This is a genomic window from Myroides odoratimimus (genome assembly GCF_038039805.1).
Classification (GTDB): domain Bacteria; phylum Bacteroidota; class Bacteroidia; order Flavobacteriales; family Flavobacteriaceae; genus Flavobacterium; species Flavobacterium odoratimimum_B.
The window spans coordinates 1-57671 of record NZ_JBBPHK010000010.1 but is presented as its reverse complement, the minus strand read 5'-3'; the positions used below and the strand labels follow the sequence as shown (position 1 = coordinate 57671).

Genomic DNA, 57671 nt, shown 5'->3' with positions numbered 1-57671 from the left:
ACTACACCATTTTTAGTAATCATATTAAAAAATTAAAAGAAGTGACTGAAAAACTGTCTATTACATTTAACTATATGGCTGAAGAAGGAAATTTAGTGTTTACTAACCACAGTGTATTAGTACATAGAAATGATGGATCTGTAAGTAAGGTGAAAGTGATTGCAACATTTGTAGTAGAAAAGGAGAAGATAGTTTTTTGTGATGAGTTAACTCTTCATGAAGAGGGAAATCATGATGATTCTAATCTTGGTTCTATTGTGTAAAAAGGTCAATAAAAAAAGCCCTATACGAAGGGGTAAGGTGTATAGGGCAAAAAAAGTAGTATGAAAAAAAAGTTTGTAATAAATATTTCAACAAGTGTGCCAATAACTGGTTTTTTATAATGAAAATAGCTGTTTTATAGCAAATTACTCTTATTGAGAATATAAAGTTTAAGATTAATTAAAAAGTGAGAATAATTAATATTTAGTTATAGAAGGTCATAAAAAAAGTGCCATATAATCATGATGATGAGATATGGCACTTTTTAGATATAGATCAAATGAAAAACGCTATCTCTCAAGATAGCGTTTCTTATTTTTAGTTAGCAGTTTGTTTTTTTGTTATATTCATCATGATAGATAGTAAGATATATACTAGTATAATAATAGGTATAGCTAGATATAATAAAGTAACTAGTAGTACTAATGACAGTAACATAAATCCTATCTGAAGTTTATAAGCTCCTAGATTATTAGGTTTTATTTTTAATGAGAACAATGGTAGTTCTGCATTCATGATGATAGCACTTAATATACTAATGACTACTAATAAATAAGGATTACTTAATAATGAGATAATCTCTTCAGACTTGGTTGTAGAGATAATCATCGGAATACTTAAGATAAATAATGCATTACCAGGGGTAGGTAATCCAATAAAAGAATCAGTTTGTCTAGTATCAATGTTGAATTTAGCTAATCTATACGCCGCTCCTAATGTGATGATAAATCCTAAGTATGGAACTACTCCCATATAGTAGGTCTCTGGTGTAAGGTTATAGATCTCTTGGTTTTCTTGAATATTAGCAAGCATCTTATAAACTACTAATCCTGGAACTACCCCACTAGTCACCATATCAGCTAGTGAGTCTAACTGTAATCCCATCTCACTTTTTACATTTAAGATACGCGCTACGAAGCCATCCCAATAGTCAAAAAAGATTCCAATACATACCCATAAGAAAGCCATGTGTATATTATCATCAAATGCATACACTAACGCAATTAATCCTGAAAGTAAGTTTAATAAAGTGATAGCATTAGGAATGTGTTTTTTCATAACTGAAATTTATTTGTTTATATAAACTCTATAAAGTTTAATTGTATTTATTGATACAAATGTATCATAAAGTTACTAAATTTTATAGTGTTTATAAGGATTACTTTAGATAATGCCGTTTATCTTTACAGATGTTTTTATTATTCTGTGTACTCTATTTAGGTAACTATACGTTTATTAGATATTTATTATCTTTGGTATATAGAGAATAAGGATACATTAGATAAATATAATTACAGGATAAAAGTAGTTATGATTAGTACTATACTTATAGTAGTACGAGACATCTATTAAAGATGAGATTATTCTTCAAGAAGTTTTAAATATTAGAGCTACTCTACCAAGAGTAGGTACTCGAAAACTTCAACATATGTTACAAGAACGCTTAGGTTCACACAATATAAGCGTAGGAAGAGATTATCTGTTTGATTTATTAGACAGTCATAAAATGTTGGTTAGACAACGAAAGCGCAAAGCATATACAACAGACTCCAGAGCTTGGAGAGGACAGTATTTAGACTTGTATAATGGAGTAAAAGTTACCAGGCCAGAACAATTTTGGGTAAGTGATATCACCTATATCAGGTTAAATAATACTTGGGGCTATTTAAGTTTAATCACAGATGCTTATTCTCATAAAATAATGGGCTATAGTTTTAGTTTAGATTTAACTACTAATGGATGCTTACAAGCCTTGAAAATGGCATTAAAGAACAGGATTTATACAGAGAAGCTTATTCATCATTCAGATCGAGGATGTCAATACTGCAGCAGTATTTATACTAAATTACTGATAGAAAACAACATATCTATTAGTACAACACAAAGTGGTGAACCAAGAGATAATGCCATAGCAGAGCGAGTAAATGGTATAATTAAAGGTGAATTTGATTTAAACTATTCAAGTTTAGGTTATCAGAAAACGATTGATAAAATTAAGAATAGTATAGAAGCTTATAACCAAATTAGACCTCATGATAGTTGTGATAGGTTAACTCCAAATCAAGCTCATTTAAAGACAGGTGTTCTTGCTAAGAGATGGAAGAATTATTACAAGACTAATAAACAAAAAAAACAACCTGTACAGTAATAAAAGGATTAATAAAAATCTGTACAGTATTAAGTAGGATTATTAACTATAGCTGTACAGTTATAGTAGGACGAGACAGGTTTTAGTTGTGTTGAGTCCGTCATGAGTCCATCATGAGTCCATAGTGAGTCCGTTTTATAGACAGTTTTAACGGAGGCACCATGGTGATATCATGTTGATATAATTTAGTTCTTGCGAAGAAGATAGAAAGAAGAGGAGAACATCTGTTGAAGAGATGTTCTTTTTTCGATAGTGCAGAGAGAGGTTATTTTTAAATAGCATAGCATATATGTTTTTATTGTAAATCAGAGATTAGTAAAGTATTTTTGTAAGAGCCAAATAGAACGCTTAGTTATAAATCAAGAAGAATACATGATAAAAAAAATGACATATCTGCTTTTCTGCCTTTTTATGGTGCAGATGGCTTTCTCTAAAGAACGACCACTCTCTGATAGAGCAGAGATAAGTGTACTTACTTGTGGTACAGGAGATGAATTGTATTCTCTATTTGGTCATACAGCGATACGTGTGAATGACCCTTTTGAAGGAATAGATAGAGTGTATAATTATGGTATGTTTGATTTTAGAACACCTAACTTTTATGGAAAGTTTGTGAAGGGAGACCTTTTATACTATGCAGATTACTCTACGTATAGAAACTTCATTGGGAGTTATGTATATGATAATAGAGCGGTGTATGAACAAGCATTAGACTTGACTCCAACTCAGAAAGAAGAGATATGGCAAAAACTGAACGAATCCTTAGAAGAAGATAATAAGTTTTATATCTATAAGTTTATAGATCAGAACTGTACTACTAAGGTGGTGGATATTATTAATAGTAGTATCTCTACACCTGTAAAAGTAGATGTGGAAGGAAACACTGCTACTTATAGAACTATCTTAAACTCGTATCTGAATAAGAGATATTTCGAGATGCTTGGGATTAATTTAATATTTGGTTCTAAGGTAGATGCTCATTCTACTTTATTGTTTCTACCAGATAAGTTTATGCAAGGATTAGCAGAAACTAAAGTCAACGGAAAACCTTTGGTTCCTGAGACAGTCACTGTTTTTAAGCCAGAAGTACCTGTAGAAAAATCAGGTATAAGCGTAAACTCTATGTGGTTCTTTAGTCTTGTCGTTTTAGTACTAGCAGGGCTAATGACTCAGAGAGGCGTTAGAAGTGTGTATTTTGTCATCTTGGGGCTTTTAGGTATTTTCTTTTTTGCAGTTGGTTTTTACTCTCTACATGGCGAACTGTTAAGTAATAATACAGTGCTACTGTGTAGTCCTATATTTTTAGTGCTACCTTTTATAAGAAAGAATGTCAAGATAGCTAAGTTACTTCAGTTGTTAACTTTAGTTTGCGTAGTTTTGTATATCGTATTGAATATTACTAGCGATAAGCTATTAGTGACCTTGCCATTAGTATTGTTGACCCTTGTGAGTTTGGCTATAGAGATGCGTATCGCTAAGAAGTATAACAAGTAGACCTAATCAGAAAAAATAATATAAAGATATGTTCGGATTATTTAAATCTAAACCAGAGCTTAAAACATTAATTCCAAATAATTATGTAGATATTCACTCTCATTTAATGTTTGGTATTGATGATGGAGCGCAGACTAAAGAGGATACAAAGACTATTATAGAGTCTATGAAAGCGATGGGCTTTGACCAAGCGATTACCACTCCACATACTACACCGCTAGTATGGGATAATACAAAAGAAAGAATATTATCTAAATATGATGAGGTATTAGAGGTACTACCTACAGAGGCGGAGTCTCTTCAGCTGAGAGTAGCATCTGAGTATATGATGGATGAGAGCTTCTTGCAACGCATTCATTCAGAGAAGCTATTGACATTAAAAGATAATTATGTATTAGTAGAAATGTCTTATATCAACCCTCCTATACAGTTAATGGATATTCTATTTCATTTAAAATCGAATGGGTATGAGATTATCTTAGCGCATCCAGAGCGTTATAACTTCTATCACAAGAATACAGAGATGTATAAGAAGCTTAAAAAATCTGGGTGTAAGTTTCAGATGAACTTATTGTCTACTACAGGATATTATGGAAGTCATGTATTAGAGGCTGCAAACTATCTGTTGAACAATGATATGATAGACTTCGTAGGATCTGATATTCACCATACAAAACATATCAAAGGCTTTGATGCTAAAATACAGATTAAAGAAGTGAAGAACTTCGAGAAAGCAATAGCTAATAATATCTTCTTTAAGAAATAAAGAATTGCTGATTGTATAAAATAAGAAAGGGATCGCGTGAGCAATCCCTTTTGTTTTTCTGTCTATTTTCTGATTAGTTGTTTACAACTTCACCTTTAATGCGTAGTGCTACTACACCGTTAGTATAGTTCACAGCATTAGATTCTACAGTGATCGTTCTACTGATTTTACCAAGAGCCATATTATACTGTACGTCTATTTTACTTTTTTGACCTGGTAAAATTGGTTCTTCAGGTTTAGAAGGCACTGTACATCCACATGTAGATCTTACAGCTGTAATGATTAATGGCTCATCACCAACGTTAGTAAACTCAAAAGTTCTAACTCCATTATCTTTCCCTCTTACAACAGTACCGTAATCGATAGTATTGTTCTCTGCTTTAAACTCGATTTTTGGTCCCTTTTGTGCGAATGTTACTGCACTTGTCAAAACCAAAACTAATAATGCTAAAATGTTTTTCATTATTTTTCTATTTGTTGTTTTGTAAAATTAAAAACTTTAGGAATACTCGCAAATAAAAATAAACATTTAAAGTAATGTGTTATCTTTTGTAATTACATAGTAATCCATATTTTTGCATAATACAAAGGTACGTAAAAAGAAACAGTGCTTAGATTAAAATTTGATTAAAGTATTGTTATCTTTGGATGTGTCTTTAAAAAATGTTAAAAACAAGTAAAATTAATAAGTAAATGACAATTCCTGCACAATTTGACGCGAAGCAAGTAGAGCAAAAATGGTATCAGTACTGGATGGAGAACAATTTTTTCCACTCAACTCCTGACCACAGAGAGCCTTACACGATTGTAATCCCTCCACCGAACGTGACTGGGGTATTACACATGGGACATATGTTGAACAATACGATTCAAGATGTATTAATACGTCGTGCTCGTTTAAAAGGGCTTAACGCTTGTTGGGTACCTGGAACGGATCACGCCTCTATCGCTACTGAAGCTAAAGTCGTCGCAAAATTGAGAGAGCAGGGTATCAATAAAAACGATTTAACACGCGAAGAGTTTATGGCACATGCGTGGGAGTGGAAAGAAGAGTACGGAGGAGTGATCCTTGAGCAACTTAAGAAATTAGGATGTTCTTGTGATTGGGATCGTACGAAGTTTACTATGGACCCAGAGATGTCTGAACAAGTGATAAAAGTATTTGTTGACCTATACAACAAAGGATTAATATACAGAGGATACCGTATGGTAAACTGGGATCCTGAAGCGAAGACTACTTTATCTGATGAGGAGGTAATCTATGAAGAGCGCCAAGGGAAACTATACCACTTAAAATACCAAATAGAAGGTTCTAATGAGCATTTAGTTATCGCGACTACACGTCCTGAGACTATCTTAGGAGACTCAGCTATTTGTATTAATCCTAATGATGAGCGTTATGCGCACTTAAAAGGAAAGAAGGCTATTGTACCTATCTGTAATAGAGTGGTGCCTATCATCTTTGATGAGTATGTGGATATGGAATTCGGAACAGGATGTCTTAAAGTGACACCTGCTCACGATGTAAACGATAAAGACTTAGGCGAGAGACATAACTTAGAGATAATAGATATCTTTAATGCTGATGCGACACTTAACGAATTAGGTATGCATTATGCTGGTAAAGACCGCTTCGTAGTGCGTAAAGAGATAGAAGTGGAGTTAGAATCTATCGGAGCTTTAGATAAAGTAGAAAACTATGTAAATAATGTAGGTACTTCTGAGCGTACAAAAGCTGTTATCGAGCCAAGACTTTCTGACCAATGGTTCCTTAAGATGGAGCAATTGGCTAAGCCTGCACTTGATGCTGTTATGGAGACTGAAGATGTGAAGTTATACCCGAGTAGATATAATAATACTTACAAGAGCTGGTTAGAGAATATCCGCGATTGGAATATTTCTCGTCAGTTATGGTGGGGACAACAGATACCTGCTTATTACTATGGAGCTGGTAAAGAGGATTTCGTAGTAGCAGAGACTATTGAAGCAGCTGTTGAATTAGCAAAAGTAAAGTCTGGTAATGCAGCTTTAACCGCAGCTGATTTAAAACAAGATGAAGATGCTTTAGATACTTGGTTCTCTTCTTGGTTATGGCCAATGTCTGTATTTAATGGAATCACAGATCCAGAGAATGAAGAGTACAACTATTACTATCCAACAAATGACTTAGTGACTGGACCAGATATTATCTTCTTCTGGGTGGCACGTATGATTATGGCAGGATATGAGTATACTGGTAAGAAACCGTTTACGAATGTATATTTTACTGGTATTGTAAGAGATAAATTACGCCGTAAGATGTCTAAATCATTAGGTAATTCTCCTGATGCATTAGGATTAATAGACAAATTCGGTGCTGATGGTGTACGTGTTGGATTATTATTATCAGCCTCTGCGGGTAATGATATTATGTTTGATGAAGAATTATGTGCTCAAGGGAAAGCCTTTACTAATAAAGTGTGGAACGCATTCCGTCTAATCAAAGGATGGGAAGTATCTGAGACATTAGTACAACCTGAGTCTGCAAAAGTATCATTAGCATGGTATGAAGCGAAGTTACAAAGTGCTTTAGTAGAGATAGAAGATCACTTCTCTAAATACAGAATTTCGGATGCATTAATGACAATCTATAAATTAGTATGGGATGACTTCTGTTCTTGGTTCTTAGAAATGATTAAACCTGGATACCAACAACCAATAGACAAAGCTACTTTTGACAAGACTATCGAGTTGTTAGAAGCTAATCTTAAGTTGTTACATCCATTTATGCCATTCTTATCAGAAGAGATTTGGCAGCATATTAATGAGCGTACAGCTGCTGATGCATTAGTAGTATCTGCATGGCCAGAGATGAAGTCATTCGATGAGAACTTGATTAAAGAGTTTGAATTCGCTACTGAAGTAATCGCTGGTATCCGTACTATCAGAAAAGATAAGAATATTTCGTTCAAAGAAACGATAGATTTAAAAGTAATCAACAACGAGAAAACATCTACATACTTCGACAGTATCATCTCTAAATTAGGTAACATAGTTGCTATAGAGTATGTAACAGAGCAAGTAAGTGGTGCGCTATCTTACCGTGTGAAATCTAATGAGTACTTCATTCCTGTAACAGGAAGTGTGAACTTAGAAGAAGAAATCGCGAAGTTAGAAGAAGAGTTGAAATACTTAAAAGGATTCTTAAAATCTGTACAAGGAAAGCTATCGAACGAGAAGTTCGTAGGTGGTGCACCTGCTCAGGTTATCGAGAACGAAAGAAAGAAAGAAGCAGATGCTTTAGCTAAAATAGCAACTATCGAACACAGCTTAGCTGGATTAAAATAGTCTAGTATCTCTTAGATATAGAAGCCTCTAGTTAGTTCACTAATTAGAGGCTTTTTTTTATCTTCGTATGTATGAAAATAAATGTACACACTCATCATATTACAGGGCAGCAGGGGATAGTAGAAATCATCAATCAGTATCCTCTAACAGTGGATAATACTCTTCCTACTTATACTGTTGGGATACATCCATGGTATATCCATGAAGAACGTCTAGAGGAAGAGTTTGCCTTGTTAGAAGAGCAGTTACAACAGCCAAATTGTTTAGCGATAGGAGAGTGTGGATTAGATAAGAAGATCAATATTTCGTTAAATCTACAGATAGAAGTATTTAAGAGGCAATTACTACTTGCAGAAAAGTATAAAAAAGCAGTAATTTTGCACGTCGTTTCAGCTTATCAAGAAGTTATACAGATCAAGAAGGAGATGAGGATGACGGTTCCTCTTATAATACATGGTTTTAATAAAAAAGAACAGGTAGCAGAGAGTTTGTGGAAGAATGGGTTCTATTTGTCTTTTGGTAAACATCTTATTTATAACGAGACATTGAGGAATACCTTTTTGAAAGTACCAAGAGAGCAGTTGTTTTTAGAAACAGATGATGCTAAGGAGATAACCATAGAGGATGTATATACTGTAGCAAGTGCATTAGATACTAATATAGAAGCGATCATAGAACAGAATTATAAAACAGTTTTTAATAGATAACATCAGTCTTAGATTGATATAATAAGTAGAATAAATGGCAATTTGGCAAGAAAGAGCAGAATTACTTTTTAAGGAAGAAGGATTGCAAAAACTAAAAAATGCAAAAGTATTAGTCGTTGGATTAGGAGGAGTTGGATCATTTGCAGCAGAGTTTTTAGCTAGAGCAGGAGTAGGAAATATGACTATCGTAGATGGAGATACTGTGGATATTACGAATATCAATAGACAGTTGCCAGCTTTACATTCTACTATAGGTATGCCAAAAGTGAAAGTTGTAGGAGATAGACTGATGGATATCAATCCAGAGCTTAACTTGATTCGTATAGAAGAGTTTATTTCTCCTGAGCGTGCTCATGAGATTGTGACAGAGGACTTCGATTATGTATTAGATTGTATAGATAGCATTACACCTAAGATTAACCTTATTTTGGCAGCTAAGCGCAAGAAGGTAAAGGTAATCAGTGCGATGGGAGCAGGAGGAAAGATGATGGCAAATAAGATCGTTATTAAAGATATCAGTAAAACTGATGTATGTCCATTGGCAAAACAAATTAGAAAGCGCTTAAAGAAAGAAGGGATATCTTCTGGGGTAAAAGCAATATTCTCTACAGAGAAACCTGATGAGAGTAGCTTAAAGATGACAGATGGTAGTAACTTTAAAAAGTCATTCTTTGGGACGAATAGTTGGATGCCAGCCTTGTTTGGTTTGAACTCAGCAGAACATGTAGTAAGATATATCTTATCGAAATAATAAAGTAAAAAGGCTGTAAATCAATTAGATTTACAGCCTTTTTTAGTAAGGGAAGAATTGCTAGTATTTTGTTGTTGAATTGTTGTTTCCCTTATGGGGACTTATTATGAAATTTAGTAACCTATTGTGAACTGTGTGTTTTTAAACTGTTCATTCTCTACCTCATCCACTATAGCGACAGCTACATCCTCTACAGATATTCTGCTTCTACATTCGCTATCATAGACAGGAGTATTGCTACTTAGTCTAAAGTGTCCTGTTCGCTTTCCAGGATTTTGGGGATTCATTTCTATCGCAGGGCTAAAGTATGTCCATATAAAACTATTTTCTTTACTTAATGTGTGTTCAAAATAGTCTCTTACAGCTGTAGCACCTGGTTTAATAAAATCTGGAAAATCTGCTGAGTCTACTAATTGTAATCCCGGTTTGATATACAATGTACCTGCTCCCCCGATGACAATTAAACGCTCTACTTTAGCTTCTTTTACAGCATTGTGTATAGTCTGTATTCCTGTTGTGAAGTCTTCATATAGGTTGGGATTTGACCATCCTGCATTGAAAGCACTGATGACTACATCTGCACCTGTTATTATCTTCACGAGTTCTTTTTGATCTGTTATATCTAATGCTACTTTTTTTACTAAAGCGCTATTAGATATTGTTGAGGTATTTCTAGCGATTGCTGTAACGTTGTATTGACGTTGTATCAATTCGTTTAATATAGCACTACCTACATAACCAGACGCTCCTATCAAAACTATATTTTTCATACATTGTTATTTTTATAAGACAAAGGTACAGAGGAGTAATGGTTTAAAAATAGAAAGCCGACTTAATCTAGAAATTTCTTAATCTAGGTTAAGTCGGCTAATATTGTATAAAGGCTGTTTCTTGCTTAATAAGCAGGTATAACCTCAGCAACCATAAGACCTTGTAGTATAAATATCAAAAGTGATAGTCCCCATAAAAATACAAAAGCTAGTTTCTGTAAAATGGGCTGTTTAACTCCTGCTTGCTTTTGTGCTTTTTGTAGCATTAGCATCGGCATGATTAAAGCAAGGACTACTAATGGGATAGACGCGTATCCTAGTGCTATTACGAATCCGTCAGGATAAAATACTGCAAATACTAATGGAGGAATAAATGTCAATAGCATTGCAGACATTGTATTCTTGATTAGTGGTTTGTTTTTCCCTAAATCTTGGATATAATCCTTTAAAGCCATGGCTACACCCCAGAAAGAAGTAAGTAATGCTGCAGAAGCAAATAGTGTAAAAGAAACACCAATCATCTTTGAGTTGTGTACTTGTTTTACTGCTTTTAATAAGCCTTCCATTTTAGAGTTCTCTTGTAGTATAGCAGTAAAGGTATTACTATCTAAGTTTCCTAAGAATGTAAGTTCCCATACTAAGTATAATATAAGAGGAGTGATACTTCCGATTAAAAATACGAGCTTTAGTTGTTTGATATTTCCGTCTAAGTATTTTACCAATGTTGGAATGACTACATAGAACCCAAAGCTAGTAAAGATTACAGGAATAGTGGCTAATACAGGAATACTAGAAGTAGGTAAATGTTGTAAGTGAATCATTTCTACTTTAGGTAATAATAATGCCATTACAATACACAAGAAAATTAGCTTAGTTGTGAATACTATCTTATTACTGAAGTCAACAACACGTGTACCAAATGCTATGATACTACCAAATATTGCTGTAAATAGAAAAGCAGAAGTATGAGATGATATTTTTACTTGTAGCCAATTCTCTAAGTTAGTTCTAAATATTTCACCTCCTCCTGTGATATAGGCACTTACTAAGGCATACATCAGTATCAGCATACTTAGCGCTGTAGCAACAGCTCCTGAGTTACCTAGGTATTTTACTGTTAAGGTATTTAATCCATCTGTAGGAGGGTTGTATTTATATACATCCACCAGAAGTATAGCAGTATAATACATAGCAAACCAAATGCAGAACAAGATAAAGGCCATAAAGGTAAAGCCTACACTTGCTGATATAATGGGCATTGCTAACATTCCTGCTCCGATTGTCGTTCCTGCGACAATAAGAATACTTCCGATAATTTTTTGCATTTCTATTTATTTAAATTTATTTAATTCGTCGAATTTATTTTTTGTTTCATTAGTCTAAAATAGGGAGTACTCCCGCTGTCATTAAAACTTGTATTACTAAGATGCTTGTTCCAAAAGCAAAAATCAGGCTAAAAGCTATCTTTTGTAAAAAAGATATAGTCTCTTGTCTTTCTTTCTTGACTTTGATATACATCAGTACAGGAATAAACAAAGAGGTTATCACTACAGAGATAGCTGCATAGCTTAGTGCTATCACAAAACCTTTAGGATAGTAAAGTGCGAATAATAATGGAGGTATAAAAGTAATTAAGTAAATAATTACTTTATTTTTTCCAAAAGCCTTCTTTTTACTTAAATCTTTTACATAATCAAATAGTGCTAATGCTACTCCTAAGAAAGAAGTAAGGATAGCTGCTGCAAAGAAAATGTTTAGAGGAATATTCATCCACTTAGATTCAGATATACCATTTACAGCTATGATGACAGCTTCTAAGCCTTGTGTCTCTTTTATAATTGTGAAGAAGGTATTAGAGTCTATACTTCCCAAGATAGATAGTTGCCAAATGATATACACGATTAGAGGTAATAGACTACCATAGATAAACGCTTTTTTAAGTAGCTTAATATCACCGTCTAAATATTTTACCATACTCGGTACCACAATATGAAAACCAAATGAAGTAAAAATAACAGGAATAGAGGAGAAGAATAGCTTACTCTCTATAGGCAGCTGTATAAGGTTATCTATTCTGACATAACCAACCATTACAATAATAACAATCAAGAGAAAGATTAGTTTGATAATAAATATCCACCTTGTAGCAATATCTACTATTCGAGCACCTAGACCAACTATACCACCAAATAATATTGTAAAGATAAAAGCAGTAACCTGTGGACTGATATCAGTCTCTAACCAGTTACTTAAGTTTAGTCTTAGAATATCACTTCCTCCTGCTATATAAGCACTAACTAAGGCATACATCAGTGTTAGCATACTTATCCCTGTAATGATAGAGCCTGCTTTACCTAAGTATTTATAAGTCATCGTACTCAACCCATCTTCAGGGTTATTGTCTTTATATGTTTCTACTAATAGAATAGCGGTATAACACATCGTTAACCATATCAAGATCATTACTATCGTAATGCCTGTAAATCCTACTCCAGACGAAATAATCGGCATGGCTAACATTCCACCTCCGATTGCTGTACCCGCTATAATAAGGGAACTACCTATAAGTTTACTATTCACTTTGAGTTTATGTTTTTAGTTTGATTGTTGTAAAAAAAATAAATATATGTTTTTATTATTTACTACAACACTCAAATATGTTTATTTGTATTAAAATATTTTGATTTTTTTTAAGCTAAAAAGTTGTTAAATAGAATCTGATTACGTAAAAACGACTTGATAACCAAACATTGTTTATCTTTGTTTATACACAAAATAAGAGAGTATGAGTACCCTAAATTTAGAGCAAGAATTAAAAGCTAAAAAGATTAATCCTACTGCAATGCGCTTATTGGTTCTAAAATTTTTGAAGCAACAAAAAGGTGCAGTATCACTTGCTGATATAGAGGCAAGCTTTGAACAATCTGATCGTGTAACGTTATATAGAACCGTAAAGACATTTGAGAGCAAAGGTTTGCTTCATAGTATTACGACTAATAATATTACACAGTATGCATTATGTGCTCAGGGGTGTGATGAAAAGAATCATCACGATACTCATCTACATTTTGTGTGTAATAATTGTAAAAAGACAATCTGTTTAACACAAGTATCTATACCTAAGATAGAAGTACCGGCTGGTTTTCAGCTAGATGATATAGACGTAGTAGCTAAAGGGGTGTGTAAGGAGTGCAAGCCCTAAAATCGACAATATCGATACTTAGAGATGATATGTGTAAGAATGGTAACAGCGTGAATTCTAGAGTTCTCAATAAACCAAGTGTGCGTGTTTAAACCACCGCATACTACACCTGCTAAATATAAGTTCGTCACATTTGTTTCCATAGTTTCTGTATTGTAAGTAGGAGTCTGATTAGCATCATTAGATATTGTAACTCCTAATTGTTTTAAAAAAGCAAAGTTAGGACGATATCCTATAAGTGCAAGGACAAAGTCGTTTTTTATTATTATTTCTTTGTTATTTGTGTTGATTATAACCGTATTATCAGTTATTTCTTTAATATTGCTGTTGAACAGAGCAGTGATACTTCCTTCTTTAATTCTATTTTCAATATCAGGTTTTACCCAGTATTTCACATGAGAGCTAATTTCTTTATCTCTTACAACCATAGTGACATTTGCTCCTTTGCGATAGCATTCTAAGGCTGCATCTACTGAAGAGTTACTTGCACCGACCACCACTACATCCATACCGGCATAATAATGTGGATCTGTGTAGTAATGAGAAACTTTAGATAAGTCTTCACCTGGTACATTCAATGGATTAGGAATATCATAAAATCCAGTCGCTACGATAATGTCTTTAGCTGTATAATTATCTTTAGAAGTTTTGACATCGAATAATCCTTCAGAGTTTTTAGTCGTCTCTAAGACAGTTTCGAATAAGTTTATCGTTAGTTCATTCGTTGTTACTACTCTGCGGTAGTATTCTAAAGCCTCACTTCTACGAGGTTTATTCTCTTTACTAATAAAAGGGATCTTGTCTAGCTCTAATAGTTCTGACGAAGAGAAGAACTGCATATTGACAGGATAGTGATATAAAGAATTAACTAGACATCCTTTCTCTATGATTAGATAAGAAAGTCCATTCTTCTTAGCTTCTAGTCCACAGGCTATACCTATAGGACCACCTCCTATAATTATAATGTCAAAATGCTTCATTGTATCTATTTTCTATTCGCAAAAACCAAAGTTACGGCTTTATTCTTATTCCTTTAGTAATGCTCCAAAAAAAAAGGAGCTACTCATTAAAGAGTAACTCCTAATTTTTATGCTAATTAAAGACTATTTAGTAGCTTTAGTAGTAATTTTAATTTTGATACCATCATTGATGATTTTGTCTCCTGCTAAATCTTTGATAACTGAACCAGAGTTAAAGTTAACTCCCCATTTAGTTCTGTCGATTTCAAACTCTTCAGAAGCAATAGTTACATCAGCATCACTTACAGTTACAACTGCAGGGAATGAAATAGCATTAGTTACTTCTTTTAAAGTTAAGTTACCTGTAACTACTTGTTTTCCATCTGCTTCAGCAATAGAAGTTAATTCGAATGTTGCTGTTGGGAATTTTGATACATTGAAGAAATGATCTGCTTTTTCTTCAGAACTTCCTTTTAAGTGTCCCTCTAAACCAGCTTTCATTTCTGCGTCAGTAATATCAGTAACCACGATAGAGTTCATGTCAATTACAAACTTTCCATTAGTAACTTTTCCATCTTTTACAAAAACTTCTCCTTCTGATAAAGCTATTGTTCCTGTGTGGTTGTCACCAGATACTTTTCCACCAACCCAATCAATTTTTGAATCAGCAGTAGCTACTTTGTAGCTCACTGCATCAGCAGCAGGTGCAGTTACTTCTTGTTCTGTTGTAGTTGTTGCTTTATCCGCATTTTTGTTTCCACAAGATGCTAGAGTTAATGTAGCGATTACAGCTAACGATAATACAATTTTTTTCATTTTATATGCTAATTTGTTAATACAAATATACATGCTTAAATAAGAATAAGCAATCAGTCAGAAAAAAATGACTACTGATTTTGAGCTAAAAAGCTTTAAAAGTATAATAATTAACATTTTTTTGTACTTTTTGATGAAATTAAATGACAATATCTTCTTTTAAGTGGATAGATTACAAGATGAGCTACTTCTTTAAAATAGAGTAATAAAAAAATGGGGTGTTTATTACTAAACACCCCATTTAAAGATTTGCATTAAAATATATTACTATTCAGCAATTAATTTACCTTGCATTAAAGCGAAGTGAGCTGGGAATGTACATAAGAAATCGTATGTACCAGCTTCAGTGATAGTAAAAGTAATTGTTTCTGATTGACCTCCACCTAAAGTTTTAGTATGAACTAGTACTTTATCAGCATCTTTAGCTGAGATATAATCTGTATCAGCAGCTTGAGAAGAAGCTTCTGCGAAAGCAGCCATATCAGTACCTTGTTTTAATAGTACCCAGTTATGTCCCATAACAGCTTTGTCCATTTTTCCAGTATGTTTGAAAGTTAAAGTTACTTGTTCTCCTACAGGAACTTTAATTTCATTTTGGTCAAACTTCATATCATCTCCAGCGTTAAGAGAAATTTGTATCCCTGTTACTTCTTCTGGAGCAGCTGGTGTCTCAGCAGGAGTTTCTGTTGGAGTAGTTGTTGTATCTGCTTTTTTCTCACCACATGAGAATAACATTGTACTTGTTGCTAAAACAGCTAAAGCTAAGTTTAATTTTTTCATAATTATTTTATATAATATTATTTATTTATTGAGCGATTAAAAGTGCTCATTTTGAGTACTATAAAGGTACGATAAATAATATTATTGAAGTTTTTTTAATGTTTAAAATTTGTTAAAACTATTGCTGTTCTTTAAAAGATGCCAAAGTATTTAAGAAATTGTCTTTTTGCGCTTCTTTATTTTGTCCTGTAGTCCATGTAATGTATTGATAATTAGCTTTTTTGCCATCTAATATTACTTGGATCATATACATCATATCTTTATCTTGAGACATCAGTAGTTCATATTTCTTTCCAGGTATTCCATTTATTCGGACATCCTCTTGTACTATTATCTCATAGTTTTCTCTTTTGTTATAACTAGCTAAAGATTGTGTAACGTATTCCTCGAAGTTCGCCGTCTTATTTTTGTCTTGATGTGTAGTGATTAAATACATTTGTTTAAACGTATTTCCATATTGGATATCAGCATCAGGATATAATTCTTGCATAGGTGCGAATGTACCAGGTACTTCTATTGTATAAAGATCTAAGACTTTTACATCTTGTGTTGGGGCTACTTTTTGGTTACAGCTGATTAGTGTAAAGAATGCAGCGGCTACTAATGCGATTTTTGTTCTCATAGTCAAAATAAATAAGATTAATTAGATTTTTAAAGTTACTAAAAAGTATTCGTAGCGGATGTTATTATATGGTTATTTTTTAAGTTATTGTTTTAGTGCTACTCATAATTGTGTACCTTAGAAGGGTATTAACTTAAATATAAACAATATGGCAAAATCAGTTTTAATGTTAGCAGGGGACTTCGTAGAAGATTATGAAGTAATGGTTCCTTATCAAGCACTATTATCAGTGGGAGTACAAGTAGATGTGGTATGTCCTGGAAAGAAGAAGAATGAAGTGATTGCTACTGCTATACACGACTTTGTAGGATATCAAACTTATGCAGAATTAAGAGGTCATAATTTTGTGATTAATAAATCATTTGATGAAGTGAATGTAGCAGATTATGATGGACTGTATATCTGTGGTGGGCGTTCTTCAGAGTATATCCGTTTGAATAGCAAGGTGATTGATTTCGTGAAATACTTCTTTGAAAAGAATTTACCAGTAGCTGCTATCTGTCACGGTATTCAAGTATTAACTCCTGCAGGTGTATTAAATGGGAGAACACTAACTGCCTATCCAGCAGTAGGCCCAGATATCACTTTAGCAGGTGGTCATTATAAAGAAGTAGGAGTAGATAAAGCTGTCGTAGACGGTAATTTAGTTACTTCTCCTGCATGGCCTGGGCACCCTGATATCCTTAGAGAATTCTATAAAATGTTAGGTGTAGTGATAGGGTAAGCTTGTCATTATAACTCATAGTTTGCGATGTTCTATAATAAGATTTGCTAAAACATTTCTTATTTTAGCATCGCAAATTTTTTTTAAATATGATTTCAGAAGCACAATTTCAAGCAGAATTAGATATAATTATTAAGAACGCTATACGTGAAGATGTAGGAGATGGAGACCATAGCTCATTAGCTTGTATTCCACCTACAGCTACAGGTAAGGCAAAACTATTAGTAAAGGAAGCAGGGTATATAGCAGGAGTAGAGTTTGCCCAAAGAGTATTGAAGTATGTAGACTCTACTCTAGAAGTAGAAGTGTGCATTCAGGATGGTGCTAAAGTAGAAGTAGGAGATATAGTATTATATATCTCAGGGGCTTCTCAGTCTATTTTAAAGGCTGAGCGATTAATGCTTAATGCGATGCAACGCATGAGTGCTATAGCTACCAAGACCCGCGTATTCGTAAACTTATTAGAAGGAACGGGAACTAAGATACTAGATACGCGTAAGACTACACCGGGTATACGTGCGATAGAGAAGTGGGCAGTAAAGATAGCTGGGGGAGAGAACCACCGTTTTGCTCTTTATGATATGATTATGTTGAAGGATAATCATATTGACTTCGCAGGTGGTATCAAAGAAGCGATTGAAAAGACAAACCAATATCTAAGAGACAATAATAAAGACCTAAAGATAATCGTAGAAGCTAGAAGTATCGATGAGGTGAAGCAAATTTTAGCTTGTGATAATGTTTACCGTATCTTATTGGATAATTTTGACTATGAGATGACGCGTGAGGCTGTAGCACTGATAGGTGACCAATGCCAAACAGAGTCATCAGGTAATATCGATGAGAGCACAGTTAGAGAGTATGCATTATGTGGCGTTAACTATGTTTCTTCAGGAGCATTAACACACTCAGTGTACAATATGGACTTAAGCCTTAAAGCAGTATTGTAGTAAAAGAGAAACATGGCAAAAACAATCAAGAAAATAGTATGTCCTCAGTGTGGGAGTAATCAGGTTGATGAGACTAAGAAAGACCACTATATCTGTAGAAGCTGTAATACACAGTTCTTTCTAGATAATGATGATATTACTATTAATCACAATTATAATACTGGTAAACTGAGTAATGAACAAGGAGTGCAAATCGCTAAAAAAGCCATTATAGGCTTCTCTGTTGTTATCTTTATCTATTTCGGTTATCAGATCAGTAGGTTTGTATTTGCAGATTCTACACCACCTCCTGTTACTACAGTAGAGTCTAGTACTACCCCACCTCCTAAGCGAGATGTGAGATATGTCAATGCTAGTTATTCAGATGTTGCCTTAATGATCAACCCCAAAGGGAAGAATACTATCGTGTTTACAGGGTGGTTTAATGATATCTTTGCAGAGAAGGGCAAGGAAAATGAGGTGTACACGATCTTACTAGATGCGACTACAGGAGAGGAAATTAGTCGTACACTTCTAGAAGTTGATTTATCTATAAAAGGAGCAGGTACACATAGCAGTAGATTAGAGTATTATAGAGGAGCTAATGACGAGCTATTCCTTATCGTGAATAGCTACTATTTGTTTTTGTATAATCCTTCTCAGAAAGTATTTGAGAATGTGACAGAATCTTTCTTTGTTAAGTACCCTGAGTTTGCAGGTGGTGTGGCAGCGATAGAGTCTAGAACTTTTGATCAGTGTCTGACAGTTACGAATAATAAAGGAAAACAATATGCCTTATTTCCAGATATAGATGTTGTACTACCTATAGATAAAATCTCTGCTATATACGATAAGAAATTAACGGATCCAGTTAAGACTACATCCTATAAATTTACACGAATTGGTTTTGATTTTCCAGAAGAAGAAATACAACTGATACAATATGAACATTGGACTCAAAAAGGTTTTCCAAAATACAATGTAAATTTTAGCTGGCGTAAAGATTACGGTAGATCAGGTATATTCACAGAAAAGTCTCCTTATAAGAAAGTTTTAGTGATGCCGTATACTAAATCTAAGGCGAAAATAGTTTCTATTAAAGACCTCACTCCTAATCATACTTATGTAGAGGGAGCGCGTGTGCTAATCGGAGATGCAGAGTCTGTTATCATCGCTGTGAAAATGTCTGTATTGGAAAACGAGACCATAACACTACAGAAGATAAGCGGGGTAGATGGGAGTGTGTTATGGACTAAAAAAACGGACTGGAAAGATATCCGCAGTATTGACGTAGAAGGAGATTATATATTAGTAAGGTTAGACAGTACTAATATTGTTTTAATAAATAAGGATGGAGAGATTATAATGACTTCAGACCTTTATGAACTAAAGACAGTAGGAAAAGAGATATAACTATGGGATTATTCAATATTTTTAAAAAACAGTTAGCTTCTGTTATAGAATGGAAGGATCAACCACAAGATGTCGTTTGGTATCAATTTCCGTCGCCGACAGATGAGATCAAGAATGCATCTAAGTTAATCGTAGCTCCTAGCCAAGGATGCGTATTAGTATACGATGGAAAAGTACAGGATATACTCCTAGAAGAAGGAACTTTTAGTCTGAGTACAGCTAATCATCCTTTTATTACGACATTGATTAATATTCGTCAGAATTTTGAAAGTGAGCATAAGTTAAAAGTGTTCTTCTTTAGACAATCTCAGATTATTAATCAGTCTTGGGGTACACCTAGCGCGATTAAGTATGTAGATAAGCATTATGATATTCCGATAGAATTAGGAGTGAATGGGACATTCTCGTTTAAGATACAGGATATTAACTTTCTTTATAGAGAGGTTATTAGCAATGCGAACGTGTATACAGCGATGGACTTAAAAGATATCCTTATTCAACGCATTCCTCAGGCTATCACTACTTATCTATCAGGAGCCTCATTTGGCTATACTGAGATAGATGCACAGCTAGAAGTAATCTCTACCGAAATCAAGAATAAACTAAATGAAGAGTTTGCTGCTTTAGGGCTTGCATTGACCGATTTTAAAGTACTAGGAACAGTATTCGATACTAAGACCCAACAGCGTATTGCCACTGTGTCTAATATAACTTCTGATGTAAAAGCAGCAGAGGCAGCAGGCATGACGTATGCAGAGTTAGAGAAGCTAAAGGCTCTGAGAGATGCTGCTCGTAATGAAGGTGGGCTAGCAGGGGCAGGAGTACAGATGGGAGCAGGGCTAGAGTTAGGGAAGCAGCTAGGTATAGCCTCTAATCAAGTGCTGGAGCAGTCTGGAGATGATGGACTTCAAGTTTTAAAGAAATTAAATTTATTATTACAAGAAGGAATCATTACACAAGAAGATTATGATCAAAAAAAGAAAGAAATATTATCAAAACTATAGTGTATGAAGTATATTATCGGTTTTATAGTTTGTATCTTAGTACTAATAACAGCATTATATGTTATTTTAGGTTTTTGGGGAATTGAGATGTTTGATTCAGAACATTTAGTCAATACCTATAAGACCATTGGAATAGTAATAGTAGTAGCCTTATTTTTGATTATGGCAGTGAGCTTTTTCTTTAAGCGTGACCATAAAGGTTATGATACAACTAAGGGAAATATAGCACATCCTAAAAAATAGCTTGATAAAAAGAAAAGAGATTAAATGTCGCAGGAAATAGAAGAAAGATTAGACAGAATACCTGTCATACGCACGATAGTCCGGACTTTAAAATGTATTCGTTTTAAGGTGTTAGAGGGGTATTCACTTTATGATTTAATAGAATTGTATGTCTTAGGGATTATAAAGGGAGCATTCTCTTATAGGGCAGGGTCTATTGCCTTCAGTTTCTTTATGGCTTTATTTCCGTTTGCACTTTTTATACTGAACTTGATTCCCTATATCCCGATAGATAATTTTCAGGTAGACTTTATGCACTTTATCGAGAGTTCTGTTCCTCCGAATACCTTTGGTGCGATAGAATCTATTCTAAGCGATATTATGAATAACAGTTATCGCTCTTTACTATCATCCGGATTCTTGTTATCTATATTCTTAATGACGAATGGGGTCTTTGCGATCATAGGTGGATTCGAGTCTTCGTATCACATTATTGTCTCTCGCAATCTGATTAGACAGTATCTTGTCGCATTAGTCTTATCTGTATGTCTAGCTGTACTAGTCATTTTCTCTGTTGCATTCTTTGTGACACTAGAGGTTGTGATGTATAAGTTTAACCTAGATTCTATGCTGATACAGTGGTCTAGAAGTATATTCTTATTGTTAGTAGTACTGATGACTACCTCTATATTATACAAGTTTGGAGCGAAACAAACGAAGCAGGTGTCGTTCATCTCTATAGGGTCTGTATTTACGACCATTCTCTACATTCTTACCTCTTACCTCTTTGGAGTATATGTATTGAGATTTGCCCGATACAATGAGTTGTATGGCTCTATTGGGACGTTATTAGTAGTAATGTTCTACTTGTGGATTAACTGTATGATTCTATTGTTAGGTTTTGAATTAAATTTAGCTATAAGTAAATTAAAGTCAAAAAAATAGCTATATTTGGGTTATAACCTTAAAATTAAACGCTGAACTATGAGAAATTTTTTAACGACAATTGTGTTGGTATTAGCTGTGTCTTTATCAGCACATGCACAAAGTATAGTAGGTAAGTGGAAAACGATAGATGATAGTACAGGAAAAGAGAAGTCTATTGTTGAAATTTACGAGAAAGACGGTAAATATTACGGACAGGTAAAGAAACTTTTAAATCCTTCTAAGCCTAATCCAAAATGTGATAACTGTGAAGGAGATGAGAAGGGAAAACCTATCGAAGGGCTTGTTATTATTAAAGACCTACAGAAAAAAGGAAGTGAATATACAGGTGGTAAAATCACTGACCCAGAGAGTGGTAAACAGTATAAATGTACTGTAAAACTAAATGGAAAGGATAAGCTGGATGTAAGAGGATATATCGGACTATCATTGATAGGTAGAACCCAGACATGGAAAAAAGCAGATTAAAGATAAGTGAAGTATTTCTAAAAGCTATTTTGTCATACTGAGACAGATTATTTAAAATATTTTTAAAAGATATAAAGGTCATTAACACTCGCTAATGACCTTTTCTTTTGGATAGAAGTCTTGTATGGTATATAATCAGGGAGAGGCGAGGGAGTGAAACGTGTTATTATAGCTGTCTAATCAGGAGTAAGGATATTGTTATTCATAAACTCTATTTCTTCAACACTCCTACAACACTTCTTCAACATTGCTTCAACAAACAAGCCTTCTAGTAGAGCAATCTTGGGGTATTGTTGAAGAAGTATTGAAGGAAATCAGGTCATCGCTTATATACACTGCTGTTAGGAACTGTTGGGCAATTAGGATAGAAATGCTTGTTTTTTATTTATATTATTGATTATTAGTGTTTTGTGTTGTTTTTAGACTATAAAAAAGTTATGCTGTTTTTTATGAGGTATTTAGATGTTGTACCTTACAGATTAGAAATTTGTGATTATATATAACCTTGCGATAAATAAGAGCGAATATAGTACTGATAGGATAAGATAAAAATAAAGCGATTATCTTTGTAACTATTGATTTCTAAAAAATAGTACTATTAGTATGAATTACTTTGTTGAGGTTATTGTTCCATTAGCTTTAGATCCTACGTTTACTTATGCTGTAAGTGAGGCAGAATACGAGTTTATCCAAGTGGGGATGCGCGTAGCTGTTCCTTTTGGTCGTTCTAAAGTATATACGGCTGTGGTAATCGAAAAACACAATAGAGTACCTCAGTATTATGAGGCAAAAGAGATCAATGAAATTATAGATCTGACTCCTGTTGTTACTGAGAAACAGATCAGCTTATGGAAGTGGATAGCGGACTACTATATGTGTACGATAGGGGATGTGTATAAAAGTGCCATGCCATCACAGCTACTTTTAGAAAGTGAGACACTTATACAGTATAATCCAGATAGTACTATTAAAGCAGAAGAACTAGATGATGCAGAATATTTAATATATGAGGCACTTCAAGTACAATCTATTCTTAAAGTAGAAGAGATTATAGCAGTACTGAATCGAAAGAAAGTCTTCCCTGTGATTAACTCTCTTCTAGAAAAGAAGATGATATTCTTACAAGAAGAGATGGTAGAGAAGTATAAGCCGAAACAGATTAGGTATGTCAAACTAGCGGAGCAATACTTGGCTGAGAATGGTTTGGCAGATTTGATGGAAGTAGTCTCTCGTGCTGAAAAGCAAAGAGAGATGATCTTAAAATATTTTCAATTGCAGGCTGTACACAAAAAGCCGATTACAGTCAAACAGTTAGTAGAAGAATCAGGATCTACATCTGGAGTAGTCAAAGCGCTTATTGATAAAGGGATATTTGAAGATTATTACTTAAACCAAGATCGCATAATTTTTGGTGATGCAGTACAAGATATTATCGAGTTAAGTGATGAGCAGAGTAAGGCTCTTTGGGAGATCGGGCAGTCATTAGAAACGAAGGATGTAGTCTTACTACACGGTGTAACTGCTTCTGGTAAAACAGAAGTATATATCAAACTTATAGAGAAATATTTGGCAAATGAAGGTCAGGTATTATTTCTGTTACCAGAGATAGGGCTTACAACACAATTAGTGATGAGGTTGACTAGTTATTTTGGAAATGAAGTAGCGGTGTATAACTCAAAGTATTCTCACAATGAACGATTAGAAGTCTGGGATCAGGTATTGAATAAGTCTGAAAAAGCAAAAGTGGTTATCGGTACAAGGTTATCTGTCTTCTTGCCTTTTCAGGATTTACAGTTGATAGTAGTAGATGAAGAACAAGAAGGAAACTATAAACAGCACGATCCAGCTCCTCGATATCACGGAAGGGATGCTGCTATCGTATTGGCAAAACAACACAATGCTAAAGTAGTCTTAGGATCTGCGACACCGAGCTTAGAAACGTATTACAACGCTACACAGGGCAAGTATGGTCTAGTGGAGTTAAAGAAGCGCTATACAAATGTAGTCTTGCCAGAGATTGTTTTGGTAGATGTAAAAGATAAATATAAACGAAAACAGATGACAGGGCATTTCTCAGATCAGTTGATTGATGAGATAAATATGGCGTTGTCGTTAGAGGAGCAGGTTATTCTGTTTCAGAACCGAAGAGGTTTTTCTCCTGTCGTAGAGTGTATGACTTGTGGCGCTGTACCAGAATGCCCTCACTGTGATGTGAGTTTGACCTATCACAAGTATAAAAATGAGTTGAGGTGTCACTATTGTGGTTTTACACTACCGATGCCAAAACAGTGTTTTAGATGCCACAGTGTGGATCTGAATACAAAAGGGTTTGGTACAGAACAAGTAGAGGAGGAATTAAAAGAGTTGTTTCCGAATAAGCGTATTGCGCGTATGGATCAAGATACAACTAGAGGGAAGTATGGCTTTGAGAAATTAGTAGAGTCCTTTCAAGCGAGACAAATAGATATTCTAGTAGGAACGCAGATGTTGGCGAAGGGATTTGATTTTGACAATGTGAATTTGGTCGGAATAATGAATGCGGACAACAGTCTGTATCACCCTGACTTTAGAGCGCATGAGCGAGCATATCAGATGATGACGCAGGTAGCGGGTAGGGCAGGGAGAAAGGATAAAAAGGGTAAAGTGATCATTCAGACGTTTAATCCGTATCACAATATCATACAGCAAGTGACTCATTATGATTATATGGGAATGTATAAAGAGCAGATGTATGAGCGATATAACTTTAAGTATCCTCCTTTCTATAGATTAGTTAAGCTGACACTAAGACATAAAGAGTTCGAGAAGTTAAAAGAGGCTTCATTTTGGTTGTATAACAACCTGAAGGAGCAGCTAGGTGTACCTGTTTTAGGGCCAGAAGAGCCTGCGATTAATAGGATACGCAATCAATATATACGAGTGATTTTAATTAAAATTCCTCAGAATGTACCTCTGATAAAGACAAAAGAGAATGTTCGAAAAATATTGAAGAGTTTTGAAGCGATAGGACAATATCGCTCTGTAAAGGTAGTTGCTAATGTAGACTTTTACTAATCATCTCTCTGTTGGATAAAATAAAAAAAATGTTATAAATAAGAAACATAGTATGGAGTTAAAAATTGTAGTATCACAAGATTCATTTAATAGTCAAGAGGCTTATGATATCGTTTATTCAAATATCACGTTTATTAACTTGGTAAGAGAAGAAGGAGGGTTAATGGAAGAGACAATTCATCCTGATGCAATCCTAAGTTATTATCTAGATTATTATTTGGCTCAATATAAGAATGGAAACTTCTCTCAGATTGTTTGGAATACTCAGGCTGATTATGAGTTTTTTGCTATTATAGCTGATGGGTTAGAGAAAATAGGAGCTACACAAAATTTAGCTCTTTTAAAGAAGCAACTAGAAGTTTTAAATAATATTGATGAAACTGTATTAGAGGCATTCTGTGAGTCTGACTACTTCGGTACGAATCCTACAAGAGATCTGTTGAAGAATGATGACTTCTATAATCTAGAAGAAGATATCGTAGAGTTAAATGCGAAGTGGTTGAGAAATCACCCTGATTTAGAGGTGTTGTCTATAGAAGGAATGTATCAGAGAGCAGAGGCATTATTAGACAAGAAAATAGAAAGATAAATAAGAGGGAGTGAAAAAAACTTTATTAAAGATCGAATTAGTTTTGGATAGTATGTATAAAGTTGTATTTTTGCACCCAATTTTGTAACAAATAAAATTTAGTATTTATGAATCATTATGAAACTGTTTTCATCTTGAATCCCGTTTTATCTGAAACTCAGATAAAGGAAACAGTAGTGAAATTCGAAGAATTTCTTACTTCTAGAGGAGCTGAGATGGTAGCTAAAGAGGACTGGGGCTTAAAAAAATTAGCTTATGAAATCCAACACAAGAAAAGTGGTTTTTATCACTTATTCCAATTCACAGCACCTGCTGATATCATCATCAACTTAGAGACTGAATTCAGACGTGACGAAAGAGTTATGCGTTTCTTAACTGTAGCTTTAGACAAACACGCTGTATCTTGGGCTGAGAGAAGAAGAGAGAAATTAAAATCTAAAAAAGCTTAATTGTTATGTCAAGTATAGAGCAATCTGCAAAAGGAAAAAAAGACGGAGATATCAGATATTTAACGCCTTTAAATATTGAAACAAACAAAACTAAAAAGTATTGTCGTTTCAAAAAATCAGGAATCAAATACATCGACTATAAAGATGCTGATTTCTTATTAAAATTCGTTAACGAGCAAGGTAAAATTTTACCACGTCGTTTAACAGGAACTTCTTTAAAATACCAAAGAAAAGTATCTGTAGCGATCAAAAGAGCACGTCACTTAGCTTTAATGCCATACGTAGCTGACTTATTAAAATAATAACAAATCATAAAGTTGTTGGTTTTCATTCGTGAAACCTAACTTCTTATAAAAAGGACATCAACAATGGAAATTATCTTAAAACAAGACGTTCAAAAGTTAGGATTTAAAGATGACGTAGTAACTGTAAAACCAGGATACGGACGTAACTATTTAATCCCTCAAGGAATGGCTGTATTGGCTACTCCATCTGCTAAAAAAGTATTAGCTGAGAACTTAAGACAAAGAGCGCACAAAGAAGCTAAATTAATCGCTGATGCACAAGTTGTTGCAGAAGCTTTAAAAGCTTTAGAAATCAAGATTGCTGTTAAAGCTGGTGGTGAGAAATTATTCGGATCTGTAACTAATGCAGATATCGCTGAAGTTTTCGCTAAAAACGGTCAAACAGTTGATAAAAAATTCATCACTTCTGGAGTTATCAAACGTTTAGGTAAATATACTGCTAACGTTCGTTTACACCGTGATGTAATCGTTGAAGTTGATTACGAAGTAATCGCTGAGCAAGAATAGTCTTAAAAGATTATATATAGAAAAGGCCTTCCATTTGGGAGGCCTTTTTTTTTGCTATATAATTTAGCTAAATTATGTGTGAGAGGTTGGTTGATTACTAGTGTTTTTTTGTATCTTGGAAGTGTATAAAACTAAGCTGTAAAAAACAGCTTAATACTTCATTTATAGGGAGTAAGTAGTCGATTTAGTAGTGTTTAAAAAGAAAGAATAGTTATGAATAGATTAGTAAGAGTTTTAGGTATAGTTGTTATCGGGGTGTCTTTATTTGCTTGTAAGGATGATAAAGATACTTCTGGTAAAGAAGGAGAGGTGATAGAAACAGTTGTCGTGGATGAGAGTGCTGGTGAACAGAAGGTGACAGAAGAAGAGGATATAACTACGCCATGGCAGAACTTATACGAGCAAGAGCCTGCTATTCTAAAGAGTACTGAAAAGATCTTCAAGATCGACAATAAGAAAGCCGTTGCGCTAATGGATGAGTCGAATAAGATATCTGTTAGTAAAGATGGACTAGAGACAGTATTAGCTGCATTAAAGACTACTGCGGCTAAAGATTATTTAAGTGAAGACTTTAATAAGGCTGTAATCGCTAATGGAGGTAAGGGAGTAGTGGTGAGAGTAGATGTATCTCCAAACGCAAAGAATGATGGTTCTGACAAAAGAGGAAATTACTATCAATTCACTATTTATGAGAATTATGAAGATAGAATAGTGACAGTGGGTACATTCATTTTTGATGTAAGAACGTTGTCATTTTATGAAATGGATATTGTGGAGGCTGATTACGTGCCATTAAAGTATGCAGTGTCTATGAAGAAGTCATTAGCAGAGATAGTACAGAATTAATTTATCACATTATACGAATTGAAATGAAGGTATTATCTTTGTTTCAAATGCAATTTATATTATGAAATACAGTAGGCTTACGAAAGAGCAGTTTGAAGAATTACACCCAGAGTTTATTAATTTCTTGTCTGCACAGCAGATAGATAAGAATGAATGGGATAAGATAAAAGAAGAAAAGCCAGAAGTAGCAGAACAAGAGTTAGATGTTTTCTCAGATTTGATTTGGGAAGGGGTATTAACGAATGCTAAATACTTAGAACATTATTCTAAGAGCCATATATTTTTGTTTGGTTTCGACGATAAGGAAATCAAGACTATCGTAATTAAGAGTAAACAATCTGATATAGATCTTTTAAGTAAAGAAGGATTGCAGTGGTTGTCAGATGCAGTATTTACAGAAGATGTAGAGGTGAGACATGGAGGCAAGAGTTTTGGAGAAAATAGGAATGAAGAGATCTTCAGTTTAATCCAACAAGGAGCTATTCTGAGTGATGGTCATTTATATAGTCAATTTAAAGAAATGTTGAAACTGTAATCGTTTTAAAAAATGGATATTAAAGCACAATTAGATTTACTTCGCAAAGAATTAAATGAACATAATTATAATTATTATGTGTTGGATAATCCAACGATTTCAGATTTCGATTTTGACCAGAAGTTAAAAGAATTAGAAAAGTTAGAATTAGCTCACCCAGAGTATTTTGATATTAACTCTCCAACTCAAAGAGTAGGAGGTACGGTGACTAAGAACTTTGATACGATAGTACACCGCTATAGAATGTATTCTTTAGACAACTCTTATTCTAAGGAAGATTTATTAGACTGGGAGCAGCGTGTACAGAAAGTATTAGGAGATGTACCAGTAGAGTTTACTTGTGAATTAAAGTACGATGGAGCTTCTATTACGATTACGTATGAAGATGGAGTACTAGTAAGAGCGGTGACACGTGGTGATGGAGTGCAAGGGGATGATGTGACAAATAATATTAGAACAATTAGATCAGTTCCTATTCGACTAAACGGAGATTATCCAAAGAGTTTTGATATTCGTGGAGAGATAGTGTTGCCTTTAGCTGGGTTTGAAAAGATGAATCAAGATTTGATTGAAATTGGAGAGACACCTTATTCTAATCCAAGAAATACTGCTTCTGGTAGTTTGAAATTACAAGATAGTGCTGAGGTGGCAAAGCGTCCTTTGGATTGTCTATTATATAATATAGTAGGAAGTGACCTAGGGGTGACAACACAATATGAAAGTTTAGACAAAGCTAGAGCATGGGGATTTAAAGTTCCTACTATCTCTAAGCTAGCTAAGAATATAGAAGAAGTATTAGAGTTTATAAATTATTGGGATATTCATAGACATGAACTTCCTTATGAGACAGATGGCGTGGTGGTTAAGGTCAATTCATTACATTATCAAGATGAATTAGGATATACTTCTAAAGCACCGAGATGGGCTATAGCATATAAGTTTAAAGCAGAACAAGTAGAGACAGTATTAAACTCTATATCTTATCAAGTAGGTAGAACAGGGGCTATAACTCCTGTGGCAAATTTAGAGCCTGTGCAGTTAGCAGGTACAATAGTGAAGCGTGCTTCTTTGCACAATGCAGATCAGATAGCGAAGTTAGATATTCGTGTAAATGACTCTGTATATGTGGAAAAAGGAGGTGAGATTATTCCTAAAATAGTTGGAGTGAATTTAGAGGCTAGACCAGCTGATTCTGAACGTACAGTATATATTAAGGAGTGTCCAGAATGTGGTACTAAGTTAAAGAGAAATGAAGGGGAGGCACAGCACTATTGTTCAAATGTGTATGGATGTCCACCTCAAATAGCAGGTAGAATACAACACTTCATCTCTCGTAAAGCAATGGATATAGATGGCTTAGGAGAGGAAACGGTGGTACTGTTATATAAGAATGAACTAGTAGAAAACTACGCTGACTTATACGAGTTGAAGAAAGAGGATGTTCTAGGTCTAGAACGTATGGGAGAGAAGTCTGCGGATAATCTAATAAAAGGGATAGAGGCTTCTAAGCAAGTTCCTTTTGAGCGTGTATTATACGCATTAGGGATTCGTTATGTAGGAGAGACTGTGGCTAAAAAATTAGCTAATCATTATAAGACAATAGATGCTCTGGCAGAAGCTCCGTTAATGGAGTTGATAACAGTAGATGAAATTGGTGAAAGAATAGCACAAAGTGTAATAGACTTCTTTAGTAGTGATATTAATAAAGAAATAATTGCTAGACTAAAAGAGTATGGTCTACAATTTGTGTTAGAAGAAAAAGAGTCTACCGTGGTATCAGATGCACTATTAGGACAGACACTAGTAGTGTCGGGCGTGTTTGCACAGATGTCTCGTGACGAGATTAAACAAGCTATCGAGGATCATGGAGGAAAGGTGGGGAGCTCTATTACGTCTAAGACTAATTATGTTGTGGCGGGAGATAATATGGGGCCATCTAAGTTAGAAAAAGCAAATAAATTAGGTATTAAAATATTAACAGAAGCGGAGTTTATCGAGTTAATTCAATAATTCGATGTTAAATGTAGTATTACCTAATTAGCTATTTGTTTATCTTTACAAAAACAGTAACTTATATGTGGTTTAATACTTTAAAGAAAAGATCACTTCAAAAAGTAGTAGAAAAGTCAACACTAAAAGCAGTACCAGTAGATTTTAAATATGATTTTAGAGAAATTGGTATTGTCGTAGATAAAGCAGAAGCTAAGGTTATTCCAGATTTGATTAGAAACTTAGAAAAAAGAGGGATACCAAGTGCAAAAATACATTTCTTGGTTTATGCAAAAGATAGCAAGAAGAATAATGAAGAACACCTGTTTGGGATGAATGAATTCACATTAACAGGGAGTACAGAGAACAAAGAAGTACTTGAATTTATTGAAAAGAAATGTGATTTATTGATTAGCTATTATACGAATCAAACTTTGCCCTTATTGTGGGTGACGTCAAAGTCAAATGCTATTTTTAAAGTGGGGGTTTCCTCAGAAAATACACAATTGAATCATTTTAGTTTAGCTTTAGAGCGATTAGATGTAGATAATTTTGTAGACAATTTGTTTAAATATATTAACGTTTTTAAAAATTAATAATTAGAAGAACTATGCAATCACTTATTGGTACGGGAGTGGCATTAGTAACGCCATTTAACAGCGATTTTTCTGTAGATGTAGAAGCATTACAGAATTTGGTAGAATATACAATAGCAGGAGGGGTAGAATACCTTGTAGTCTTAGGAACTACAGGAGAGTCAGCAACTCTTAGCAAGGAAGAAAAACAGTTAGTCAAACGTACCGTAATAAAGGCTAATAAGAAAAGATTGCCATTAGTATTAGGAGTGGGAGGAAATAATACGCATGCTGTATTAGAAGAATTAACACAGGAGAATTTAGAGGGATTTGATGCTATATTATCAGTGTCACCATATTATAATAAACCAACACAAGAGGGAATTTATCAGCACTTCAAAATGATTGCAGAGAAAAGTCCATTGCCTATTATTTTATACAATGTGCCTGGTAGAACAGGAAGTAATATGGCAGTAGGCACTGTAGTTCGCTTAGCAAATGAGTTTAAGAATATCATTGGTATAAAAGAGGCAGCAGGAAGTATGGTACAAGGGATGGAGTTAATTCGTCAAAGTACTCGTAAAGACTTTTTAGTAATATCAGGGGATGATGCAATAGCACTACCTTTAGTATTAGCTGGTGGAGCAGGAGTTATTTCGGTGATAGGTCAAGGTGTTCCTAAGAAATTTACAGAGATGATTCGTCTAGGGTTAAAAGGAGAAATCAAGGAGGCATTTAAATTGCAATATGAATTAATGCCAATTATCGATATGATCTTTGAACAAGGGAATCCTGCAGGAATTAAGGAGATTTTAAAATTAGAGGGAGTGATGCAAAATACGCTTCGCTTGCCATTAGTTAATGTAGATACAGACTTAGCTTCAAGAATAGAAAAAGAAAATAAAATACTTAATTAAAAAAAGAAAGTTATGTTATCAGAAAAATTAGAAAAAGCACTTAATGAACAGATAAAAATAGAAGGAGACTCATCTCAAATTTATTTGGAGATGGCTTCTTGGGCAGAGATTCAAGGATTTGAAGGGATTGCTACTTTTATGTTTGCACAGTCAGATGAAGAGCGTCAACATATGCTTAAGTTGGTTAAATATGTGAACCAAAGAGGAGGACAAGCTGTTATTCCTGCAGTCACAAAACCAGAGTTAGATCACACATCATTTAAAGCGTTGTTTAAACAACTATTTGAACATGAGGTTTTTGTGTCAAAAAGTATTAATGAGTTAGTACATATTGCTTTAGAAGAGAGAGATTATGCAACTCATAATTTCTTACAATGGTATGTGTCAGAACAAATAGAAGAAGAAGCTACTGCCCGTACAATTCTTGATAAGATAAACCTTATTGGTGATGATAAAGGAGGTTTATACTTATTTGATAATGATATTAAAAATTTTAACCAACAAGCGAATAATAACCCGACAGTTTAATCGTTTAAGGAATAATGATTTATATGAAAAGATGTCATTTTAGACATCTTTTCTTTTTAATATAAAAAGCTTTTTGTATAATGCAATTATTAATTTAAATTTGCATTTGCTTTTACAGGACTATCTTGGAAATGCTTTTGTCAAAAACAACGAAAAACATTTATGAAAAAATATATAGGATTATCTATTCTTGTGCTTTCAATAGCGAGTTGCGGTCCAATGCAAAAGGCTTTGAAATCAGAGGATTATGAATATAAAAAGGAGGTAGCAAATCAGTTTTTTGAGAAGAAAAAGTATAGAAATGCTATTCGTCTTTATGAACAATTAGAAACAGTTTATAGAGCGAATCCTAAAGCAGAAGATATGTTTTTTAACTTTGCTGAGGCGACTTATTTGACAAAAGACTATGAATTATCAGGGTTTCGTTTTAAAAACTTTGCGGCTACATACCCAAGAAGTGAGAAACGAGAAGAGGCTCTTTTAAAAGAGATTAAGTCTGGTGTTGCATTATCACCTGTGTACTCTTTGGATCAACGAGTGACGTATGATGTAATAGACAAATTACAAAGGTTTATTGATCAATATCCTGGTTCTAATTTTGTTTTTGAAGCTAATTCAATTATGCAAGAGATGAATGAGAAGATTGAGAGAAAGACTTATGAGAATGCAAAGCAATTAAATACTATTGGAGATTGGACTAGAAATTACAATGCTGCTATCGTAGCACTTGATAATTTTATCTATGATTATCCAGGTACAAAATATAAGGAGGATGCCTTATTTTATAAGTTCGATTCAGCTTATAAATTAGCAATGAACAGTGTACATTATAAAATGGAAGAACGTCTGAATACAGCAAAGTCAATGTACGATGTATTGATTCGTTTTAATGCCGAAACAAAATACAAAAAGCAAGCAGATGGTATGCTTGAAAATATACAAGAAGAATTAGCAAAATTTTCAAAATAACTTAAGCGAAAGAGATGGATTTAAAGAAAACAAATGCTCCAGTAAACACAATTACTTATAATAAAAGTAAGATTGAAGAGCCTACAGGAAATATTTATGAGGCTATTACTATAATTGCTAAGAGAGCAAACCAAATCAACACAGAAATCAAAAATGAGTTGGTTGACAAGTTGGAAGAGTTCGCTACTTACAATGATAGTTTAGATGAAGTGTTTGAAAATAAAGAACAAATAGAAGTGTCTAAATTCTATGAAAAATTGCCTAAAGCTCAAGCGTTAGCTGTAGAAGAGTGGTTAGAAGGTAAAGTTTCATATAAAGTACAATAGAACATAAATAATACTTAGTGATGTCAAGTTTAGGCGGTAAAAAAATAATACTAGGTGTAACTGGTGGAATTGCCGCGTATAAGACGGCACACTTAGTGCGTTTACTTATAAAAGCAGGTGCCGAGGTCCAAGTGATCATGACACCTGCTTCTCATCAATTTGTAACTCCTTATACTTTATCTACTTTATCAAAGAATCCAGCATATACAAATTTCTTCAATGATGCTGGTGAAGGAGGGACATGGAATAATCATGTTGATTTAGCACTTTGGGCAGATCTAATGGTCATTGCTCCTGCTACTGCAAATACATTAGCGAAGATGGCTAATGGATATTGTGATAACCTATTAATAGCAATATATCTATCTGCAAAATGTCCTGTAATGGTTGCACCTGCTATGGATTTAGATATGTATGTGCATCCTACGACAGATCGTAATTTAGCTTTGTTAGAAGGTTATGGTAATCTTATCATTCCTGCTGAGGAAGGTGAACTAGCAAGTGGTTTAGTTGGGAAAGGCCGTATGGCTGAACCTGAGACAATCTTGCAGGCTGTAAAAGATGTGTTGTTAAATAATTTGCCTCTAAAAGGAAGAAAATTATTAATAACTGCTGGACCTACATACGAACCTATAGATCCTGTGCGTTTTATAGGTAATCATTCTTCTGGAAAAATGGGATATGATATAGCTCTAGAGGCTGCTAAGCAAGGTGCTGATGTAGTATTAGTATCTGGTCCTAGTAATCAGAAAATAGTACACGATAAGGTAAAGCTGGTCTCAGTTATGTCTGCTATAGAGATGTATGAGGCGTGTCATCAGTATTACTCTGATGTGGATGCTGTGGTTGCTGCAGCAGCAGTAGCGGATTATCGACCTAAAGAAGTAGCTACTGAAAAGATTAAAAAGAACAGTGAGGAATTTATTATCGAAATGGATAAGAATCCTGATATATTAGCTTCACTCGGTGCTATAAAGGAAAAACAGTTCTTAATAGGTTTTGCATTAGAAACTCAAAATGAGATAGAACATGCTAAAGTCAAAATCAAAAAAAAGAATTTAGATTTAATCGTTTTAAATTCTTTGAAAGATGAAGGAGCAGGTTTTGGAAAACCAACGAATAAGGTTACCTTTATAGATAAAGATTTTAATATAGAACCTAAAGAATTAAAATCTAAAGAAGAAGTAGCTCAGGATATTATATATAAGATAATTAAACATTATGAATAAACTTATTTGGCTTTTTGGTTCATTTTTTTTAGTTTTAAGTAGTTATGCTCAAGAACTTAATGCAACAGTAACGGTTAACCATAGCCAAGTAGGGAATAGTAATCAAGCTTATTTCAAATCTCTAGAGAAATCACTCAAAGATTTTATAAACAATACGAGTTGGACGTCTAAAAAGTTTTCTTCTGTGGAGAAAATAGATTGTATGTTCTTTCTGAATGTAACTACTTATGGTAATAATACTATATCGGGGACACTTCAGGTAAAGTCATCTAGGCCAGTGTATGGCTCTGGGTATTCTACACAAGTATTATTGTTCAACGATAAGGATATTGTTTTTAATTATATTGAGTTTGAATCTCTTTATTACAATCCTAATTCATACGATTCTAATTTGACTTCTTTGATTGGATTTTACGCTAATCTAATTATTGGATTAGATGCAGAAACATTTAGTAGAGGTGGTGGAAGTACCTATTTACAGACGGCAAATGGTATAGCTTCTATTGCTCAACAAGGAAATTATAGAGGATGGAAGCAAGGGGATGGTAATAATACGAGATACTCTTTTATTAGTGATCTAGCTTCGGGAGTAGGAGAGGCTTATAAGGAGGCTTTATATAAATATCACCGTTTAGGATTAGATCGAATGAGTGATAATGTTGTAGATGGAAGAGATGGTATCCTACAGGCTTTAACAGCCTTGGAAAACTTTAATTCTACTCGACCAAATTCTTTTTTGACACGTGTTTTCTTTGATTCTAAGACAGATGAGCTAATCGGTGTATATGGTGGTGTGACAGATAAAAATAAGAAACGTGTCGTAGAATTGTTGAATAAATTAGCGCCATTAAATGGATTAAAATGGAATAGTCTTTAGTTCTAAAATTAAGTAGTATGCTTATATCATTAACAATCAAAAACTTTGCACTTATAGATACATTAGAAATAGATTTTTCTAATGGTTTTTCTATTATTACGGGTGAAACTGGAGCGGGTAAATCTATTGTATTAGGAGCTTTAGGTCTGTTACAAGGAAAACGTGCTGATTTATCTTCTCTAAAAGATAAAGAGGTGAAGTGTGTTATAGAAGGTCATTTTAGCATTGGTAAATATGGATTGAAAGACTTGTTTAATGAATTAGAATTAGAATATGAGGATGTGACCATTATCAGAAGAGAAATATCTCCTTCTGGAAAATCTAGAGCCTTTGTAAATGATAGCCCTGTTAATTTATCTGATTTGCAACGATTAAGTGAACATTTAATTGATATACATTCTCAACATCAAACAATGGAATTGTCTGATGAAAATTACCAAATGCAAATTGTTGATGCAGTTGCAAGTAATAGTGCTATTCTGGAAGAGTATAAAGGGCATTTAGTATTATATAAGAAAGCTCAAGCACAATTACGTAATTTGCAACAGCAGCAGGCTGATTTAATTAAAGAACAAGACTATAATGCTTTTCTTTTAGAAGAGTTAATACAGGGAAATCTTGATGGGTTAAATCAACAAGAATTAGAGCAAGAATACGAGAAACTGAATAATGTTGAGTTTGTAAGAGAAAGCTTTGGACAATCAATTAATCTTTTGACAGACGATGAAGTAGGAGTAGTTTATAGATTAAAGGAGGTAAAGCAATTATTACAGAAAACGAGTACTATCTCTAAAGAGTATGAAGAGTTATATACTCGTATTACTAGTGTAGAAATAGAGTTGAAAGACCTGTCTGATGAGATAGAACGTCAACTAGATAATGTGTCTGCAGATCCTGAACAATTAGATTTAATTAATGATCGCTTACAATTACTATATAATCTACAGAGAAAACATCAAGTAGCTACCGTAGAAGAATTATTAGCCATTAGAAATGAACTGGAAGAGAAAGTAGATCTAGCTAGTGGGATAGATGATAAAATAAGTTCATTAGAAAGAGAAATTGACAAGTTGAGTATTGTTTTACATGAAGTAGGAGATAAGCTCTCAGAATCGAGAATAAAGGCTGTTCCTGTTTTAGTAAAACAACTATTAGAGATATTGTCATTAGTAGGAATACCTAATGCCAACTTTAAGTTTGACTTCACTGTAGCCAAGAACTTTTTAGCTAATGGAAAAGATGAGTTACAATTGTTATTCTCTGCTAATAAAGGAATGGACTTCGGCGTGCTAAAGAAAGTTGCTTCAGGAGGAGAATTGTCTAGAATCATGTTAGCGATAAAAGCAATATTAGCTAGGTATTCTAATTTGCCTACTATCATTTTTGATGAGATAGATACTGGGGTTTCTGGAGAAGTAGCTGATAAGATGGGGGTGATTATGAAAGAGATGAGTAATCATATGCAAGTGTTTGCAATTACCCATTTACCTCAAATAGCAGCAAAGGGGAAACAGCATTATAAAGTATACAAAACATCTGATGAAGAGACAACGACTTCTCAATTAATACTACTCGATTACGATAGTAGAGTAAATGAAATAGCACAAATGTTATCAGGTAAAGATATTAGTGATTCTGCCTTAGTACATGCTAAAGAGTTATTGTCAAAATAGAAAAAAGCCATCACAAGATGGCTTTTATTATTTACGGTTTAGGTTGTTCAAATATCGTGTGATGTATAGATTGCTTTTCAGTTACTCTAAAGTATCCTAGTGCTTCTTTATCAGGTGTAGTAAGGTTTTTGACATTTCCTTTTATTTTAGAAATAGGTGTCTGAAAAGGACCGCCTCCATTGTTTAAAGCATCAGTTATGAGCCACATATAATCATAATAGTTTCTAGATATTTGATGTAAGTCTATTTGTATTTTGTCACCAGGCTTATAGTCTTTATCCGTAGAAATGTCTTCTATTAGTTGGCCTTTAGAAAACTCGTTAGAACGAATACTTAAGGTAGGCCTTTTATTTTCCCAAAGTAAATTAGTGTAATAATAGTTTAATCTGTTATCACCTTTATCAGTATCTTGAAAGTATATTCTAATTGTATAATAGTAATCATTAAAGAATTTTTCTCTTCTTTGTTCTAACCTTTCTATTTTAGGAGTTTCAACTAAACTTTCGGTTGCTTCATAAATATCATTGTCATACTCTATATGTAATTTATACTTGTTTTTCACAAAGTCTTTTTTAATAGAGGTAGAGATATATCTTCCAGTATTATTAAGTTTTTTAAACTGGTGTTTATTTCCATTACCATCTTCTACCCATACTGTTGCATTATGGACTTTAGGTGCTTGTGGATTATAAAAATCTGTAGTCAAAGAGAGATTGATGCTTAGAGTATCTTGTTTGTTTTCGGCATCAAAATCTAGATTACCTTCAACAACTAATCTTGGAGGAGCTGTAGGTAAATCTATATCTACTACGTGTTCACAAGAAGTAAGGTATATTAGAATAGAGAGTATACTTATATATTTGAAAATATTCATCTGATTAGAATTTAAAGTTATAGGTTACACTTGGAACCATTCCGAAAATAGACATTTTAACAGCTTCATTCTGTCCTCTGCGATCTTTGTGCTCACGGAATGAAATGGAAGCGGCATTAGCTCGACCATAAAGATTGTATATGCCGAATACCCATTCGCTTTGCCATTTTCTAGTTGTGTTTTTTGTAGGAGTATAAGTTGCTGATACATCTAGGTGGTGATAAGCAGGTAGGCTATAAGCTCCTCTTTTTCCAAAATTAGGAACACTCTGACCTAAATAGTCATATCTTCCTTCTGGATAAGATGTAGGGCGTCCTGATTGTAAGGTAAAGCTAGCGCTAAGATCCCATTTTTTATTTAATTGGTACATAGCTGTAACAGAAAAGTCATGTGTTTTATCATAAGCAGTTCTATACCATTGACCATTATTTATTCCTGGCTCATCTGGCGTTCTACCAGGTGTTCTTTGCTCTGATTTTGCTAAGGTATAGGATACCCATCCTGTAAGTCTACCTAAATTCTTACGTACCAATAGTTCTAATCCGTATGCTCTAGATTCACCAGTCAGAATTACGCGTTCTAAAGCATCATTACCTATTAGTTGAGCTCCCTCTATATAATCTACTCTGTTATCTCCTTTTTTATAGTAAACCTCTGTTTCTAAACTATATTTTCCTTCTTTAAAGTTTCTGAAGTATCCTAATGCAACTTGATCAACGAGTTCTGGTTTGATATATTTACCACTAGGTGTCCAGATATCTAATGGAGTAGGAGCAGCTGTATTAGACATTAAGTGAAGGTACTGAGCCATTCTATTATAGCTGGCCTTAATAGATTGATCATCATTAATAATGTAGGCAATACCGAATCGTGGTTCAAAATTATTATAACTTTGAATACTCTTTCCCTTGCTATAGGATTCAGTACCTATAATATCTGCCATTTTGTAAACGCCTAGTTCTTTATCATATCTTACAGGTTGATTGTTATGATATAGATTAATATTCTCTTTTCCTAGATTAGTAAATGTGGAAAACCTAGCGCCATAGTTTAAATTAAAGTGTTGACCAATACTTTGTTCTGCTTCTAAGTATACGCCCCCTTCAAAAGCGTATTTAGAATCTATTTTCTTATAAATAATAGAAGAATCTGGTTTTGTTGGTTTAATTACTCCTGGTGAAAAATCATAGTAAAGACCACTTATTCCGTATTTTAGTTGAAGATTAGTATTGATATCATGGGTAAGATCATATTTCAATTGATAACTTTTAATATCAGAATCCCATTTAAAACTGGTTAATTCCATATCTAAATTATATACATAGTCACTGTATGAAGTGGTAAGTTTACTACTTAGATTATCTGAGAATAAATGATGCCATTGAAGGTTTAAAATAGAGTTGCCAAAGGTGTTCTTTAATAGCTGACTAAAACTAAATACGTCTCGTCCAAAATAACCAGATAAAGTCAACTTATTATTTTCGTTTAAATCAAAGTTTAACTTAGTGTTTAGATCATAAAAATAAGCTGAGTTCTTATTGTCTGTTAACTTTAAGAATAAATGTGCATATGAAGCTCTTCCTGCTACTAAGAATGAAGATTTTCCTTTCTGCATAGGGCCTTCAGCCATTAATCTACTAGATATTACGCCTATACCTCCTGTACCATGAAATTCCTCAGTATTACCGTTTTTTTGGAATACTTCTAATACAGAAGATGCTCTTCCTCCAAATCTAGCAGGTATTCCTCCTTTGTAAAGTTTAATGTCTTGTAGTGCATCTGAGTTAAATACAGAGAAGAAACCAAATAGGTGAGAAGAACTAAATACATTCGCATCATCTAAAAGTACTAAGTTTTGTCCTGCACTACCTCCTCGAACATTAAATCCTGATGCTCCTTCACCAGCATTTGTTACACCAGGGAGTTGTAAGATAGACTTTAAAACATCTGTTTCACCTAGTACGACAGGCATTTTCTTAACTTCTTCTATAGATAATTTATTAACACTCATCTCAGGTGTTCTAATATCTGCTTTAGTAGTGTTCTTTACTATCACTACTTCGTCTAATTGCGCTGTATCAGGTTTTAGAATAATCTTTAATGTATTATCTTTAGCTGTATCTATCTTAGAATGGTGAGTGGTATAACCTAAATAAGATACTTGAACGGTATATTGTCCAGATGGAATAGAGATTGTGAATTCTCCTTGTTCATTGGTAATAGTTGCTTGGTCTAGTTCTTTTATATAAACAGTAGCTCCTATAAGGGGAGAGTTGTTATCTAATACCTTTCCTATTAATGTAGTTTGTACTTGTTCATTAATGACATTAGCCATTGTATGTTGTACATGAAGGGGGATAGTAGACACATATAAACTCAGTCCCAATAAATAATTGGTCAACTTTTTGTGATTAATCATTCGTTTATCTTATTATGTTTCAATGCAAAAATAAGTAAGTAATTATTGCTATTTGTTTAATTAAACGCTGATGGAGTAACTATTATTTTAATGGTTTTCAAATAAATAGTATTGAAAGGATAATGAAATTATTTATGATTCTTTACATTTGTTTTTATGAAGTCATTATGGAAATTTTATTCTAACTTTTGGTTGAGGAATGTATCTGTTATCATTCTACTTCTTAGTGTGTTCACATTCGTCGCTTCTGTAGATAAAAGTGATCGCTCATTAATTGAAATATGGAAAGAATTAGTTCCTTCCTTTTTTATTGTATATGGCTGTATTTTAATTAGTAATATATTACTAATTAAGAAATATATGATTACCAAGCGATACAATATTTTCTTACCATTGTTTATTATTTATTGGATTGTTGTTTTAATTGGTACGGGGCTGTTAAATATGTTTATTGATGGATTTGATTCATGGTTAAGTGAAATACTCAATACTATATTTTTAATGTTTCTGGGGTCCGGGACTTATTTTATTCACTTATGGGTATTCAATGATATTACAGTTCGTGAGAAGCGTCTAGTAAATACTGTGGCAGAATTAGACTTTCTCAAGATGCAACTAAATCCTCATTTCCTTTTAAATGCAATGAATAATCTATACGGTGAGGCTTTAACTAATCCAAGCGAAACACCTGAGCGAATTCTACAATTATCACATTTATTAAGATACCAGTTAGAAGCAACCAAAAGAGAGTTTGTTTCTTTAGACCATGAAATAGGATTTCTTAAGGAGTATTTTAATTACTATAAGTTTAGAACAAATGATTTAGTAGTTGATATTAAATATGAAGGTGATATTGAGAGGTTTCAAGTCCCTCCTCTTTTGTATTTTAGTTTAGTTGAAAATGCTATTAAATTTGCCTTACAGACAGATTTTCCTTTTATAAAGTTAAGAGGATATGCTAGAGAAAATCATTTGTTATTCGAATTAGAAAATAGCTGTTTACCTGACGAAATGTTACAGAGTGGAACAGGAGTTGGTCTTTTAAACCTTGAGCGAAGATTAGAAGTATCTCAGTTGAGATATAAGTTTACAAAAAGCAAATCAAAAAATTATTATAAAACCACTTTAGAATTATGGGAATTACCTACCAATGTTTAATAGTAGATGATGAGAAGCCTGCACATCAGGTACTTTTAAGTCATATTAAACAATGTGATGACTTAGAATGTATAGGGCATGCTTATAGTGGAAAAGAAGCTTTAACTTTTTTACAAAGTAATGAGGTCGATATATTATTCTTAGATATTAATATGCCTTTAGTATCAGGTTTAGAATTGTTACAAATGTTACCTATTAAACCAACCACGATAGTAACAACTGCTTATTCAGACTTTGCATTAGAATCTTATCAGAATGATGCAGTAGATTATTTATTAAAACCTATCGCTTTTAGTAAGTTTTTAAAAGCAGTTGAAAAAGCAAAGGTATTTTGTAAAGATAGAAAAGAAAATAATCGCAAGAGTGAACTTCAAAAAGTGTTAATTAAAGAAGATGGCTTTGATTATTTTATTGAAATGTCTGACATTATTTATGTTGAAAGTGCAGGTAACTATATAAAGATATTTACTAAAAGTAGACGTAAGAGTTATTTTGTTTATGGGTCTCTTGTGGGGTTTAAGACAGAATTAATAGGGGATAACTTTGTTCAGGTACACCGTTCTTTTATTATTAATAAAGAATGTATAAAAGAGCGATTCATGAGTAAAGTTATTCTAGAAAATGGAGACGAAGTACCTATAGGACGCAAGTATCAGATTTTATTAGATGTAAAATAAGTATAAAAAAAAGCTCCTCAGTTAACTGAGGAGCTTTTTTTAGTATATTCCGCTATATTAGATAGTGTCGATAATTTGGTTTAAGGTAGCACTTGGACGCATAGCTTTTGCTGTGTCAGCTACATTTGATTGGTAATAACCACCAATATTTTGAGCTTTACCTTGTGAAGCAATTAATTCCTCGTTAATTTTAGCCTCACCGTCAATCATTGCTTTTGCGATAGGAGCAAATTTAGCTTGTAACTCAGTATCTTTAGATTGGTTAGCTAATGCTTCAGCCCAATACATTGCTAAGTAGAAGTGAGACCCACGGTTATCAATTGACCCAACTCTACGAGCAGGAGATTTATCGTTGTCTAAGAACTTAGCAGTAGCTTCGTCTAATGTCTCAGCTAATACCATCGCTTTAGGGTTGTTTTGAGTTTGGCTTAAGTGTTCGAATGAAGCACCTAGAGCTAAGAACTCTCCTAAAGAATCCCAACGTAAATATCCTTCTTCAATGAATTGTTCGATATGTTTAGGTGCAGAACCTCCAGCTCCTGTTTCGAATAATCCACCACCATTCATTAATGGAACGATAGATAACATCTTTGCTGATGTACCTACTTCTAAGATTGGGAACAAATCTGTTAAGTAATCACGTAATACGTTTCCTGTTACAGAGATTGTATCTAGTCCTTGACGGATTCTTTCTACAGATACTTTAGTCGCCTCTACTGGGTTTAAGATTCTGATATCTAATCCAGCTGTATCGTGATCTTTTAAGTATGTATTTACTTTAGCGATGATTTCTCTATCGTGAGCTCTATTCTCATCTAACCAGAAGATAGCAGGAGTATCAGATAAACGAGAGCGATTTACTGCTAATTTAACCCAATCTTGGATAGGAGCATCTTTAGTTTGACACATTCTGAATATATCTCCAGACTCTACATTTTGCTCAAAGAAGATATTTCCTTTATCATCAGATACGCGGATTACTCCATTTGTATCAGCTTGGAATGTTTTGTCATGAGACCCATATTCTTCAGCTTTTTGAGCCATAAGACCTACGTTAGGAACAGATCCCATAGTAGTAGGGTTATAAGCACCATTTGCTTTACAGTCTTCGATTACAGTTTGGTATACACCTGCGTAGCAACGGTCTGGGATGATAGCTAAAGTGTCTTGTGATTTTCCTTCAGCATTCCACATTTGTCCCGAAGTACGGATCATAGCTGGCATAGAAGCATCTACGATAACGTCAGAAGGAACGTGCAAGTTAGTGATACCTTTATCAGAGTTCACCATTGCAATAGCAGGTCCATTAGCAATAGCTGTGTCGATAGCAGCTTTTACTTCAGCTTCTTGAGCATGTCCAGCTAATTTAGCGTATAAATCACCTAATCCATTATTTGGGATAATACCTAATTCTGCAAATAAAGTAGCATATTTAGTATATACTTCTTTGAAGTAAACTTCTACTACAGCACCAAAGATGATAGGGTCAGACACCTTCATCATTGTAGCTTTTAAGTGAGTAGAGAATAAGATACCTTTTGCCTTAGCTTCTTCTTTACATTCAGAAACAAAAGCTTTTAATTTATTTACGTTTAGTACTGATGAATCAATGATTTCACCTTTTAATAAAGGCGCATAATCTTTTAATAATTTAATTGCACCATCAGTACCTACAAATTCAATTTTGTATTTACAGTTATCAGCTATAGTTACTGATTTCTCACTACCATAAAAATCTCCTTCAGACATCGAAGCAACTCTTGTTTTAGAATCAGCTGACCATGCTCCCATTGAGTGCGGGTGTTTTTTAGCATAGTTTTTAACTGCTTTAGGAGCTCTACGATCTGAATTCCCTTCACGTAACACAGGGTTTACAGCAGAACCTAAAATTTTAGCATATTTAGCTTTTATCTCTTTTTCTTCTTCAGTCTTAGCATCTGCAGTGTAGTTAGGTACAGCATAGCCATGTGCTTGTAATTCTTTAATAGCAGCATTCAACTGAGGTATTGAAGCAGAGATATTTGGAAGTTTAATGATATTAGCTTCTGGAGTCTTAGCTAATTCTCCTAATTCAGCTAATGCATCACCGATTCTTTGCTCTTCTTTTAAGAACTCAGGAAAAGTTGCAAGAATACGTCCTGCTAAAGATATATCTCTTGTTTCAACATCTATACTTGCTGTTTTAGCAAATGCTTGTACAATAGGTAAGAACGAATACGTAGCTAACATTGGAGCTTCGTCTGTAAACGTGTAAAGGATTTTAGATTTTTGTGTCATTTTGTATTTACTTTAAATGAAAACAATATTATCGTTAAATATATTTTGTTTAAAACTTGAAATTTATATAGCAAATATACTAAATATGTAGGTTATTGTTGATGCTTAATACCCTTTTTAGAGTTGAATTACGAATTTGATAATTCATACTTTTTATATTTCTGTTTTAGTACATTTTGATATAATATTTTATCATATTAATGAAAAAGGTCACCCTATAAAAGAGTGACCTTTGTTTTTATTTTAGATTTAATAGTTTTTTCCACCATGGGCGCTTATCTACTTCTAGATCTTGGCCATAACCATATCCGTATCCATAACCATATCCTTTGTTTGTTTCAGTATCATTTAAGATAATTGACATATTTGGAAGTTTACCTTCTTTATGTAAGTCATTTGGTAATTTAAGCATACGTTTGTCTAGGTAGTTTGCTCTTGCTACGTAGATAAATGTATCTGCGTATTTCGCTATTAACAAGGTATCCGTAACTAAACTCACTGGAGCTGTATCTACGATAATATAGTCATATTGCTTTTTAAGAGTCTCAAACATATCGCCTATTCTATCTCCCATTAGTAATTCTGCTGGGTTAGGTGGAATAGTACCTGCTGGTAACGCATACATGTTTTCGTAACCATCTATTTTTACAACATACTGGTTGATATCATCTTCTTTTCTTAATAGGTAGTCAGATACCCCTTTAGTAGGAAGCATGATATAATCATCTAATCTAGGGTTACGAATATCTAATCCGATAAGAAGTGTTCGTTTACCTGATAGTGCAATTGTAGCTGCAATATTTACAGATGTAAATGTTTTACCTTCTTTAGGGAATGTAGAAGTTAAGAATATCATCTTAGCATTACCTTCCTGTACACCACTTAACATAAACTCAAGGTTCGTTCTGATAATACGAAGAGCTTCAGCCGTACTTGTTCTACTTGCAATATTAACGATTTTAGAATTATCGTTAGAGTGTGGTATATCTCCTAAGAATGGTACTTGAGTATTCTCTTCAATGTCTAATCTAGTTTTAACCTTAGTATCTAATAAGTTACGTAAGTAGATTAGAGCAAATGGAATTAGTCCTCCCATAATAAGAGCAGCTAATAAGATAATTGCTTTTTTAGGAGCTACTGGTTTATCACTACTCTTAGCTACATCGATTATTTTAGCATTTTGTTCTGTTGCTGCTAAAGCGATTGCAGTTTCCTCTCTTTTTTGGAATAGGTATAAGTAGATAGCTTCTTTTACTTTTTGCTGTCTATCGATGATTCTGAACTCTCTCTCTTGTTTTGGTACAAGAGATAGTTTAGATTTTAACTCAGATTCTTTAGATGCTAACTCTCTACGTGTAATTTTTAGATTGCTCTCAGCTCTTAAAAGGCTTTCTAATACAGAAGCTTTCATAGAGTTGATTTGATCGTCTAATTTTACGATAGCTGGGTTGAGCTTAGTTGTACTAGTACTTAGTTTATTTCTTTCTAATACTAGCTGGTTGTATTGATTAATTAAGCTATTTGAGCTTACATCTGTCGATACTATATTACCTGGTAGTAATTCGTTTGGTTTGCTGTTTTTTAAGAATTCAATTAATGAAGAGATAACTTTTAATTCAGTTTCATTTTCAATAATTTGCTTTTCATAAACATTAGCATTTTCTAAGTGAATTTTTAATTCAGTAGGAATATCAGTAATACTATTTCTAGCTTTATATCCTTCTACATTTTTCTCTACATCACCTAATTCATCTGTAATTAGAACTAGACGTGAATCAATAAACTCTGAAGTTTTCTCTGAGATAAAACGTTTATCAGCGATAGCACCATCATTGTATAGAGTAATCATGGTGTTTAAGTAATCTTTTGCTTTAGCAGGTGTAGCGTTTAGCAATGATAACTCAAGTACTGTAGAGAATTTATCAGTAGGAGCTATTTTTACTTCTTTTACGTAGTAATCAACAACTTTTTGTACAGGCTTTATCTGTACCAATATTTCATTTACAGTTTCTTCAGCACCTTCTTTTTTAAGGGCATCTAATGTACCTTCTTTTTTAGGAGCGTTTTTAGTTACGATAAGTTTACCAAGTATAGTAGTAATAGGTTCATCGTATTTAAAAGTACCTATTTCTTCTTCCTCTTCATCTAATAGTAGAAAAGAAGATTCAGTTCTATCTTTAATAATAAAAGAATACTCGATATCATCAAAGTCAAAAACACGCTCCACAAAGTTGATAGAAACAGGACTATTACCATATAAATCCTTTTTTACAAATCTATCGTTATTGATTAAGGCTATATTTAATTGTAATCTTCTAACTGTTCTCTCTGCAAGACTTCTTGATTGTAGTACTTGTGTCTCGTTTTCTACATTACTTTTACCACCAGAGAACATTCCTAAGTCAGCGAATGCTGCCATTTCAGAAGCTATTCCACCACCTCTTTTCTCATCTTTTACAATGATAGAAGTACTGATAGAATATATTTTCTGGCTATAACGTAAATAAACGAAAGCTAAAGCTACAGTAATAAAAACACTTAATACAAACCATCTCCAGTGAACTAAATATTTCTCTAGTTCTTCTCTTATGTTAATATTAGAATTTTCTTGATTGTCAAATTTGTTTTCCATTGTATTATTTTACGGCTAGTGCTATTACAGTTACTAAAAGTGATAATGCAGAGATAGCTAAGCTTAAGTTAGGTCCCACTACAGAAGAGTTAACTTTTGTTTTGTTAGGCTCTACATATACAATATCGTTTTGATTTAAATAATAGTATGGAGATACCATAAAGTCGGCTTTAGTCATATCTACACGAATTGGTACTCTTCTACCATCTATTTCTCTTATCAATAATATATTGTCTCTTTTTCCATATACTGTTAAGTCACCAGATAGCGCTATCGCTTCAGCTAATGTAAGTCTTTCACTATTGATAGTGTGTACTCCTGGCTTATTTACCTCCCCTTGTACTGTCACTTTGTAGTTCATGATTCTCATGTTGACAATAGGGTTGTTGATATATTGGCTTATTTGTTTTGTAAGTATTTCTACAGCTTCTTTTTTGCTTTTACCACCTATTTTAATCGTTCCTAATACAGGGAACTCTATATTTCCATCACTATCTACTAAGTATAAGTGTTGAGTCATTGTACCGCTTCCAGCTGGGTTATTAGGATTTGTGGTCATTGTATTCATCAAGTTGAAAGGTGCTGCTGCTTCAGGATCTTCAGCAGATACAATGATCATTAGTAAATCATCAGATCTTAAACGAGTCTCGAATTTATTGTCATTAGACTCTTTTAATAATACATCCTCAACGTTTTGGTAGTATACAATGCTCTCTTTAGATGCACATGAACCTAGCAATAGCATAGTGCAGAAGAAAAGAGATAGTTTTAGCGCAATTATATTTTTCATTGTTATTTTTTTGCAAATATATAGTTTCTAAATAGTCAAAAAAAAGAGTTTTACCATTTAAAGTGTCAAATATAGTTTTTTCTTAGTAGAGATAAAATGCTGCTTTCGCAAAAAGCACATTGTTTTTAGGATAATTCGCTTTTTTTCTAATTATAAAAAACACAATAATCTCAGAAATTAAAAGAACTATAAATAATAGTTGTTAAATATGTAAAAGTAGCTTCTGATTTTTTATTTAAAACGTTAGTTTCTTTTTACGTAGTTCGAAGTTCTGACCTAAATACACTTTTCGTACCATTTCATCTTCTGCTAATTCTTCTGGAACACCTGCTTTTAAGATACCACCCTCGAACATCAGGTAGGTTTTGTCTGTAATAGCTAGTGTCTCCTGAACATTGTGATCTGTAATAAGGATACCAATGTTTTTGTTTTTTAAGTTAGCAACGATCTTTTGGATATCTTCTACTGCTACTGGGTCAACTCCTGCAAACGGCTCATCTAGAAGAATGAATTTAGGATCTGTAGCTAAGGCTCTAGCGATCTCTGTACGTCTTCTTTCTCCACCAGATAATACATCTCCACGATTAGTACGTACATGGTTTAGGTTAAACTCTTCTATTAGAGATTCCATTTTAGCCTCTTGTTCTTTTTTAGAGAGTTTTGTTAATTGAAGTACGCTTAGTATGTTATCCTCTATACTTAGTTTTCTAAAGATAGAGGCTTCTTGTGCTAAGTACCCTATACCGTGTTGAGCACGTTTGTACATCGGAAAATCGGTTATATCCGTGTTGTCTAAGTATATATGCCCACTATTGGGTTTTACTAATCCTACGATCATATAGAAAGAAGTAGTTTTACCGGCACCATTAGGTCCTAATAGCCCTACAATCTCTCCTTGATTAACCTCTACTGATATACCTTTAACGACTTTGCGTTTTTTGTACATCTTGATTAAATTATCAGCTCTTAATTTCATGATTTTAAAATATGAGATTAGTCAATTTGTTTTGTTTTACTCGCTTCTATTTTCTTGTTCTTTTTGTGTACGAAGAGGGAGATATAAATACTCACTTCATATAGTATAAGTAAAGGAATAGATACTATAATCTGGCTCACTACATCTGGGGGTGTAATTACAGCTGCGATGATTAATATCAATACGATAGCGTATTTTCTATAGTCTCTTAAGAACTGTGGAGTAACTAAATCTAACACAGATAAGAAGTAAATAATAATCGGCAATTCGAATACTAAACCACATGCTATAGAAGTAGTCTTTACAAGACCGATATAAGAGTTGATATCTATTTGGTTTTTAACGATATCACTCACCTGTAAGTTCGCAAGGAAATTAATAGATAGAGGAGTGATAACATAGTATCCAAATACTACTCCCATAAAGAATAATAAAGAAGATACAACGATAAAAAGTTTAGCGTATTTTTTTTCTTTTGTATAAAGTGCGGGGCTGATGAACTTCCATATTTCCCAAAGAATGAAAGGAACTGCAATAATAAAACCTGCGGAAATACAAGTCCAAATTAATACAGAGAACTGCCCATCCATCGTTCTATTCTGAATTTCGAAGGGTAAGTCTTGTAGACAAAAGCTTCTATCAAAATCAAAACGTTGTGCTATTTTACAAAAGAATTGATAGGTAACAAAATCACTTCTTTTAGGTGCAAAAATGATTTTGTCAAAAATAAAATCACTAAAAATAAAAGCGACTGCCCCTCCTCCTAGTATAAATGCTGAAGATCTAACTAATAACCATCTTAATTCTTCTAAGTGGTCTAGGAAAGACATTTCCTTTTTTGATTTATCTGAGTTTGCCATATTTATACGATCCCTTCTTTTAATATATCATGTAGGTGGATTACGCCTACGTACTTGTTGTTTTGTGTCACTAATAACTGCGTGATAGAGTTGTCCTCTAATATTGACAAAGCCTTAGATACATGTTCAGAGCTTTCTATTGACTTAGGGTTGATAGACATTATATCTTTAGCCTTATAATCGTTTAGATTACTACTTTTTTGTAGCATACGGCGCAAGTCTCCATCTGTTATGATTCCCACGATTTGCTCATTATCTACTACAGCAGTCACTCCTAGGCGTTTCTCTGATATCTCTACGATTACTTCTTGGATAGAAGAGTCTGGAGAGACAGCAGGTTTGTTTTCGCTTTTTAGTATGTTTTGCACCAAAAGTAACAATTTTTTACCTAATGCTCCACCTGGATGGTACATTGCGAAGTCTTCTGCTGTGAAGTTTCTCAATTCTATAAGACATGCTGCTAAAGCATCTCCTAAAACTAGCTGAGCAGTAGTACTATTCATAGGTGCTAGATTATTCTGTTCTGCTTCTCTATCTATTTTAGATAGTAGAATATAGTCTGCGCTTTTTGCTAAAAAAGAATTTTCATTAGCTGTGATAGCAATAAGCGTATTGTTATGTCTTTTTAGGATAGGAGCTAGTACTTTTATTTCAGGACTATTACCGCTATTAGATATACAGATGATACAGTCTCCTGGTTGGATTAGACCTAGATCTCCATGCATTGCCTCAGCAGCATGCATATAGATAGACGGAGTTCCTGTAGAATTTAATGTAGCTACTATTTTCGCTCCAATCAGTGCACTTTTGCCTATTCCTGTCACAATTATTCGCCCTTTGCAGTTGAAAATCGCTTTAACAGTTTTTTCAAAATCATCCGTTAGATAATCGATTAGTTTTTTAATGCTTTCACTCTCAGAAAGTAAAGTGTTTTTGGCGGTGTTTAATATGTTAATTGATGTATTCAAAATCAGCGAATGTTAAATATTATGATTGAACTAAAGAAATTTTGTACCTTTATGTACTGCAAATTTATGTAAAATACCATACAAAAATAATGAAATCAACTGAAATTGACTTGCACAAAGAGTTAAAGAGATTTTTTGGATTTTCTCAATTCAAAGGTCTTCAGGAAGATGTGGTCAAAAGTATTATTTCTGGACACAATACTTTTGTGATTATGCCGACTGGAGGAGGGAAGTCTCTTTGTTATCAATTACCTGCATTGGTGTTAGAGGGAACAGCTATTGTTGTTTCACCGTTAATTGCTTTGATGAAAAATCAAGTAGATGCTATTAGAAGTTTATCTTCAGAGCATGGTGTAGCGCATGTGCTTAATTCATCTCTTACGAAAACTGAGATAGCTCAGGTAAAGGAAGACATTAAAAGTGGGATTACAAAGTTGCTATACGTAGCACCTGAATCTTTAACTAAGGAAGAGTATGTTAGCTTTTTACAAGGGGAGAAATTATCTTTTGTAGCTATTGACGAGGCCCATTGTATTTCTGAATGGGGACATGACTTTAGACCAGAGTATAGAAATCTGCGCAATATTATTAGAAGTCTTGGAGATATACCTATTATAGGATTGACTGCTACAGCCACTCCTAAAGTTCAAGAGGATATTCTAAAAAACTTAGAAATTCCAAACGCGAATACGTTTAAAGCATCGTTTAACAGACCTAACTTATTCTATGAGATACGTCCTAAAACGAAAAATGTAGAGACGGATATCATTCGCTTTATTAAACAACACCAAGGGAAATCTGGAGTGATCTACTGTCTAAGTAGAAAGAAAGTAGAAGAAATCGCAAATGTACTTCAGGTAAATGGGATCAGTGCTGTGCCTTATCACGCAGGACTAGATGCTAAGACCCGTGCTAAACATCAAGATATGTTCTTAATGGAGGATGTAGATGTAGTAGTAGCTACTATCGCATTCGGTATGGGGATAGATAAGCCAGATGTACGTTATGTAATACACCATGATATTCCTAAATCATTAGAAAGTTATTATCAAGAGACAGGTAGAGCTGGACGAGATGGAGGTGAAGGACACTGTCTAGCCTATTACTCATATAAAGATATAGAGAAGCTTGAGAAGTTTATGGCTGGTAAGCCTGTAGCTGAGCAAGAGATAGGATATGCCTTATTACAGGAAGTGGTGGCATATGCAGAAACATCGATGTCTAGAAGAAAATTTATCCTGCATTATTTTGGAGAAGAATTTGACGAAGTCAATGGTGAAGGAGCAGATATGGATGATAACGTTCGTAACCCTAAAACTAAAGTAGAGGCTAAAGATGGGGTGGTTCAATTATTAAAAGTAATTAGAGATACCAAACAATCTTATAAAACCAAAGAAATAGTCTTCACTCTATTAGGTAAAGTCAACGCATTGCTAAAAGTAAATAAGACAGATACATTAGAATTCTTCGGTTGTGGTAAAGATCATGATGAGAAGTATTGGATAGCTCTTATTAGACAAGTGTTAGTAGCAGATTTATTGCGCAAAGATATTGAAGCTTATGGGGTGTTAAAACTGACAGAAGCTGGGCTAGAGTTTATAGATAATCCTAAGTCATTTATGATGACTGAAGATCACGAATATTCTGATGCTGAAAACGATTTGGATGTAATTGCTAGTAAAGCTAGTCTAGTGATAGACGAGGCTCTGATCGGTATCCTAAAGGATTTGCGTAAGAAAGTAGCGAAGAAATATGGCGTACCTCCATTTGTAGTATTCCAAGACCCTTCGTTAGAGGAGATGGGACTTAAGTATCCGGTGACACTTGAAGAGATGTCTAATATTATAGGTGTAAGTGAAGGTAAGGCTAAGAAATATGGTAAGGAGTTCGTAGATGTGATCAGTAAGTATGTGGAGGATAACGATATCATCAGACCTGATGACTTAGTGGTTAAATCTACCGGAGCTAACTCTGCATTAAAACTTTATATTATTCAGAACGTAGACAGAAAGTTATCTCTATCGGATATTGCGAGCGCTAAAGGATTAGATATGGATGGTCTGCTAAAAGAGATGGAGCAAATCGTATATTCTGGTACGAAGTTGAATATATCATATTGGATAGATGATGTCTTAGACGAAGATCAGCAAGAAGAAATCTATGACTACTTTATGGAGTCAGAGACAGATAATATTAAGGCTGCGATGACTGAGTTTGACGGAGATTATGATACTGAAGAATTGAGATTAATGCGTATTCAGTTTATTAGTAAAGAAGCAAACTAGTTTATAGTAGAGATATAATAATAAAAATCTTCAGTAGACGACTACTGAAGATTTTTTTATACACTCTTTTTAAAAATATGGGGAAAATATTTAAATCGTGTTTTAGAAGATCTTCGTTAGTCAAGATTAGTATCGCTACTATGGTGCTTTTACTAATAAATATTTTATTTATAATCTTAATATTAAAAGCAAAGAGAGGCGATATCGGGGTGAGTAATATCGAGAGTGCTATAGCAGGTGGAGCTTTGGTGATTACTATATTAGTCTATTTTATTTTAAACACATATCCGTATTTCAATAAGATAGTGATTGATAGCGAGAAGATATATTATAAGAAAATATTGGGACAGAAGAAAGTCATAGATATCGCTGTAGAGGATGTGCAGATACATATAGACACATTATATGTCCGCTGGACTAATCAAGATGGTTATATAGAAGTGAGTAGTGGAAAGAAGAAAATCAAGATTATAGAAAGTTATTATAAAAACTATGTAGTACTAAAAGAAGCTTTGATTGCTTTAGCTTAACGAAAGATATATAGATAAAAGGTGTTCTTATGGAGCACCTTTTTTTACGGATATAAGGTAGAGTATTTAGGTCAGTGTTTATTTGCTGTAAATTTTCAGTAATTGAAGAATACATGATTAGTAAATGGAGAATTGCTCGACAAAAGCACCTCTAGATCCACTAATCTCGAGTAATTGTCCATAGATTGTCGAGGAGGTCGACTTTAATATTAGTATTATATGGGGATGAGCTATTAGGTGAGTTTGTATTTGTAAAATAGTTTTTTGTTTAATGTGTTGTTTATTAGTGTTTTGTGTGGTTTTGGGTACTGAAAAAAAAGTATACCTTTTTTTCATATAGAACAGGGTTTTGTCCCTATTTAGGAGGGATGATAGATAAAAAGACCTTTTAGAATATGAAAAAGCACTTATAAAAGTGAAATGTAGACTCTAAAATAAAAAAAAGGACAACTTTTTTTTAAAATAATTAAAAAACGTCTAGAAAGAAGAGTCGTGTTGTAAAAAAGAAAGAGGTAACTCATTATATAGGTTACCTCTTGGTATATGCATTTACAGATGCAGTCTATTCGTATAGTTCTCCTCGATGTGGTTTTAGGATGTCTCTTAGTTGTCTCATTTGCTCATCATTGACTACCATATATGCGATAGTGTGTTCAGGTGCTAATACTGTGTAGTCTATGATAGAGATGGGTAGCTGTTCTATAGCGACATACTCTTTAAGGTGTATTACGTGATGCTCAGCTGTTTTTTCTCCAGCAGGACCTTTAAAATCCCAAATAAGTTTGATTTGTCTTTCCATTTTCTAATTGTCATTTGTACAAAAGTAGTCAAAAAATAGGAAGAAATAATTGAAGAATTAGTAGAAGATGCTAGGTGGAGAAGTACTGCGGATGAATAGTATTGCAAGATAAAATGGAAGGGCAGATAACAAAAAGGGGAGTGTAGTCGTTTATAAATGAATATTATAACAGAAAGACAGGTTTATAACGATGCTATCTGATAAAGAGATTAGTTTAACCGTATCTTTTTTGTATTTTTGAGGTTGATATAAATTATTAGGTATGAAAGAAGAGTTAGTGGTATTAGTAAATGAACAAGATGAACAAGTAGGAGTAATGGAAAAGATAGAAGCTCATGAAAAAGCTTTGTTACATCGTGCATTTTCTGTTTTTATTTTGAATAAAAATAATGAAGTAATGTTACAACAACGTGCTTCAGAAAAGTATCACTCGCCTTTATTGTGGACTAATACTTGTTGTAGTCATCAACGTGTAGGCGAAACAAATATAGAGGCTGGTAGACGTAGATTAATGGAAGAAATGGGATTCGAAGTGCCCCTAAAAGATGTTTTTAGTTTTATTTATAAAGCCCCATTTGACAATGGTCTGACAGAGCATGAGTTTGATCATGTGATGATTGGATATTACGATGATGAACCAAATATCAATTTAGAAGAAGTAGAGGCATGGAAGTGGATGTCTATAGAGGGTATAAAGGAAGATATGGAGGCTAATCCTAATATATATACAGCTTGGTTTAAAATCATTTTTTCTAAGTTTTATCATTTTATAGAAGCTCAAAAGAAATAATAGTATGAGATTAACTGTTAGTAGAAAAGCTCACTTTAATGCAGCACATCGCTTGCATAGAAAAGAATGGTCGGAGGAGAAGAATCAACTTGTTTTTGGTAAATGTAATAATCCTAACTATCATGGACATAATTATGAATTAATTGTTCAGGTGACAGGAGAGCTTGATCCAGAGACAGGGTTTGTTATGGATTTAAAAGAGCTGTCGGATTTAATAAAATCAGAGATAGAAGAGAACTTTGATCATAAAAACTTAAATTTAGATGTACCAGAGTTTTTAGAGCTAATCCCTACAGCAGAAAATATCGCAGTAGTGATATGGCAAAAATTAAGACCTTTTATTAATGATGATAAAGAGCTAGAAGTAATATTATATGAAACTGCTAGAAACTTTGTTTCTTTTAAAGGAGATTATTAATTATAGGGTATGCTAATGGGAAAAGTTGTAACTTGCACCCTCGTTTTTTATAGCGATTGGGAAAGATAGGTAAGCAATAGCTTATTTTTAATAGAAGTGATTAATATATGGGTTTTAAACAATATCCGATACTATTTCAACCGATTCTGAAAGACAGAATTTGGGGAGGAACGAAGTTAAAGTCAATACTTGGTAAAGATATTGATTCAAATGAGGTAGGGGAGAGCTGGGAGATTTCTGGTGTATCTTCTGATGTAAGCGTTGTCGCAAATGGGGTATATGAAGGATTAAGTTTAAATGATTTAATTCAGAAGTTTCCTGAAGAAATATTAGGTGATTATATTATAAGTCGTTTTGATAAGAAGTTTCCTCTTTTGTTTAAGTTTCTAGATGCGAAAGAAGATTTATCTATACAGTTACATCCAAATGATGATTTAGCTCAGAAGCGCCATGGGTCTTTTGGAAAGACTGAGATGTGGTATGTGATGCAAACGGATGAGAATGCAAGAATAGTAGTGGACTTTAAAGATGGAGTGACTCAGCAGGATTATCTACATCATTTAGAAGCTAAGACACTGCCATCTATATTAAAAGAGATACCTGTAAAGAAAGGAGATGTATTCTTCATCGAGACAGGTACTATCCATGCCATTGGAGCGGGTGTACTATTAGCTGAGATTCAGCAGACTTCAGATATTACTTATAGAGTGTATGACTGGGATAGACGAGATGCTTCTGGTAACTCTAGAGAACTGCATATCGATTTGGCACTAGATGCTATAAACTATGATAAGAAAGAAGTAGAACTGACTTATACTAAAGATATTAATGTATCTAATGAAATAGTAGAATGTCCGTTCTTCTCTGTAAATTATATTCCTTTAAAAGGGAAGTATCACAAGGAGAAAGATATTTCTAGGTTCTATCTATATGTATGTACAGAAGGACAAGGTGAGATTATATTAGGAGCAGAGGTATATCCTATACGATGTGGACAGACTGTGCTAATACCAGCAGCAGTATCACAAATATGTTTAAGTGGTGAGGCTACAATCTTAGAGATATTTGTTTCTTAAAACAGTAGTATACCCCATTTTTATATTGTAGATTTGCGTAAAATTAATAATAAATAAAGGAAATTATGGCAAGCGTAAAGAACCTAAAAAAAGATATTCACTATGTATTAGGTGATATCATCCAAGCAATTTATATTCAAGAAATGACAACTGGAGGACCAACTGCAGAGACTAATGCATTACTTGAAGAAGCGTTTGTTTCTTTCGATGAATTAATCGGAGCAGTGAATGCAAAAAATGTTGAAAATAAAAAGGCACATTTTAAAGGAGTTTATAAAAAACTAGAAGATGTTGCTGGTCAATTAGTTGAGAAAATCAACGCAATGTAATCGAAAAAAAGATTTAAAAAAGATACATTTTGTGTTGCAAGATTGAAAAACCATGCTATCTTTGCACTCGCAAAATGAGTCGCCGGTGTAGCTCAGCTGGCTAGAGCAGCTGATTTGTAATCAGCAGGTCGTGGGT

The 57671-nt window shown here is 33.7% G+C and carries 57 protein-coding genes (1 of these 57 running past the window's edge); 39 read left to right on the top strand and 18 right to left on the bottom strand.

Translation table 11 applies throughout. The features are described from left to right. Positions 1-263 carry the 3' portion of a hypothetical protein gene (locus AABL85_RS09260; protein ID WP_341309887.1) on the top strand. The gene continues 127 nt to the left of window position 1, outside the view, so the window shows 263 of its 390 coding nt (coding positions 128-390); its start codon lies off the left edge, out of view; its stop codon occupies positions 261-263. 316 nt (positions 264-579) lie between these two features. On the opposite strand, the gene AABL85_RS09255 is transcribed toward AABL85_RS09260, so the two are convergent. Next, positions 580-1320 carry a CDP-alcohol phosphatidyltransferase family protein gene (locus AABL85_RS09255; RefSeq protein ID WP_286415640.1) on the bottom strand — a complete coding sequence of 247 codons (741 nt, stop codon included), beginning with the start codon at positions 1318-1320 and terminating at the stop codon, positions 580-582. A 289-nt stretch (positions 1321-1609) separates the two neighbouring features. On the opposite strand from AABL85_RS09255, the gene AABL85_RS09250 reads away from it, so the two are divergent. From AABL85_RS09250 to AABL85_RS09240, 3 genes are all read left to right on the top strand, one after another. After that, the gene (locus AABL85_RS09250; RefSeq protein ID WP_341309931.1) at positions 1610-2410 is read left to right on the top strand and encodes an IS3 family transposase; all 801 of its coding nucleotides are present in this window, start codon (positions 1610-1612) and stop codon (positions 2408-2410) included. A 384-nt stretch (positions 2411-2794) separates the two neighbouring features. Further along, positions 2795-3904 carry a DUF4105 domain-containing protein gene (locus tag AABL85_RS09245; RefSeq protein WP_341309886.1) on the top strand — a complete coding sequence of 370 codons (1110 nt, stop codon included), beginning with the start codon at positions 2795-2797 and terminating at the stop codon, positions 3902-3904. Positions 3905-3932: 28 nt separating this feature from the next. After that, on the top strand, positions 3933-4670 hold the full coding sequence (locus tag AABL85_RS09240) for a tyrosine-protein phosphatase (protein WP_341309885.1): 738 nt from the start codon (positions 3933-3935) through the stop codon (positions 4668-4670). Positions 4671-4743: 73 nt separating this feature from the next. Here AABL85_RS09240 and AABL85_RS09235 read toward each other — a convergent pair whose 3' ends face one another. Then, a complete protein-coding gene (locus AABL85_RS09235; protein ID WP_341309884.1) occupies positions 4744-5133 on the bottom strand; it encodes a DUF1573 domain-containing protein in 390 nt (129 codons plus the stop codon). 230 nt (positions 5134-5363) lie between these two features. Here AABL85_RS09235 and AABL85_RS09230 point away from each other — a divergent pair, with 230 nt between their 5' ends. The 3 genes from AABL85_RS09230 to AABL85_RS09220 all read left to right on the top strand — a co-directional run bounded on the left by AABL85_RS09230 (position 5364) and on the right by AABL85_RS09220 (position 9455). Next, a complete protein-coding gene (locus tag AABL85_RS09230; protein ID WP_286437132.1) occupies positions 5364-7997 on the top strand; it encodes a valine--tRNA ligase in 2634 nt (877 codons plus the stop codon). 71 nt (positions 7998-8068) lie between these two features. After that, positions 8069-8704: a TatD family hydrolase gene (locus AABL85_RS09225; protein WP_341309883.1), complete on the top strand. Its 636-nt coding sequence runs from the start codon at positions 8069-8071 to the stop codon at positions 8702-8704. A 34-nt stretch (positions 8705-8738) separates the two neighbouring features. Beyond that, positions 8739-9455, top strand: coding sequence for a tRNA threonylcarbamoyladenosine dehydratase (locus AABL85_RS09220; protein ID WP_286415634.1), 717 nt, complete (start codon positions 8739-8741; stop codon positions 9453-9455). 113 nt (positions 9456-9568) lie between these two features. On the opposite strand, the gene AABL85_RS09215 is transcribed toward AABL85_RS09220, so the two are convergent. From AABL85_RS09215 to AABL85_RS09205, 3 genes are all read right to left on the bottom strand, one after another. Then, the gene (locus AABL85_RS09215; protein ID WP_341309882.1) at positions 9569-10225 is read right to left on the bottom strand and encodes an NAD(P)-dependent oxidoreductase; all 657 of its coding nucleotides are present in this window, start codon (positions 10223-10225) and stop codon (positions 9569-9571) included. A 125-nt stretch (positions 10226-10350) separates the two neighbouring features. Further along, positions 10351-11550 carry an aromatic amino acid transport family protein gene (locus AABL85_RS09210; RefSeq protein ID WP_341309881.1) on the bottom strand — a complete coding sequence of 400 codons (1200 nt, stop codon included), beginning with the start codon at positions 11548-11550 and terminating at the stop codon, positions 10351-10353. A gap of 49 nt (positions 11551-11599) precedes the next feature. Further along, entirely contained in the window at positions 11600-12805 is a 1206-nt protein-coding gene (locus AABL85_RS09205; RefSeq protein ID WP_341309880.1) for an aromatic amino acid transport family protein, read from the bottom strand. Positions 12806-13010: 205 nt separating this feature from the next. Between AABL85_RS09205 and AABL85_RS09200 the strand changes: the two genes are divergently transcribed. Beyond that, positions 13011-13427, top strand: coding sequence for a Fur family transcriptional regulator (locus tag AABL85_RS09200; protein ID WP_286415630.1), 417 nt, complete (start codon positions 13011-13013; stop codon positions 13425-13427). Here the strand turns inward: AABL85_RS09200 and AABL85_RS09195 are convergent. From AABL85_RS09195 to AABL85_RS09180, 4 genes are all read right to left on the bottom strand, one after another. Beyond that, a complete protein-coding gene (locus AABL85_RS09195; RefSeq protein WP_341309879.1) occupies positions 13424-14407 on the bottom strand; it encodes a YpdA family putative bacillithiol disulfide reductase in 984 nt (327 codons plus the stop codon). The two genes, AABL85_RS09200 and AABL85_RS09195, sit on opposite strands and share 4 nt — an antisense overlap. A 123-nt stretch (positions 14408-14530) precedes the next feature. After that, a complete protein-coding gene (locus AABL85_RS09190; RefSeq protein ID WP_286437118.1) occupies positions 14531-15202 on the bottom strand; it encodes a YceI family protein in 672 nt (223 codons plus the stop codon). A gap of 267 nt (positions 15203-15469) precedes the next feature. Further along, positions 15470-15982, bottom strand: coding sequence for an azurin (gene azu / locus AABL85_RS09185; RefSeq protein WP_286415628.1), 513 nt, complete (start codon positions 15980-15982; stop codon positions 15470-15472). A 118-nt stretch (positions 15983-16100) separates the two neighbouring features. Beyond that, a complete protein-coding gene (locus tag AABL85_RS09180) occupies positions 16101-16604 on the bottom strand; it encodes a hypothetical protein (RefSeq protein ID WP_286415627.1) in 504 nt (167 codons plus the stop codon). Between the two features lie 148 nt (positions 16605-16752). On the opposite strand from AABL85_RS09180, the gene AABL85_RS09175 reads away from it, so the two are divergent. The 23 genes from AABL85_RS09175 to recN all read left to right on the top strand — a co-directional run bounded on the left by AABL85_RS09175 (position 16753) and on the right by recN (position 37677). Continuing rightward, positions 16753-17328, top strand: a complete 576-nt coding sequence (locus AABL85_RS09175) for a DJ-1/PfpI family protein (RefSeq protein ID WP_341309878.1) — start codon at positions 16753-16755, stop codon at positions 17326-17328. An 89-nt stretch (positions 17329-17417) separates the two neighbouring features. Beyond that, a complete protein-coding gene (gene nadC, locus AABL85_RS09170) occupies positions 17418-18278 on the top strand; it encodes a carboxylating nicotinate-nucleotide diphosphorylase (RefSeq protein WP_341309877.1) in 861 nt (286 codons plus the stop codon). 12 nt (positions 18279-18290) lie between these two features. Then, entirely contained in the window at positions 18291-19670 is a 1380-nt protein-coding gene (locus AABL85_RS09165) for a hypothetical protein (RefSeq protein ID WP_341309876.1), read from the top strand. 2 nt (positions 19671-19672) lie between these two features. Further along, positions 19673-20674, top strand: coding sequence for an SPFH domain-containing protein (locus AABL85_RS09160; protein WP_006260241.1), 1002 nt, complete (start codon positions 19673-19675; stop codon positions 20672-20674). Between the two features lie 3 nt (positions 20675-20677). Then, positions 20678-20917, top strand: coding sequence for a hypothetical protein (locus AABL85_RS09155; protein WP_341309875.1), 240 nt, complete (start codon positions 20678-20680; stop codon positions 20915-20917). Positions 20918-20941: 24 nt separating this feature from the next. Next, a complete protein-coding gene (locus AABL85_RS09150) occupies positions 20942-21841 on the top strand; it encodes a YihY/virulence factor BrkB family protein (RefSeq protein ID WP_286415621.1) in 900 nt (299 codons plus the stop codon). A gap of 39 nt (positions 21842-21880) precedes the next feature. Beyond that, positions 21881-22309: a DUF2147 domain-containing protein gene (locus AABL85_RS09145; protein WP_006267052.1), complete on the top strand. Its 429-nt coding sequence runs from the start codon at positions 21881-21883 to the stop codon at positions 22307-22309. A 603-nt stretch (positions 22310-22912) separates the two neighbouring features. After that, positions 22913-25363 (top strand): replication restart helicase PriA, encoded by a 2451-nt coding sequence (gene priA / locus AABL85_RS09140; protein WP_341309874.1) that lies wholly within the window; start codon positions 22913-22915, stop codon positions 25361-25363. 52 nt (positions 25364-25415) lie between these two features. After that, entirely contained in the window at positions 25416-25952 is a 537-nt protein-coding gene (locus AABL85_RS09135; protein ID WP_286415619.1) for a DMP19 family protein, read from the top strand. A gap of 107 nt (positions 25953-26059) precedes the next feature. Next, entirely contained in the window at positions 26060-26401 is a 342-nt protein-coding gene (gene rpsF, locus AABL85_RS09130) for a 30S ribosomal protein S6 (protein ID WP_006260234.1), read from the top strand. Between the two features lie 5 nt (positions 26402-26406). Next, a complete protein-coding gene (rpsR, locus tag AABL85_RS09125; RefSeq protein ID WP_006260233.1) occupies positions 26407-26703 on the top strand; it encodes a 30S ribosomal protein S18 in 297 nt (98 codons plus the stop codon). 66 nt (positions 26704-26769) lie between these two features. Further along, positions 26770-27213 carry a 50S ribosomal protein L9 gene (gene rplI, locus AABL85_RS09120; RefSeq protein WP_286415618.1) on the top strand — a complete coding sequence of 148 codons (444 nt, stop codon included), beginning with the start codon at positions 26770-26772 and terminating at the stop codon, positions 27211-27213. Between the two features lie 213 nt (positions 27214-27426). Then, a complete protein-coding gene (locus AABL85_RS09115) occupies positions 27427-28059 on the top strand; it encodes a hypothetical protein (RefSeq protein ID WP_286437110.1) in 633 nt (210 codons plus the stop codon). A 61-nt stretch (positions 28060-28120) separates the two neighbouring features. Beyond that, positions 28121-28594, top strand: coding sequence for a DUF6495 family protein (locus AABL85_RS09110; RefSeq protein ID WP_341309873.1), 474 nt, complete (start codon positions 28121-28123; stop codon positions 28592-28594). 12 nt (positions 28595-28606) lie between these two features. Continuing rightward, positions 28607-30604: an NAD-dependent DNA ligase LigA gene (gene ligA / locus AABL85_RS09105; protein WP_341309872.1), complete on the top strand. Its 1998-nt coding sequence runs from the start codon at positions 28607-28609 to the stop codon at positions 30602-30604. Between the two features lie 65 nt (positions 30605-30669). Beyond that, positions 30670-31179: a DUF6913 domain-containing protein gene (locus AABL85_RS09100; RefSeq protein WP_286437106.1), complete on the top strand. Its 510-nt coding sequence runs from the start codon at positions 30670-30672 to the stop codon at positions 31177-31179. Between the two features lie 14 nt (positions 31180-31193). Beyond that, positions 31194-32075 (top strand): 4-hydroxy-tetrahydrodipicolinate synthase, encoded by an 882-nt coding sequence (gene dapA / locus AABL85_RS09095; RefSeq protein WP_286415613.1) that lies wholly within the window; start codon positions 31194-31196, stop codon positions 32073-32075. A gap of 12 nt (positions 32076-32087) precedes the next feature. After that, positions 32088-32603: a ferritin gene (locus AABL85_RS09090; protein WP_286415612.1), complete on the top strand. Its 516-nt coding sequence runs from the start codon at positions 32088-32090 to the stop codon at positions 32601-32603. Between the two features lie 162 nt (positions 32604-32765). Beyond that, entirely contained in the window at positions 32766-33572 is an 807-nt protein-coding gene (locus tag AABL85_RS09085; RefSeq protein WP_286415611.1) for an outer membrane protein assembly factor BamD, read from the top strand. 14 nt (positions 33573-33586) lie between these two features. After that, a complete protein-coding gene (locus tag AABL85_RS09080; RefSeq protein ID WP_286415610.1) occupies positions 33587-33898 on the top strand; it encodes a DNA-directed RNA polymerase subunit omega in 312 nt (103 codons plus the stop codon). A 20-nt stretch (positions 33899-33918) separates the two neighbouring features. Further along, the gene (gene coaBC, locus AABL85_RS09075) at positions 33919-35127 is read left to right on the top strand and encodes a bifunctional phosphopantothenoylcysteine decarboxylase/phosphopantothenate--cysteine ligase CoaBC (protein ID WP_341309871.1); all 1209 of its coding nucleotides are present in this window, start codon (positions 33919-33921) and stop codon (positions 35125-35127) included. Beyond that, entirely contained in the window at positions 35120-36004 is an 885-nt protein-coding gene (locus AABL85_RS09070; protein WP_286415608.1) for a DUF4835 family protein, read from the top strand. Before coaBC ends, AABL85_RS09070 begins: the two co-directional genes overlap by 8 nt. Before the next feature lie 17 nt (positions 36005-36021). Then, positions 36022-37677 carry a DNA repair protein RecN gene (recN, locus tag AABL85_RS09065; RefSeq protein WP_341309870.1) on the top strand — a complete coding sequence of 552 codons (1656 nt, stop codon included), beginning with the start codon at positions 36022-36024 and terminating at the stop codon, positions 37675-37677. A 31-nt stretch (positions 37678-37708) separates the two neighbouring features. Here recN and AABL85_RS09060 read toward each other — a convergent pair whose 3' ends face one another. Further along, a complete protein-coding gene (locus AABL85_RS09060) occupies positions 37709-38551 on the bottom strand; it encodes a DUF4249 domain-containing protein (protein WP_341309869.1) in 843 nt (280 codons plus the stop codon). 4 nt (positions 38552-38555) lie between these two features. After that, on the bottom strand, positions 38556-40970 hold the full coding sequence (locus tag AABL85_RS09055; RefSeq protein WP_341309868.1) for a TonB-dependent receptor: 2415 nt from the start codon (positions 40968-40970) through the stop codon (positions 38556-38558). A 156-nt stretch (positions 40971-41126) separates the two neighbouring features. Between AABL85_RS09055 and AABL85_RS09050 the strand changes: the two genes are divergently transcribed. Together AABL85_RS09050 and AABL85_RS09045 are read left to right on the top strand one after the other, a co-directional pair. Continuing rightward, positions 41127-42128, top strand: coding sequence for a sensor histidine kinase (locus tag AABL85_RS09050; protein ID WP_286415604.1), 1002 nt, complete (start codon positions 41127-41129; stop codon positions 42126-42128). Then, complete coding sequence (locus tag AABL85_RS09045; protein WP_286415603.1) at positions 42104-42805, top strand: LytR/AlgR family response regulator transcription factor; 702 nt, start codon at positions 42104-42106, stop codon at positions 42803-42805. The genes AABL85_RS09050 and AABL85_RS09045 overlap by 25 nt, the downstream gene beginning before the upstream one ends. Positions 42806-42862: 57 nt before the next feature. On the opposite strand, the gene AABL85_RS09040 is transcribed toward AABL85_RS09045, so the two are convergent. The 6 genes from AABL85_RS09040 to AABL85_RS09015 form a co-directional block, all read right to left on the bottom strand. Then, positions 42863-45082, bottom strand: a complete 2220-nt coding sequence (locus AABL85_RS09040) for an NADP-dependent isocitrate dehydrogenase (RefSeq protein ID WP_341309867.1) — start codon at positions 45080-45082, stop codon at positions 42863-42865. A 238-nt stretch (positions 45083-45320) separates the two neighbouring features. Then, positions 45321-47714: a GumC family protein gene (locus tag AABL85_RS09035; RefSeq protein WP_341309866.1), complete on the bottom strand. Its 2394-nt coding sequence runs from the start codon at positions 47712-47714 to the stop codon at positions 45321-45323. 4 nt (positions 47715-47718) lie between these two features. After that, positions 47719-48504: a polysaccharide biosynthesis/export family protein gene (locus AABL85_RS09030; protein WP_341309865.1), complete on the bottom strand. Its 786-nt coding sequence runs from the start codon at positions 48502-48504 to the stop codon at positions 47719-47721. Between the two features lie 235 nt (positions 48505-48739). Further along, positions 48740-49480, bottom strand: a complete 741-nt coding sequence (gene lptB, locus AABL85_RS09025) for an LPS export ABC transporter ATP-binding protein (protein ID WP_041893705.1) — start codon at positions 49478-49480, stop codon at positions 48740-48742. Between the two features lie 17 nt (positions 49481-49497). Then, positions 49498-50310, bottom strand: a complete 813-nt coding sequence (gene tatC, locus AABL85_RS09020; RefSeq protein WP_006260211.1) for a twin-arginine translocase subunit TatC — start codon at positions 50308-50310, stop codon at positions 49498-49500. 32 nt (positions 50311-50342) lie between these two features. Continuing rightward, a complete protein-coding gene (locus AABL85_RS09015) occupies positions 50343-51308 on the bottom strand; it encodes a KpsF/GutQ family sugar-phosphate isomerase (RefSeq protein WP_286415599.1) in 966 nt (321 codons plus the stop codon). Positions 51309-51397: 89 nt separating this feature from the next. Between AABL85_RS09015 and AABL85_RS09010 the strand changes: the two genes are divergently transcribed. Both AABL85_RS09010 and AABL85_RS09005 read left to right on the top strand, forming a co-directional pair. Beyond that, positions 51398-53593 carry a RecQ family ATP-dependent DNA helicase gene (locus tag AABL85_RS09010; RefSeq protein ID WP_341309864.1) on the top strand — a complete coding sequence of 732 codons (2196 nt, stop codon included), beginning with the start codon at positions 51398-51400 and terminating at the stop codon, positions 53591-53593. Positions 53594-53670: 77 nt separating this feature from the next. Beyond that, on the top strand, positions 53671-54123 hold the full coding sequence (locus AABL85_RS09005; RefSeq protein WP_341309863.1) for a hypothetical protein: 453 nt from the start codon (positions 53671-53673) through the stop codon (positions 54121-54123). A 562-nt stretch (positions 54124-54685) separates the two neighbouring features. Here the strand turns inward: AABL85_RS09005 and AABL85_RS09000 are convergent. Next, positions 54686-54922 (bottom strand): hypothetical protein, encoded by a 237-nt coding sequence (locus tag AABL85_RS09000; protein WP_006261952.1) that lies wholly within the window; start codon positions 54920-54922, stop codon positions 54686-54688. 262 nt (positions 54923-55184) lie between these two features. Between AABL85_RS09000 and idi the strand changes: the two genes are divergently transcribed. From idi to AABL85_RS08980, 4 genes are all read left to right on the top strand, one after another. Beyond that, the gene (gene idi, locus AABL85_RS08995) at positions 55185-55712 is read left to right on the top strand and encodes an isopentenyl-diphosphate Delta-isomerase (protein ID WP_006264407.1); all 528 of its coding nucleotides are present in this window, start codon (positions 55185-55187) and stop codon (positions 55710-55712) included. Between the two features lie 4 nt (positions 55713-55716). Continuing rightward, positions 55717-56130 carry a 6-pyruvoyl trahydropterin synthase family protein gene (locus AABL85_RS08990; protein WP_006264406.1) on the top strand — a complete coding sequence of 138 codons (414 nt, stop codon included), beginning with the start codon at positions 55717-55719 and terminating at the stop codon, positions 56128-56130. A gap of 107 nt (positions 56131-56237) precedes the next feature. After that, positions 56238-57206, top strand: coding sequence for a type I phosphomannose isomerase catalytic subunit (locus AABL85_RS08985; RefSeq protein ID WP_286415596.1), 969 nt, complete (start codon positions 56238-56240; stop codon positions 57204-57206). 65 nt (positions 57207-57271) lie between these two features. Beyond that, on the top strand, positions 57272-57535 hold the full coding sequence (locus AABL85_RS08980) for a hypothetical protein (RefSeq protein ID WP_286396487.1): 264 nt from the start codon (positions 57272-57274) through the stop codon (positions 57533-57535). Positions 57536-57671: the final 136 nt, after the last annotated feature.

What these genes read in the sequence shown, in the direction of transcription:
- AABL85_RS09035 (WP_341309866.1), bottom strand. Translation starts at nt 47,714, where the DNA reads ATGGAAAACAAATTTGACAATCAAGAAAATTCTAATATTAACATAAGA.
- AABL85_RS09220 (WP_286415634.1), top strand. Translation starts at nt 8,739, where the DNA reads ATGGCAATTTGGCAAGAAAGAGCAGAATTACTTTTTAAGGAAGAAGGA.
- AABL85_RS09235 (WP_341309884.1), bottom strand. Translation starts at nt 5,133, where the DNA reads ATGAAAAACATTTTAGCATTATTAGTTTTGGTTTTGACAAGTGCAGTA.
- AABL85_RS09195 (WP_341309879.1), bottom strand. Translation starts at nt 14,407, where the DNA reads ATGAAGCATTTTGACATTATAATTATAGGAGGTGGTCCTATAGGTATA.
- rplI (WP_286415618.1), top strand. Translation starts at nt 26,770, where the DNA reads ATGGAAATTATCTTAAAACAAGACGTTCAAAAGTTAGGATTTAAAGAT.
- AABL85_RS09050 (WP_286415604.1), top strand. Translation starts at nt 41,127, where the DNA reads ATGAAGTCATTATGGAAATTTTATTCTAACTTTTGGTTGAGGAATGTA.
- AABL85_RS09155 (WP_341309875.1), top strand. Translation starts at nt 20,678, where the DNA reads ATGAAGTATATTATCGGTTTTATAGTTTGTATCTTAGTACTAATAACA.
- AABL85_RS09160 (WP_006260241.1), top strand. Translation starts at nt 19,673, where the DNA reads ATGGGATTATTCAATATTTTTAAAAAACAGTTAGCTTCTGTTATAGAA.
- AABL85_RS09110 (WP_341309873.1), top strand. Translation starts at nt 28,121, where the DNA reads ATGAAATACAGTAGGCTTACGAAAGAGCAGTTTGAAGAATTACACCCA.
- AABL85_RS09210 (WP_341309881.1), bottom strand. Translation starts at nt 11,550, where the DNA reads ATGCAAAAAATTATCGGAAGTATTCTTATTGTCGCAGGAACGACAATC.
- coaBC (WP_341309871.1), top strand. Translation starts at nt 33,919, where the DNA reads ATGTCAAGTTTAGGCGGTAAAAAAATAATACTAGGTGTAACTGGTGGA.
- AABL85_RS09135 (WP_286415619.1), top strand. Translation starts at nt 25,416, where the DNA reads ATGGAGTTAAAAATTGTAGTATCACAAGATTCATTTAATAGTCAAGAG.
- AABL85_RS09070 (WP_286415608.1), top strand. Translation starts at nt 35,120, where the DNA reads ATGAATAAACTTATTTGGCTTTTTGGTTCATTTTTTTTAGTTTTAAGT.
- AABL85_RS09030 (WP_341309865.1), bottom strand. Translation starts at nt 48,504, where the DNA reads ATGAAAAATATAATTGCGCTAAAACTATCTCTTTTCTTCTGCACTATG.
- AABL85_RS09240 (WP_341309885.1), top strand. Translation starts at nt 3,933, where the DNA reads ATGTTCGGATTATTTAAATCTAAACCAGAGCTTAAAACATTAATTCCA.
- tatC (WP_006260211.1), bottom strand. Translation starts at nt 50,310, where the DNA reads ATGTCTTTCCTAGACCACTTAGAAGAATTAAGATGGTTATTAGTTAGA.
- AABL85_RS09245 (WP_341309886.1), top strand. Translation starts at nt 2,795, where the DNA reads ATGACATATCTGCTTTTCTGCCTTTTTATGGTGCAGATGGCTTTCTCT.
- AABL85_RS09175 (WP_341309878.1), top strand. Translation starts at nt 16,753, where the DNA reads ATGGCAAAATCAGTTTTAATGTTAGCAGGGGACTTCGTAGAAGATTAT.
- rpsF (WP_006260234.1), top strand. Translation starts at nt 26,060, where the DNA reads ATGAATCATTATGAAACTGTTTTCATCTTGAATCCCGTTTTATCTGAA.
- AABL85_RS09190 (WP_286437118.1), bottom strand. Translation starts at nt 15,202, where the DNA reads ATGAAAAAAATTGTATTATCGTTAGCTGTAATCGCTACATTAACTCTA.
- AABL85_RS09150 (WP_286415621.1), top strand. Translation starts at nt 20,942, where the DNA reads ATGTCGCAGGAAATAGAAGAAAGATTAGACAGAATACCTGTCATACGC.
- ligA (WP_341309872.1), top strand. Translation starts at nt 28,607, where the DNA reads ATGGATATTAAAGCACAATTAGATTTACTTCGCAAAGAATTAAATGAA.
- AABL85_RS09090 (WP_286415612.1), top strand. Translation starts at nt 32,088, where the DNA reads ATGTTATCAGAAAAATTAGAAAAAGCACTTAATGAACAGATAAAAATA.
- AABL85_RS09230 (WP_286437132.1), top strand. Translation starts at nt 5,364, where the DNA reads ATGACAATTCCTGCACAATTTGACGCGAAGCAAGTAGAGCAAAAATGG.
- AABL85_RS09115 (WP_286437110.1), top strand. Translation starts at nt 27,427, where the DNA reads ATGAATAGATTAGTAAGAGTTTTAGGTATAGTTGTTATCGGGGTGTCT.
- priA (WP_341309874.1), top strand. Translation starts at nt 22,913, where the DNA reads ATGAATTACTTTGTTGAGGTTATTGTTCCATTAGCTTTAGATCCTACG.
- AABL85_RS09040 (WP_341309867.1), bottom strand. Translation starts at nt 45,082, where the DNA reads ATGACACAAAAATCTAAAATCCTTTACACGTTTACAGACGAAGCTCCA.
- AABL85_RS09080 (WP_286415610.1), top strand. Translation starts at nt 33,587, where the DNA reads ATGGATTTAAAGAAAACAAATGCTCCAGTAAACACAATTACTTATAAT.
- AABL85_RS09010 (WP_341309864.1), top strand. Translation starts at nt 51,398, where the DNA reads ATGAAATCAACTGAAATTGACTTGCACAAAGAGTTAAAGAGATTTTTT.
- AABL85_RS09145 (WP_006267052.1), top strand. Translation starts at nt 21,881, where the DNA reads ATGAGAAATTTTTTAACGACAATTGTGTTGGTATTAGCTGTGTCTTTA.
- AABL85_RS08990 (WP_006264406.1), top strand. Translation starts at nt 55,717, where the DNA reads ATGAGATTAACTGTTAGTAGAAAAGCTCACTTTAATGCAGCACATCGC.
- AABL85_RS09005 (WP_341309863.1), top strand. Translation starts at nt 53,671, where the DNA reads ATGGGGAAAATATTTAAATCGTGTTTTAGAAGATCTTCGTTAGTCAAG.
- AABL85_RS09055 (WP_341309868.1), bottom strand. Translation starts at nt 40,970, where the DNA reads ATGATTAATCACAAAAAGTTGACCAATTATTTATTGGGACTGAGTTTA.
- AABL85_RS09085 (WP_286415611.1), top strand. Translation starts at nt 32,766, where the DNA reads ATGAAAAAATATATAGGATTATCTATTCTTGTGCTTTCAATAGCGAGT.
- AABL85_RS09255 (WP_286415640.1), bottom strand. Translation starts at nt 1,320, where the DNA reads ATGAAAAAACACATTCCTAATGCTATCACTTTATTAAACTTACTTTCA.
- AABL85_RS09000 (WP_006261952.1), bottom strand. Translation starts at nt 54,922, where the DNA reads ATGGAAAGACAAATCAAACTTATTTGGGATTTTAAAGGTCCTGCTGGA.
- recN (WP_341309870.1), top strand. Translation starts at nt 36,022, where the DNA reads ATGCTTATATCATTAACAATCAAAAACTTTGCACTTATAGATACATTA.
- AABL85_RS09060 (WP_341309869.1), bottom strand. Translation starts at nt 38,551, where the DNA reads ATGAATATTTTCAAATATATAAGTATACTCTCTATTCTAATATACCTT.
- rpsR (WP_006260233.1), top strand. Translation starts at nt 26,407, where the DNA reads ATGTCAAGTATAGAGCAATCTGCAAAAGGAAAAAAAGACGGAGATATC.
- AABL85_RS09045 (WP_286415603.1), top strand. Translation starts at nt 42,104, where the DNA reads ATGGGAATTACCTACCAATGTTTAATAGTAGATGATGAGAAGCCTGCA.
- AABL85_RS09225 (WP_341309883.1), top strand. Translation starts at nt 8,069, where the DNA reads ATGAAAATAAATGTACACACTCATCATATTACAGGGCAGCAGGGGATA.
- AABL85_RS08980 (WP_286396487.1), top strand. Translation starts at nt 57,272, where the DNA reads ATGGCAAGCGTAAAGAACCTAAAAAAAGATATTCACTATGTATTAGGT.
- lptB (WP_041893705.1), bottom strand. Translation starts at nt 49,480, where the DNA reads ATGAAATTAAGAGCTGATAATTTAATCAAGATGTACAAAAAACGCAAA.
- AABL85_RS09180 (WP_286415627.1), bottom strand. Translation starts at nt 16,604, where the DNA reads ATGAGAACAAAAATCGCATTAGTAGCCGCTGCATTCTTTACACTAATC.
- AABL85_RS09215 (WP_341309882.1), bottom strand. Translation starts at nt 10,225, where the DNA reads ATGAAAAATATAGTTTTGATAGGAGCGTCTGGTTATGTAGGTAGTGCT.
- AABL85_RS08985 (WP_286415596.1), top strand. Translation starts at nt 56,238, where the DNA reads ATGGGTTTTAAACAATATCCGATACTATTTCAACCGATTCTGAAAGAC.
- idi (WP_006264407.1), top strand. Translation starts at nt 55,185, where the DNA reads ATGAAAGAAGAGTTAGTGGTATTAGTAAATGAACAAGATGAACAAGTA.
- AABL85_RS09165 (WP_341309876.1), top strand. Translation starts at nt 18,291, where the DNA reads ATGGCAAAAACAATCAAGAAAATAGTATGTCCTCAGTGTGGGAGTAAT.
- AABL85_RS09100 (WP_286437106.1), top strand. Translation starts at nt 30,670, where the DNA reads ATGTGGTTTAATACTTTAAAGAAAAGATCACTTCAAAAAGTAGTAGAA.
- AABL85_RS09200 (WP_286415630.1), top strand. Translation starts at nt 13,011, where the DNA reads ATGAGTACCCTAAATTTAGAGCAAGAATTAAAAGCTAAAAAGATTAAT.
- nadC (WP_341309877.1), top strand. Translation starts at nt 17,418, where the DNA reads ATGATTTCAGAAGCACAATTTCAAGCAGAATTAGATATAATTATTAAG.
- azu (WP_286415628.1), bottom strand. Translation starts at nt 15,982, where the DNA reads ATGAAAAAATTAAACTTAGCTTTAGCTGTTTTAGCAACAAGTACAATG.
- dapA (WP_286415613.1), top strand. Translation starts at nt 31,194, where the DNA reads ATGCAATCACTTATTGGTACGGGAGTGGCATTAGTAACGCCATTTAAC.